This window comes from Gluconacetobacter entanii (genome assembly GCF_013155425.1).
Taxonomy (GTDB): domain Bacteria; phylum Pseudomonadota; class Alphaproteobacteria; order Acetobacterales; family Acetobacteraceae; genus Novacetimonas; species Novacetimonas entanii.
This window is the reverse complement of the sequence record NZ_JABJWD010000025.1, coordinates 1-57,365: the sequence shown is the minus strand read 5'-3', so window position 1 is coordinate 57,365 and position 57,365 is coordinate 1. Positions and strand designations below refer to the sequence as shown.

The 57,365-nt window shown below is 64.2% G+C and carries 52 protein-coding genes and 2 tRNA genes; 21 read left to right on the top strand and 33 right to left on the bottom strand.

What is annotated here, in order from left to right:
* Positions 1-338 precede the first annotated feature (338 nt).
* Complete coding sequence (gene dinB, locus HNH97_RS05635) at positions 339-1,517, top strand: DNA polymerase IV (RefSeq protein ID WP_171790182.1); 1,179 nt, start codon at positions 339-341, stop codon at positions 1,515-1,517.
* On the opposite strand, the gene HNH97_RS05630 is transcribed toward dinB, so the two are convergent.
* From HNH97_RS05630 to HNH97_RS05620, 3 genes are all read right to left on the bottom strand, one after another.
* Positions 1,454-2,035 (bottom strand): DUF1643 domain-containing protein, encoded by a 582-nt coding sequence (locus HNH97_RS05630; RefSeq protein WP_171790180.1) that lies wholly within the window; start codon positions 2,033-2,035, stop codon positions 1,454-1,456. The genes dinB and HNH97_RS05630 overlap by 64 nt on opposite strands.
* Before the next feature lie 240 nt (positions 2,036-2,275).
* Positions 2,276-3,565, bottom strand: a complete 1,290-nt coding sequence (locus HNH97_RS05625; RefSeq protein WP_171790179.1) for an NAD(P)/FAD-dependent oxidoreductase — start codon at positions 3,563-3,565, stop codon at positions 2,276-2,278.
* A gap of 74 nt (positions 3,566-3,639) precedes the next feature.
* A complete protein-coding gene (locus HNH97_RS05620; protein WP_171790178.1) occupies positions 3,640-4,563 on the bottom strand; it encodes an MBL fold metallo-hydrolase in 924 nt (307 codons plus the stop codon).
* Positions 4,564-4,669: 106 nt separating this feature from the next.
* On the opposite strand from HNH97_RS05620, the gene HNH97_RS05615 reads away from it, so the two are divergent.
* The 3 genes from HNH97_RS05615 to mntR all read left to right on the top strand — a co-directional run bounded on the left by HNH97_RS05615 (position 4,670) and on the right by mntR (position 6,801).
* Entirely contained in the window at positions 4,670-5,323 is a 654-nt protein-coding gene (locus tag HNH97_RS05615) for a peroxiredoxin (protein ID WP_227744295.1), read from the top strand.
* A gap of 11 nt (positions 5,324-5,334) precedes the next feature.
* The gene (gene purU, locus HNH97_RS05610) at positions 5,335-6,201 is read left to right on the top strand and encodes a formyltetrahydrofolate deformylase (protein WP_171790177.1); all 867 of its coding nucleotides are present in this window, start codon (positions 5,335-5,337) and stop codon (positions 6,199-6,201) included.
* A 117-nt stretch (positions 6,202-6,318) separates the two neighbouring features.
* Positions 6,319-6,801 (top strand): manganese-binding transcriptional regulator MntR, encoded by a 483-nt coding sequence (gene mntR / locus HNH97_RS05605; RefSeq protein WP_110914478.1) that lies wholly within the window; start codon positions 6,319-6,321, stop codon positions 6,799-6,801.
* A 19-nt stretch (positions 6,802-6,820) separates the two neighbouring features.
* On the opposite strand, the gene HNH97_RS05600 is transcribed toward mntR, so the two are convergent.
* On the bottom strand, positions 6,821-7,072 hold the full coding sequence (locus tag HNH97_RS05600) for a hypothetical protein (RefSeq protein WP_110914477.1): 252 nt from the start codon (positions 7,070-7,072) through the stop codon (positions 6,821-6,823).
* Between the two features lie 210 nt (positions 7,073-7,282).
* The gene (locus HNH97_RS05595; protein WP_171790176.1) at positions 7,283-8,236 is read right to left on the bottom strand and encodes a GAF domain-containing protein; all 954 of its coding nucleotides are present in this window, start codon (positions 8,234-8,236) and stop codon (positions 7,283-7,285) included.
* A gap of 295 nt (positions 8,237-8,531) precedes the next feature.
* Between HNH97_RS05595 and HNH97_RS05590 the strand changes: the two genes are divergently transcribed.
* The 6 genes from HNH97_RS05590 to HNH97_RS05565 all read left to right on the top strand — a co-directional run bounded on the left by HNH97_RS05590 (position 8,532) and on the right by HNH97_RS05565 (position 16,195).
* The gene (locus tag HNH97_RS05590; RefSeq protein ID WP_171790175.1) at positions 8,532-9,497 is read left to right on the top strand and encodes a thiamine pyrophosphate-dependent dehydrogenase E1 component subunit alpha; all 966 of its coding nucleotides are present in this window, start codon (positions 8,532-8,534) and stop codon (positions 9,495-9,497) included.
* 82 nt (positions 9,498-9,579) lie between these two features.
* A complete protein-coding gene (locus HNH97_RS05585; protein ID WP_171790174.1) occupies positions 9,580-10,608 on the top strand; it encodes an alpha-ketoacid dehydrogenase subunit beta in 1,029 nt (342 codons plus the stop codon).
* Position 10,609: 1 nt separating this feature from the next.
* Positions 10,610-11,746 (top strand): acetoin dehydrogenase dihydrolipoyllysine-residue acetyltransferase subunit, encoded by a 1,137-nt coding sequence (locus HNH97_RS05580; RefSeq protein WP_171790173.1) that lies wholly within the window; start codon positions 10,610-10,612, stop codon positions 11,744-11,746.
* Between the two features lie 285 nt (positions 11,747-12,031).
* Positions 12,032-13,504 carry a xylulokinase gene (gene xylB / locus HNH97_RS05575; protein WP_171790172.1) on the top strand — a complete coding sequence of 491 codons (1,473 nt, stop codon included), beginning with the start codon at positions 12,032-12,034 and terminating at the stop codon, positions 13,502-13,504.
* A gap of 100 nt (positions 13,505-13,604) precedes the next feature.
* Entirely contained in the window at positions 13,605-14,756 is a 1,152-nt protein-coding gene (locus HNH97_RS05570) for an L-dopachrome tautomerase-related protein (RefSeq protein ID WP_171790171.1), read from the top strand.
* A gap of 71 nt (positions 14,757-14,827) precedes the next feature.
* Positions 14,828-16,195, top strand: coding sequence for a sugar porter family MFS transporter (locus tag HNH97_RS05565; RefSeq protein WP_171790170.1), 1,368 nt, complete (start codon positions 14,828-14,830; stop codon positions 16,193-16,195).
* 93 nt (positions 16,196-16,288) lie between these two features.
* On the opposite strand, the gene HNH97_RS05560 is transcribed toward HNH97_RS05565, so the two are convergent.
* On the bottom strand, positions 16,289-16,636 hold the full coding sequence (locus HNH97_RS05560) for a hypothetical protein (RefSeq protein WP_171790169.1): 348 nt from the start codon (positions 16,634-16,636) through the stop codon (positions 16,289-16,291).
* Positions 16,637-16,746: 110 nt separating this feature from the next.
* The gene (locus tag HNH97_RS05555; protein ID WP_171790168.1) at positions 16,747-18,132 is read right to left on the bottom strand and encodes an amidohydrolase family protein; all 1,386 of its coding nucleotides are present in this window, start codon (positions 18,130-18,132) and stop codon (positions 16,747-16,749) included.
* Between the two features lie 236 nt (positions 18,133-18,368).
* Here HNH97_RS05555 and HNH97_RS05550 point away from each other — a divergent pair, with 236 nt between their 5' ends.
* Complete coding sequence (locus tag HNH97_RS05550) at positions 18,369-19,265, top strand: sulfurtransferase (RefSeq protein WP_167400402.1); 897 nt, start codon at positions 18,369-18,371, stop codon at positions 19,263-19,265.
* 50 nt (positions 19,266-19,315) lie between these two features.
* On the opposite strand, the gene HNH97_RS05545 is transcribed toward HNH97_RS05550, so the two are convergent.
* The 8 genes from HNH97_RS05545 to HNH97_RS05510 form a co-directional block, all read right to left on the bottom strand.
* Entirely contained in the window at positions 19,316-19,606 is a 291-nt protein-coding gene (locus HNH97_RS05545; protein ID WP_171790167.1) for a hypothetical protein, read from the bottom strand.
* A gap of 153 nt (positions 19,607-19,759) precedes the next feature.
* Positions 19,760-21,739 (bottom strand): hypothetical protein, encoded by a 1,980-nt coding sequence (locus HNH97_RS05540; RefSeq protein WP_171790166.1) that lies wholly within the window; start codon positions 21,737-21,739, stop codon positions 19,760-19,762.
* 664 nt (positions 21,740-22,403) lie between these two features.
* Positions 22,404-23,534, bottom strand: coding sequence for a helix-turn-helix transcriptional regulator (locus HNH97_RS05535; RefSeq protein WP_171790165.1), 1,131 nt, complete (start codon positions 23,532-23,534; stop codon positions 22,404-22,406).
* Between the two features lie 547 nt (positions 23,535-24,081).
* Positions 24,082-24,157 (bottom strand) — tRNA-Glu (locus HNH97_RS05530).
* 69 nt (positions 24,158-24,226) lie between these two features.
* Positions 24,227-26,083 carry a single-stranded-DNA-specific exonuclease RecJ gene (gene recJ, locus HNH97_RS05525; protein WP_171790191.1) on the bottom strand — a complete coding sequence of 619 codons (1,857 nt, stop codon included), beginning with the start codon at positions 26,081-26,083 and terminating at the stop codon, positions 24,227-24,229.
* Positions 26,084-26,197: 114 nt separating this feature from the next.
* Complete coding sequence (locus HNH97_RS05520) at positions 26,198-27,532, bottom strand: homoserine dehydrogenase (RefSeq protein WP_110914677.1); 1,335 nt, start codon at positions 27,530-27,532, stop codon at positions 26,198-26,200.
* A gap of 29 nt (positions 27,533-27,561) precedes the next feature.
* A complete protein-coding gene (locus HNH97_RS05515) occupies positions 27,562-28,794 on the bottom strand; it encodes an LL-diaminopimelate aminotransferase (RefSeq protein ID WP_110914678.1) in 1,233 nt (410 codons plus the stop codon).
* A gap of 90 nt (positions 28,795-28,884) precedes the next feature.
* Positions 28,885-29,850 (bottom strand): OmpA family protein, encoded by a 966-nt coding sequence (locus tag HNH97_RS05510; RefSeq protein ID WP_244949325.1) that lies wholly within the window; start codon positions 29,848-29,850, stop codon positions 28,885-28,887.
* A 179-nt stretch (positions 29,851-30,029) separates the two neighbouring features.
* On the opposite strand from HNH97_RS05510, the gene HNH97_RS05505 reads away from it, so the two are divergent.
* On the top strand, positions 30,030-30,704 hold the full coding sequence (locus tag HNH97_RS05505) for an ATP-dependent Clp protease proteolytic subunit (protein ID WP_110914679.1): 675 nt from the start codon (positions 30,030-30,032) through the stop codon (positions 30,702-30,704).
* A gap of 226 nt (positions 30,705-30,930) precedes the next feature.
* Positions 30,931-31,932, top strand: coding sequence for a ferritin-like domain-containing protein (locus HNH97_RS05500; RefSeq protein WP_110914680.1), 1,002 nt, complete (start codon positions 30,931-30,933; stop codon positions 31,930-31,932).
* Between the two features lie 198 nt (positions 31,933-32,130).
* Here the strand turns inward: HNH97_RS05500 and HNH97_RS05495 are convergent, their stop codons facing one another.
* Positions 32,131-32,805 carry a hypothetical protein gene (locus tag HNH97_RS05495; RefSeq protein ID WP_244949324.1) on the bottom strand — a complete coding sequence of 225 codons (675 nt, stop codon included), beginning with the start codon at positions 32,803-32,805 and terminating at the stop codon, positions 32,131-32,133.
* 278 nt (positions 32,806-33,083) lie between these two features.
* On the opposite strand from HNH97_RS05495, the gene HNH97_RS05490 reads away from it, so the two are divergent.
* The 4 genes from HNH97_RS05490 to HNH97_RS05475 all read left to right on the top strand — a co-directional run bounded on the left by HNH97_RS05490 (position 33,084) and on the right by HNH97_RS05475 (position 37,797).
* Positions 33,084-33,491, top strand: coding sequence for a hypothetical protein (locus HNH97_RS05490; RefSeq protein ID WP_146220679.1), 408 nt, complete (start codon positions 33,084-33,086; stop codon positions 33,489-33,491).
* 7 nt (positions 33,492-33,498) lie between these two features.
* Positions 33,499-34,077 (top strand): cytochrome b, encoded by a 579-nt coding sequence (locus tag HNH97_RS05485; protein ID WP_171790164.1) that lies wholly within the window; start codon positions 33,499-33,501, stop codon positions 34,075-34,077.
* Between the two features lie 749 nt (positions 34,078-34,826).
* On the top strand, positions 34,827-37,013 hold the full coding sequence (locus HNH97_RS05480; protein WP_227744232.1) for an EAL domain-containing protein: 2,187 nt from the start codon (positions 34,827-34,829) through the stop codon (positions 37,011-37,013).
* A gap of 280 nt (positions 37,014-37,293) precedes the next feature.
* Positions 37,294-37,797 (top strand): GlcG/HbpS family heme-binding protein, encoded by a 504-nt coding sequence (locus tag HNH97_RS05475; RefSeq protein WP_171790187.1) that lies wholly within the window; start codon positions 37,294-37,296, stop codon positions 37,795-37,797.
* Positions 37,798-37,966: 169 nt separating this feature from the next.
* Here HNH97_RS05475 and HNH97_RS05470 read toward each other — a convergent pair.
* The 12 genes from HNH97_RS05470 to HNH97_RS05415 all read right to left on the bottom strand — a co-directional run bounded on the left by HNH97_RS05470 (position 37,967) and on the right by HNH97_RS05415 (position 47,544).
* Positions 37,967-38,042 (bottom strand) — tRNA-Phe (locus tag HNH97_RS05470).
* Between the two features lie 59 nt (positions 38,043-38,101).
* Entirely contained in the window at positions 38,102-38,308 is a 207-nt protein-coding gene (locus HNH97_RS05465; RefSeq protein WP_110913489.1) for a DNA gyrase inhibitor YacG, read from the bottom strand.
* The gene (locus HNH97_RS05460) at positions 38,301-39,410 is read right to left on the bottom strand and encodes a ribonuclease E/G (RefSeq protein ID WP_171790163.1); all 1,110 of its coding nucleotides are present in this window, start codon (positions 39,408-39,410) and stop codon (positions 38,301-38,303) included. Before HNH97_RS05460 ends, HNH97_RS05465 begins: the two co-directional genes overlap by 8 nt.
* A complete protein-coding gene (locus tag HNH97_RS05455; RefSeq protein WP_171790162.1) occupies positions 39,407-40,036 on the bottom strand; it encodes a Maf family protein in 630 nt (209 codons plus the stop codon). The genes HNH97_RS05460 and HNH97_RS05455 overlap by 4 nt, the downstream gene beginning before the upstream one ends.
* A gap of 16 nt (positions 40,037-40,052) precedes the next feature.
* Entirely contained in the window at positions 40,053-40,271 is a 219-nt protein-coding gene (infA, locus tag HNH97_RS05450) for a translation initiation factor IF-1 (RefSeq protein WP_003622234.1), read from the bottom strand.
* A 122-nt stretch (positions 40,272-40,393) separates the two neighbouring features.
* A complete protein-coding gene (gene hisD / locus HNH97_RS05445; RefSeq protein ID WP_171790161.1) occupies positions 40,394-41,707 on the bottom strand; it encodes a histidinol dehydrogenase in 1,314 nt (437 codons plus the stop codon).
* An 8-nt stretch (positions 41,708-41,715) separates the two neighbouring features.
* The gene (hisG, locus tag HNH97_RS05440) at positions 41,716-42,468 is read right to left on the bottom strand and encodes an ATP phosphoribosyltransferase (protein WP_171790160.1); all 753 of its coding nucleotides are present in this window, start codon (positions 42,466-42,468) and stop codon (positions 41,716-41,718) included.
* 126 nt (positions 42,469-42,594) lie between these two features.
* The gene (gene murA, locus HNH97_RS05435) at positions 42,595-43,857 is read right to left on the bottom strand and encodes a UDP-N-acetylglucosamine 1-carboxyvinyltransferase (RefSeq protein ID WP_171790159.1); all 1,263 of its coding nucleotides are present in this window, start codon (positions 43,855-43,857) and stop codon (positions 42,595-42,597) included.
* Between the two features lie 12 nt (positions 43,858-43,869).
* Positions 43,870-44,424, bottom strand: a complete 555-nt coding sequence (gene dcd, locus HNH97_RS05430; RefSeq protein WP_171790158.1) for a dCTP deaminase — start codon at positions 44,422-44,424, stop codon at positions 43,870-43,872.
* A 112-nt stretch (positions 44,425-44,536) separates the two neighbouring features.
* On the bottom strand, positions 44,537-44,767 hold the full coding sequence (locus HNH97_RS05425; RefSeq protein WP_110913484.1) for a hypothetical protein: 231 nt from the start codon (positions 44,765-44,767) through the stop codon (positions 44,537-44,539).
* 96 nt (positions 44,768-44,863) lie between these two features.
* A complete protein-coding gene (locus tag HNH97_RS05420) occupies positions 44,864-46,054 on the bottom strand; it encodes a Rieske 2Fe-2S domain-containing protein (protein ID WP_407716834.1) in 1,191 nt (396 codons plus the stop codon).
* A 254-nt stretch (positions 46,055-46,308) separates the two neighbouring features.
* Positions 46,309-47,544, bottom strand: coding sequence for a glycosyltransferase family 4 protein (locus HNH97_RS05415; protein WP_171790184.1), 1,236 nt, complete (start codon positions 47,542-47,544; stop codon positions 46,309-46,311).
* A 217-nt stretch (positions 47,545-47,761) separates the two neighbouring features.
* Between HNH97_RS05415 and HNH97_RS05410 the strand changes: the two genes are divergently transcribed.
* The 4 genes from HNH97_RS05410 (at position 47,762) to infC (ending at position 52,614) form a co-directional block, all read left to right on the top strand.
* Complete coding sequence (locus HNH97_RS05410) at positions 47,762-48,733, top strand: tetratricopeptide repeat protein (protein WP_216657544.1); 972 nt, start codon at positions 47,762-47,764, stop codon at positions 48,731-48,733.
* A 100-nt stretch (positions 48,734-48,833) separates the two neighbouring features.
* Complete coding sequence (locus tag HNH97_RS05405; RefSeq protein WP_171790157.1) at positions 48,834-49,736, top strand: glycosyltransferase family 9 protein; 903 nt, start codon at positions 48,834-48,836, stop codon at positions 49,734-49,736.
* A gap of 41 nt (positions 49,737-49,777) precedes the next feature.
* Positions 49,778-51,706, top strand: a complete 1,929-nt coding sequence (gene thrS, locus HNH97_RS05400) for a threonine--tRNA ligase (protein ID WP_171790156.1) — start codon at positions 49,778-49,780, stop codon at positions 51,704-51,706.
* A 386-nt stretch (positions 51,707-52,092) separates the two neighbouring features.
* Positions 52,093-52,614 carry a translation initiation factor IF-3 gene (infC, locus tag HNH97_RS05395; protein WP_110094315.1) on the top strand — a complete coding sequence of 174 codons (522 nt, stop codon included), beginning with the start codon at positions 52,093-52,095 and terminating at the stop codon, positions 52,612-52,614.
* A gap of 92 nt (positions 52,615-52,706) precedes the next feature.
* On the opposite strand, the gene HNH97_RS05390 is transcribed toward infC, so the two are convergent.
* The 5 genes from HNH97_RS05390 to HNH97_RS05370 form a co-directional block, all read right to left on the bottom strand.
* Positions 52,707-53,450, bottom strand: coding sequence for an SIMPL domain-containing protein (locus tag HNH97_RS05390; protein WP_171790155.1), 744 nt, complete (start codon positions 53,448-53,450; stop codon positions 52,707-52,709).
* The gene (locus tag HNH97_RS05385; RefSeq protein WP_227744233.1) at positions 53,447-53,776 is read right to left on the bottom strand and encodes a hypothetical protein; all 330 of its coding nucleotides are present in this window, start codon (positions 53,774-53,776) and stop codon (positions 53,447-53,449) included. The genes HNH97_RS05390 and HNH97_RS05385 overlap by 4 nt, the downstream gene beginning before the upstream one ends.
* Positions 53,777-53,786: 10 nt before the next feature.
* On the bottom strand, positions 53,787-55,241 hold the full coding sequence (locus HNH97_RS05380) for a sensor histidine kinase (protein ID WP_320442949.1): 1,455 nt from the start codon (positions 55,239-55,241) through the stop codon (positions 53,787-53,789).
* Between the two features lie 153 nt (positions 55,242-55,394).
* Positions 55,395-56,075 carry a response regulator transcription factor gene (locus HNH97_RS05375; RefSeq protein WP_110094312.1) on the bottom strand — a complete coding sequence of 227 codons (681 nt, stop codon included), beginning with the start codon at positions 56,073-56,075 and terminating at the stop codon, positions 55,395-55,397.
* Positions 56,076-56,324: 249 nt separating this feature from the next.
* Positions 56,325-57,365, bottom strand: a 1,041-nt coding sequence (locus HNH97_RS05370) for a S1C family serine protease (RefSeq protein ID WP_171790154.1), incomplete at its 5' end; no start/stop codon positions are given.

The following is a 57,365-nucleotide window of genomic DNA, read 5'->3' as shown; positions in this document are numbered from 1 at the left end:
GCCCTGCCATCGGGGCCCGCGCGACGGGATTGGGGGACGGTTGCGTCAAATCCGGTATGTCTTATGGCGTCGTGTGCGCTAGGATGGGGTGTTTCGTTCCGTATGGGAGCGAAGACGACACAACCAAGGAAAACCATCCATGTCCGAATGTACGACAAAGTGCCCGTCCAAGTCCCCCTGCCTGAAGGGCATCCTGGCGCTTGGGGCGATTGCGGGCCTGATCTTCTTCTTCGTCAAGAAAAAGAAGTGCAACGGCTGATTGCCAGTCATGTGGCGTGGCCGTGGTCCCTTCGGGCCGCGGTGCGTCACACCGCCATGCCGTCCGGCCGGACGTGCGCATGACGGGGGCCGGCGTGACGCAGATCGCGACGTCACAGGCCCCGGATGTGCGGCGGATCATCCATGTGGACATGGATGCGTTCTATGCCTCGGTGGAGCAGCGCGACAATCCCGCCCTGCGTGGCCGCCCCGTCGCGGTGGGTGGCGACAGGCAGCGTGGCGTCGTGGCCGCCGCCAGTTACGAGGCCCGGCGTTTTGGCATCCGTTCGGCCATGCCATCGGTCACCGCGCGCCGCAAATGTCCCGAACTGGTCTTCGTGCCGCCGCGTTTTGACGTCTATCGGGCGGTTTCGGCCCGGATCCATGAAATCTTTGCCCGCTATACCCCGCTGATACAGCCGCTTTCGCTGGATGAGGCATATCTGGATGTCACACATCCGCTTCTGCCACGCGGGTCGGCCACCGAAATCGCGCGTGAACTGCGCGCCACCATCCGCGCCGAAACCGGGCTGTGTGCCTCCGCCGGGGTGTCCTACAACAAATTCCTCGCCAAGCTGGCCTCCGACCATCGCAAGCCCGATGGCCTGTTCGTCATCACCCCGCGGCAGGGGGCGGCGTTCGTGGCCGACCTGCCGGTGGAGCGGTTCCATGGCATCGGTCCCGCCACGGCGGCGCGGATGCATGCGCTGGGCATCCATACCGGGCGTGACCTGCGTGAGCGCACGCTGGCGGATCTGACGCGGCATTTCGGCAAGGTCGCCGCATTTTATTACGGGGTGGCGCGCGGCGTGGACCACCGCCCGGTGGAACCCGACCGCCCGCGCAAGTCGCTGGGCACGGAACGCACGTTCGAGCGTGACCTGTATGAATGGCCTGACATGCTCACGCCCGTATCCGACATGTGCCAGCGTGTCTGGCACGGGTGCGAACGGCGCGACATCACCGGCCGGACCGTGACGCTGAAGGTCAAATACAATGATTTCCGCCAGATCGTGCGCGCCTGCACCCTGATGCAGCCCGTTACCTCGGCGGAGGAACTGCTGGTCCATGCGCAGGGCCTGCTGCGCGGGTGCTTCCCGCCCGAACGTGGTGTCCGGCTTCTGGGCGTCACGCTGTCCACGCTGCTGCCGCGCGCACAGGCGCAGGGCCGCCAGCTTGCCCTTGCGCTGGAGGATCAGCCGCCCGGGAGCGTATCAATCGGTGGCAGCGGCGTCGGGCGCAGGTCGGCCGGCAAATAAAGCGGGTGTTCGGGACGCCGGGCGCGACTGCTCAGGCGCAGGACATTCACCGTGATCCCGGCCGCCTGGAGCATGCGCACCACGTCCGTGCCACGCGCGCGCAGCGCGGGATAGCGCGGGCAGCCATAGGCCGCGACCACAAGGTCCGCCCGGCGCGCCATATCGAGCAGGTAATGGTCATTTTCCGGCCCCACCGGGTCCGCGACCTCCATCAGGCGCGTCTGGTCGGTGCAGCGATAGGCAAAGGTATTGCCCACGAAAATCGCCCCGTATCCCCATGCGCGCGCGTAACGCTGGCATTTGGCGACCGTGCGGTCATCGCCATCTTCCGTCGCGACGGAGGGATTCATCATCAGCCACATCACCGCCGGGCGCGTGGGATCCCACGTGCGCGTCAGCGTATAGCGGTAGCATTTGCCCGGCCCGCCATAGATGGCGTGGCTGACGACGTCATCGGACAGGCGCAGCGGACGCGAACTGCCGACATGATGGGAAGGGGAGGGAGGAGCTTTCTTCATCACCGCTGCTTCATACGCCGTTTCTGCCTGTGATGCATCCTTGGCGGGGCAGGTGCGAAGACGTTGCTGACAGGAAACTTCCTGAACAATAAAGGTTTTTGCTTAATATTTTTGCAAGGAGAAGGCCAGAGACTTCTATTATTTCATAATTTTATTTGAGGAGGTTATTCCAAAAAAGAATGCCGCCTTTTAAAAAAAAGGCGGCACCCGGAACATTTACTTCCTTATGCAGGCAGCCATTCAGCTTTTGCCGCACAGCGGGCGGGGTTCGACCATCAGTTCGCGCCCCTTGAGCATTCCGTCCCAGTACAGCAGCGGCATGACATATTCCTTCAGCAGCCACGCCAGATGCGTCGGGCGACGGCCATCGAGCAGCCATGTCGGCAGGGTCGGTTCCAGCTTGCCGCCATATCCGAACTCCGCCAGCACGATCTTGCCGCGCTCCACCGTCAGCGGGCATGCGCCATAGCCGTCATAATCCGCGACCATCGGCCGCCCCTCCAGCGCGGCGAGCGCATTGACCGCAACGATCGGCGCCTGTTTGCGCACGGCGGCGGCCGTCTTGGCGTTCGACGTTCCGGCCACATCGCCCAGCGCGAATACGTTGTCATACTTGACATGGCGCAGGGTGGCGGGGTCCACCGCGACGAACCCGTCCGCCCCGGCCAGCGGGCTGTTGCGGATCACGTCGGGCGCGCGCTGCGGCGGGACGACGTGCAGCATGGCGAATTCCACCTCGCTCTTCGTCGTCGCGCCATCCGCGCCGACGTTGGAGAAGGTCGCGACCTGCCGCTTGCCATCGACCGCGACAAGGTTGGATTTCAGGTGCAGGTCAACGTGATAGCGCTCGATATATTCCATCAGCGCGGGGACATAGTCCTTCACCCCGAACAGGCCCGGCGTCGCGGTGTGGAAGGAGACGTTGATGTTGTCCGAAATCCCGCGCCGGCGCCATGCGTCGCACGCCAGGTACATCGCCTTCTGCGGCGCGCCCGCGCACTTGATGGGCATGGGCGGCTGCGTGAACACCGCATTGCCGCGCCCCAGCGTCTGGACCATCTGCCATGTATAGGGAGCGAGGTCGTAGCGGTAGTTGGAGGTCACGCCATTGCGGCCCAGCGTCTCGGGCAGGCCCTCGATCGCGTCCCAGTCCAGCATGATGCCGGTGGCGACGATCAGGATGTCGTAGCGCACCGACGACCCGTTCGACAGGTGGACGAGGCGCCCGTCGGGATCGAACCCGGTGGCGGCGGCCTGGATCCAGTCCGCACCGGCGGGGATCAGCTTCTTTTCCGACCGCCGTGTCTGCGACTGCTTGAACACGCCGCCGCCCACCAGCGTCCAGCCCGGCTGGTAGAAGTGCGAGCCCGAGGGTTCCACGATGGCAACGGTGATGCCCGGCTTGCGCTTGAGGATGCTGGCGGCGGTGGACAGACCCGCGGCCCCGCCGCCGATGATGGCGATGTCATAGGTCAGTCCTCGCGCGCTGCTGGCCAGTGCGGGGGCGGAGGGGGCAGGGGTATCGTTCATGTCTGGCTATCTCCTCGGTAACGATCAAAGTGGCCGTGTCGTGGTCTGGCGACATGGCAGAAATGGGCGGAGGATCACACGCGGTCAATCGGGATCTTTATATAACGCGTGCCATTCTCCTCCGCCTCCGGCAGGTGGCCGCCGCGCATGTTCACCTGGACGGAGGGCATCAGCAGGTTGGGCATCGACAGCGTCGCGTCACGCCCGGTCCGCATGGCGACGAATTCGTCCTCGCCCACACCTTCATGAACATGGACATTGTGCGTGCGTTCCGCCCCCACCGTCGTTTCCCATGCGAACGTGTCGCGTCCGGGCGCCTTGTAATCATGGCACAGGAACAGCCGCGTCTGTTCAGGCAGCGACAGCAGGCGGCGGATGGAGCGATACAGCATCCGCGCGTCCCCGCCGGGAAAATCCGCGCGCGCGGTGCCGTAATCGGGCATGAACAGCGTATCGCCGATGAAGGCCGCATCCCCGATCACATACGCCATGTCGGCGGGGGTATGGCCCGGCACATGCAGCGCGATGGCGGGGATGGAGCCGAGCATGAACGTCTCCCCGTCATGGAACAGGCGGTCGAACTGCGACCCGTCGCGCGCGAAACGTGTCCCGGCGTTGAACAGCTTGCCGAAGATGTCCTGCACCCGGATGATGTCCGCCCCGATCGCAAGCTTCCCGCCAAGCTGTTCCTGTATCCACGGCGCGGCCGACAGGTGATCGGCATGGACATGGGTTTCCAGCAGCCATTGCAGCTTCAGGTCGTTGGCGCGGATGTAATCCACCACCTCCTGCGCATGGTGATGGGCGGTCCGCCCGGCGGCGGGGTCGTATTCCATCACACTATCGACAACAGCGGCCTCCCGCGTGGCGGGATCATGGACGACATGCGTTGCGGTAAAGGTCGTATTGTCGAAAAAAGTCTTTATGAACGGCACTTTATTAGACCTCAGGGCTGAAATGACCTGACGGTCGGCAGCGGCGAGGGCTAAATCTGACATGGCTTTGTCTTCATAATAGTTTATAAATTACATAATAAATGTATGTTGTCGTGCATCTTGCGTCAAGGCGCGACAGATGCAAAAGGGGCAGACAATGAACAATGGCATGACCTCACCCATTCCCAACGCCACGGCGCAGCATCCGTTGCGTATCGGCGACACGGCCCCGGACTTTCAGGCCCGTACCTCCCGCGGGGAGATGCGGCTGAGTGATTTCCGCGGCAAATGGCTGCTTTTCTTCTCCCATCCTGCGGATTTCACGCCGGTCTGCACCAGTGAATTCCTGGCGCTGGCGCGTGAATATTCCCGTTTCGAGGCCATGGACTGCGCGCTGCTTGGCCTCTCGGTGGACAGCCTGTATTCCCATCTTGCATGGCTGGAGGCGATTCGCACCCGCTTCGGGACGGAGATTCCCTTCCCCGTGGTGGAGGACCCGTCCATGGCGGTCGGCCAGGCCTATGGCATGCTGGCGGCCGATGCGCATGACAGCGCGACGGTGCGTGCGACCTATTTCATCGACCCGACGGGACTCGTGCGTGCCATCATATGGTATCCGATGTCGGTGGGGCGCTCCGTCGATGAACTGCTGCGCCTGCTTGCCGCGCTGCAGCGTTCGGACAATGGCGACGTCATGACGCCGGAGGGATGGCGTCCGGGCGATGACGTGCTGACCCCCGTCCCCCTGACGCAGGACGAGGTACGCGACGCCAATGGGTGCTGGTTCTATCCCGCGACCCCCGACCGTTCCCCCCCGAAATAGAAGGCGCGCCCATGTCCGCCATGTCCGTCCATATCCTGACGCTGCGCTGCATGAACCGCCCCGGCATCGTCGCCGCCCTCAGCACGACGCTGTTTGGCGCGGGATGCGACATTACCGAGGCGCAGCAGTTCGATGCGTGGGAAAGCCGGTCCTTCTTCATGCGGGTGGTGTTCCGCATGCCCGTGCGTGACGGGGCGGAGGCGGCGCTGCGTGACGCCGTGGCGGTGATGGCGCGCGAATTCGACATGGACTGGACCCTGCGTGCGCGGACACGGCCCACGCGCACGGTGCTGATGGTCTCGCGCTTCGACCATTGCCTGGTTGACCTGCTGTATCGCTGGCGGATCAGCGAACTGGCGATCGACCCGGTCGCGATCATCGCCAATCACCCGCGTGAAACCTATGCCGGGATTGATTTCGGGGACATCCCTTTCCACTACCTGCCGGTCACGGCCGCCACCCGCCCGGTGCAGGAGGCGCGGATCTGGGACATCGTCTCCACCACGGGGGCGGAACTGGTGGTGCTGGCGCGCTACATGCAGGTGCTGTCGGATTCGCTGGTGGCGCGCCTTGTGGGGCGGTGCATCAATATCCACCATTCCTTCCTGCCGGGGTTCAAGGGCGCGCGGCCGTATCACCAGGCCTTTGCCCGCGGGGTCAAGCTGATCGGGGCGACGGCGCATTTCGTGACCGGCGACCTTGATGAAGGCCCGATCATCGAACAGGATGTCGAGCGTATTTCCCATGCCGACAGCCCCGACGACCTCGTGCGCAAGGGGCGCGACATCGAACGGCGCGTGCTGGCGCGCGCGGTGCGGTATTTCACCGAATGCCGCGTCATCCCCGACGGGCGCAAGACAATCGTCTTCAGCGCATGAACGGTCCCGGACGTGGCGCGGGACAGGGGATTGAGAAGGCGGAAACTTCTGTATAAGGCAGGGGAGCAGGGGCTTTTCCCATCCATATCCCGCCAGTTCCGACCTTCAGGAGACACCATGAGGCGCAGAAAACCTGGCTCCATGCCTGATCCGCGGACCCAGTCGGCGGGGTTCGAGCAGGCGCGCCAGTCACGCAAGACCGCGCTGGTGGAGGATTATGTCGAACTGATCGCCGACCTGCTGCATGACGGGCAGGAAGCGCGCCAGGTCGATATCGCGCAGCGCCTGGGCGTGTCGCAGCCGACGGTGGCCAAGATGCTGTGCCGTCTGGAGGCGGACGGCCTTGTCACGCGCCGTCCCTACCGCGGCATCTTCCTGACCGAAGCGGGGGAGAAGATGGCCGCCGATAGCCAGGCCCGCCATCATATCGTGGAGACGTTCCTGCGCGCGCTGGGCATCAGCGAGAAGAACGCCAGCATCGACGCCGAAGGCATGGAGCATTACGTGGGCGAGGAGACGCTGGCCGCCTTTGAACGCGCGATCCGTGCCGGTGTCGCGGAGTTCATGGGCACCCGCGCTGCCCCCGAAAGCCACAAATGACCATGTCGTATGCCGCGCCTTACGGCAGCGGCATGTATTCGTCGGCAAGGTAGTTGGGCGGCCCGCCATCCAGCCCCTCCGGCGCAAAGCCATCGTTATAGGGGCCGTAATATCCCCCCATGCCCGTCTGGGTCTGGTTCCAGTCATTGTCGGCAATGGGCGGCCCGTCAGGCCCGCTGAGTCCCATGTTGTAGGGGCCTGCCCCGTTCGCGCAGGCCGACAGCAGCGCCGTTGCGGCAAACAGACTCGCAAGCCGGATCGGAAATGTCATTGCGTGTCCCTCCCTGTCCCTGCGTCATAGGGGTTTGTTACGCCCTGCGACAGGGGGCTGTGCACAGGGCGCACCTGCATGGCGGTCCTGACATGTGGAGGGCAGAGCTGGAAAAAAGATTTCCAGAGAAAAGTTTCTGGTGAAGCTTTTTTCAAAAAGCTTCAGGGAACGCTGTCTTTAAAAAAAGGGGGCACCCGGAAACTTCCGGATTCAGCAGGCCTGCGTGTCGGAGGGCGCAAGCATCCGCATCTTGCGATGCAGGGTGGACCTGCTGATGCCCAGCATCCTTGCCGCCACCGCCACCTTGCCGCGTGCATTCGCCAGGGCGGAGCGGATCGCCATCTTCTGCGCATGGCGCAGATCGCCGCCTTCGGCCGTGGCCGTGGGGGCGTCGGCAAGGAGGCAGAAATTGAGGTCCTGCGCCGGGGCCACGCCCATATGCACCCGCGCGGCATGGGTCGCACCCACCACCACCCGGTCCGCATCCAGCGCGATCATGGGCACCGACCCGTCGCGCCCTTCGCCCAGCAGCATGACCGCATGCCCGCGATAGCGGTCCATAAAGCAGGCGCGTTCGATCTGGCGCGCCGCCTGGGTCACGATCGCACCGATCAGCGCGGTTTCACGCCCGTCCTGCGTGGGGTGGAACGAACTGGCGTTGATCACGCCCGCCACGCGGCCCAGTGCGTCGTGCACCGGTGCCGCGACACAGGCCAGTCCACGCAGGGCGACGCGCCAGTGCTGTATTGCATGGACGCTTACCGGCCGTCCTTCGGCCAGGCAGGTGCCGATGCCGTTCGTGCCTTCGCGCATTTCATCCCAGACCGCGCCGGGCCACAGGCACCATCGCCGTGACCCGCGCCGGATGGCGGGATCGACCCGATGGGCCAGCACGACACCCTGCGCATCCGCCAGCAGCGTTGCGTAACCCAGCGGGGCGAGCATGGCGTGCAACTGCGCCATCGCCGCCTCCGCATGGCGCGGCAGCGCCCCGGCCCGCTGGCAGCACTGGCGCAGTTCGGCATCGCACAGGACCTGCGGCATCCATGGGGCAACGGGGTCAAGGGCATAGTCATGGCCACACCGGCGCCATGACGCCTCCAGCCCCAATGCCACCTGTGGCGGGGACGTTTCATGGGACACGGGACGGGGGAATGGGGGCATGGGGTGCCTGTCGTGTAACGGTTGGTACGAAAATATGCCGCACGAAGGGTCCGGTGTGCGTGATGTCGCCTTAACCCGTCGCAAAGTGTCGCGTTTCGCGACACTTCGGACATGCGGCGTCACATGGGCGTGAAAGCGGTGCGGCCATGCTTGTTTCGCACGGGGTGGTGGCGCTGTGGTGCGGATGTGCCCGGTCGCGCCAGTGCAGTGTGAAGTGTCCGCTTCCCCGCATGTGGCGCGCCGGGCGGAGGATGAACGCCATAACGAACCCATGGCTGGAACAGGGAAAATATCCATGCAAATAGCGCGTGAAACGCTGCTGCGTTCCTATCGTGCGATGCGCACCATCCGCATGTTCGAGGAACGCCTGCATGTCGAATTCGCAACGGGCGAAATCCCCGGTTTCGTCCACCTGTATTGCGGGGAAGAAGCCTCGGGCGTTGGCGTGTGCGCCAACCTGACGGATAACGACACGATCGCCAGCACCCATCGCGGCCACGGCCACTGCATCGCCAAGGGCGTGGGCGTCGCGGGCATGATGGCCGAAATCTATGGCCGCAGCACCGGCGTGTGCCGGGGCAAGGGCGGGTCGATGCATATTGCCGACCTTGCGTGCGGGATGCTGGGCGCGAACGGCATCGTCGGTGGCGGCCCGCCGCTGATCTGTGGCGCGGCATTATCGCACAAAACGCTACGCAATGGCGCCGTGGCGGTCGCATTCTATGGCGACGGGGCCTCGAACGAGGGCTCGACGCTGGAGAGCCTCAACCTCGCCTCCGTGTGGAACCTGCCCGCCGTCTTCGTGGTGGAGGACAACGGGTATGGCGAGGCCACGGCCGCGTCCTATGCCTGCGCAGGCACGCAGAAGGCGCGCGCGGCGGCGTTCGGCATGCCCTATGTCGAATGTGACGGATCGGATTTCTTCGCCGTGCACCAGGCCTCGGCCGAGGTCATCGCCCATGCGCGCGCGGGCAACGGGCCTGCGATGCTGCATGTCCACCTGCAGCGCTGGTACGGGCATTTCGAAGGCGACGCCATGACCTACCGCGCCGCGGGTGAGGTGGCGGAGGCCCGGCGCGACCATGACTGCCTCAAGCTGTTCCGCGACCGCGTGACGCAGGCCGCCCTGCTGGAGGACACGACGCTCGATGAGATCGACGCCGCCGTCGCGGACGAGATCGAAAGCGCGGTCATGCAGGCCAAGGCCGATCCCCTGCCGCAGGATCCGGACCTGCTGGCGGATGTGTATGTGCGGTACTGAACCGGTTGCGTGCAGGCCGTGCGCAGGCGGGCATATGCCGCCCGCGTGCGCGATCCGCAACCTTTGTCCGAAAGAATGAAGAATGAGCAAGAAAAGCTTTCGACAGGCCATTAACGAGGCCATCCGCCTGGAAATGCGCCGCGACTCGCGCGTCATCCTGATGGGCGAGGACGTGGCCGGTGGCCGTGGCGGGTCCGCCGGGATCAAGGACGCATGGGGCGGCGTGCTTGGCGTGACCAAGGGCATCCTTGAGGAATTTGGCGAGGACCGCGTCCTCGACACCCCGATTACCGAGGCCTCCTATATCGGGGCGGCGGCGGGGGCCGCGGTGACGGGCCTGCGCCCGGTGGCCGAACTGATGTTTGTCGATTTCGTGGGCTGCTGCCTTGACCAGATCATGAACCAGGCGGCCAAGTTCCGCTACATGTTCGGGGGCAAGGCGCGCACGCCGCTGGTGATCCGCGCGATGTATGGCGCGGGCTTCAACGCGGCGGCACAGCACAGCCAGGCGCTATATCCGCTGTTCACCCACATCCCCGGCCTGAAGGTCGTCGTCCCGTCCTCCCCCTATGAGGCGAAGGGCCTGCTGATCGAGGCGATCCGCGATGACGACCCGGTCATCTTCCTTGAAAACAAGGTCATGTATGATGACGAGGAAGACGTCCCGGACGAGGCCTATACCATCCCGTTCGGGGAGGCGAACCTGACGCGTGAGGGCGGGGATGTCACGATCGTGGCCTTTGGCCGCATGGTGGGCCTGGCCAACCAGGCGGCGGACAGCCTTGAACGCAAGGGCATAAGCTGCACCGTCATCGACCCGCGCACGACATCGCCGCTGGATCGCGACACGATCCTGGAATGTGTGGCCGATACCGGCCGGCTTGTGATTGTCGATGAATCGAGCCCGCGCTGCAACATGGCGACCGACGTCGCGGCCCTGGTGGCGGAGGAGGCGTTCGACGCCCTGCGCGCGCCGATCCGCCGCGTCGTGCCGCCCCACACCCCGGTGCCCTTCGCAACGGTGCTGGAGAACCTCTACCTTCCCAGCGTGGAGAAGATCGAGGCGGCCGTCACATCGGTCATGAACGTACGCGTTACGGAGAAAGCCTGACATGGCAAGTGAGATCACACCCATCACCATGCCCAAATTCGGCCTTGCCATGACGGAGGGGAAGGTCGCTGGCTGGATGATCGCCCCCGGCAAGCCGGTGAAGGCGGGCGACGAACTGGTTGATATCGAAACCTCCAAGATCACCAACGCCTTTGAAAGTCCGGCGTCGGGAATCCTGCGCAGGCAGGTCGCCCCCAATGGGGAGACGCTGCCGGTGGGTGCGCTGATCGGGGTGGTGGCGGATGCGTCGGTGCCGGATGCGGAAATCGACGAATTCATCACCCGGTTCCAGGCGGAATTCGCCGAAAGCAATGCCTCCGCCAAGGGCGAGGAGACGGCGGTGGAGCCGACCCTTGTAACGGTTGGTACGCATACGCTGCGTGTGCATGACCTTGGCATGGGTAATGCGACGCCACTGGTGCTGATCCATGGTTTTGGGGGGGATCTCAAGAACTGGATGCTCAATCATGCGGCGCTGGCGCATGGGCGGCGGGTCATCGCGTTCGACCTGCCCGGCCATGGCGGGTCGTCCAAGGATGTCGGGCCGGGCACGCTGGCGTTCTTCGCCGACGTAACAGTGCAGTTGCTGGAACATTTCGATCTGCCGAAGGTGCATGTGATGGGCCATTCGCTGGGCGGGGGGATCGCGCTGACGCTGGCGCAGGCCGCGCCGCAGCGCGTGGCGTCGCTGTGCCTGCTTGCCCCGGCCGGATTGGGGCCGCAGGTCAACATGGCCTTCATCAACGGCTTTATCGAGGCGGACCGCACGCGGGCGTTGCAGGACGTGCTGAAATTCCTCGTGCATGACAAGTCGCTGATCGGGCGGCGCATGACCGATGACGTCCTGCGCTACAAGCGCCTTGATGGCGCGCAGGCGGCGTTGCAGACGGTGGCGGCGGCGTGTTTCCCCGATGGCAGGCAGGGCGATGACCTGCGTCCGGTGCTTGATGCCGCGCCATGTCCTGTCACCCTGCTGTGGGGGGAGGAGGACGAGATCCTGCCGGTCACGCAGGCCGACGGACTGTCCGCATCCATCGCGCGCCATGTCTTCGGCGCAATCGGGCACATGCCGCAACTGGAATGTGCGTCCGACGTGAACGGCATCGTGGAGACGTTCCTTACGCAGCACGACCACTAAGTGCATTGCATGTGATGGGAATGGGGCCTCCATCCCCGTTCGCATGACAATCGAATAAAAGTTTTTGGGTGCCGCCTTTTTCCAAAAAGGCGGCATTCTTTCTTTTCTGGAACTTTTTCGAAACAGATGCCTGATTTCGTGCGCGATAACCGGAAGGTGTGTCCCGCATGCTTGCCAAGCCGGACCCTGTGTGTTTTCAGTTATGACAACGCAGAACGGCAAAGCAAGACAGGCCGCACGGGACAGCGCCACGATGCTGCATCCGGCGGTACGGGATAATAATAAATGTTTGTCGGAATTGATCTGGGCACGTCGGCCGTCAAGGCCGTGCTGGTGGATGGCAGCCAGAATGTGGTGGGGGCGTGCTCGCGCGCGTTGACCATCAGTTCGCCGCGTGACGGCTGGAACGAACAGGACCCCGGGGACTGGTGGACGGCGACGCTTTCGGCGCTGGACGCACTGGCGGCGGCCCACCCGCGGGAAATGGCGGACGTGCGCGGCATCGGCCTGTCGGGGCAGCAGCATGGCGCGGTCCTGCTGGGCGATGCGGGGCAGGTGCTGCGGCCGTGCATCCTGTGGAATGACGTGCGCGCCGCCGCCGAAAGCCGCGAATTCGAACGCCGATTCCCCGAAAGCCGGCAGGTCTGCGGCAACGTGGCCATGCCCGGTTTCACCGCGCCAAAGCTGTTGTGGGTGGCGCATCACGAACCCGAAATCTTCGCCGCGACCCGTCATGTCCTGCTGCCCAAGGCATGGCTGCGCTATCGCCTGTGCGGGGAGATGATCGAGGACATGTCCGATGCGTCCGGTACGCTGTGGCTGGATGTCGGGCGGCGGTGCTGGTCCGATGCGGCGCTGGCGGCCACGGGCCTTGCGCGCGATGCGATGCCCGCACTGGTGGAAGGCACGGCGCGGGCCGGGCGTATGCATCCCGCCCTTGCGCGGCGGTGGGGGATGAAGGACGCCCCCATCCTGGCCGGTGGGGCGGGGGACAATGCCGCCGGTGCCGTCGGGCTGGGCGCGGTGGCCGCGGGTTCGGCGTTCGTGTCGCTGGGCACGTCGGGGGTGGTGTGGGTGACGACCGACTGCTTCCGCCCGCATCCGCAGGGGGGCATCCATGCCTTCTGCCATGCCGTGCCCGACATGTGGCACCAGATGGGCGTGACCCTGTCGGCGGCGTCGTCGCTGGCATGGTGGTCGCGCACCACCGGCATGGCGGAGGCCGACCTGCTGGCCGAACTGCCCGACCGGGTGGCGCGGCCGTCGCCGGTGATCTTCCTGCCCTACCTGTCGGGGGAGCGTACGCCGCACAATGACGGCGACATCCGGGGCGTGTTCGCCGGCCTGTCGTCGGGGACGACGCGCGCGGACATGACGCAGGCGGTGCTCGAAGGTGTCGCCTTCTCCTTCCGCGACGTGGTGGACGTGCTGGCGGATGCCCGGTCCCCCCTGGCGCAGGCCGACGTGATCGGCGGCGGGTCACGCAGCAGGCTGTGGATTTCCATCATCGCCACGGTCACGGGGGTGTCGCTGCATCGCCTGGCGCATGGGGAGCAGGGCGGGGCGTTCGGCGCCGCGCGCCTTGCCCGACTGGCGGTGACGGGGGAAAGCGTGGCCAGCGTCTGCCTGCCGCCGCAACGGGTGGAAACCGTGCATCCCGACCCCGCGCTGTCGGGTGCGTATGAGGGGCCGCTGGCGCGCTATCGTGCGCTGTATGGTGGCGTGCGTGACGCCATGCAGGTCGATGCGCGATCGTGACAGCCTGCGCGTAACCGGGCATGGCGCCGTGTGCGACGCCGTGCCATGCGTTAGCGTTTGCAGATTCAGTCCAAGTCAGAGAAAGAATGGAATGTCGGGTATGACCTCCTCCCTGTTTGCCTCACGCCCCTCCCGTCTGTTGCAGGTCCTGGGGCTTGCGGGGCTGATGTCCGTCCCGTTGCAGGCCCATGCGCGTGACAGTCGCGACAGCGTGGACCTCGGGTCGATCCCGTCGCGCAACATCACCGTCGCCGCGCGCTTTGCCGACATGCAGGCGTCGGGCATCGCCGCCCTGCCGGACGGGCGCATCATCCTTGCCTTCCCGCGCAGCGCCGCCGACCATGCGGGGCCGCGCCTTGCGGTGCTGAAGGATGGCAGGCCGCAGCCATTTCCCGATGCGGCGACGCAGGCGCGCTTCATCTCGCCGCTGGGCATGACGGTGGACGCGACGGGCCGCCTGTGGGTTGTGGACGAAGGTGCGGTCGCGGGGGAGACAACCCCGCCGCAGCCTGCATTGATCGGCATTGACCCACGGGCCGGGCAGATCGTCGCCACCATCCCGCTCGGCGCCGGGACCGGGGCCACGCGCGGGGACAGCCACGTCAATGACGTGCGCGTGGACATGACGCACGGGGCGAAGGGCACGGCGTATGTCAGCGATACCTCCACCGCCGACCATCCCGCCATCATCGTGATCGACCTTGCCACGGGCAGGGCGCGGCGCGTGCTGGAAAACGCGCCCTCCACCCGCGCCGACCCGGGCTTTGCCATGGAACTGGACGGGCAGATGCTGCAGTACAGCGCCACCAAACCCGTGATGGGGCAGGGCGGCATCGACGGTGTGACGCTGAGTGCAGATTCCACGCGCCTGTACTGGCAGCCCTTGTCAAGCCGCCGCCTGTACAGCGCGCCGACGGCGCTGCTGTCCGATCCGGCCACCAAACCCGCGCAGCTTGAAAAAGCCGTCCGGGACGAGGGCGAGACCGCCGTGGTCGATGGCATGGCGACCGCACCGGACAATGCGCTGTACCTGACGGATATCGAACATCACGCCGTCATCCGGCGCGACCCGGACGGGCACCTGTCGATGGTGGCGCATGATCCGCGCCTGATCGCGCCCGACAGCATGGCGCTGGTGGGCAATACGCTGTGGCTGACGGTGGGGCAGTGGGTGCGCCTGCCGGTCTTCCACGATGGTCACGACATGGAACAGCGCCCCTGGCTGCTGGTCAGGATTTCCCTGCAGCAGTAAAGGCCCTTCGCCACATGGGCTGACCGCCTGCCTGCATATGTTGCTTACGCTGTCACGAAAGAACAAGAATAATGGCGCAAGACACCAATACGGCCTCCACTCCCCCCATTGTCGGCCTGATCGCGGCCGTGGCGGCGACGGGGGGGCTTCTGTTCGGGTATGATACGGGCATCATCTCCGCCGCCCTGCTTCAGATCACGCCGGACTTCGCGCTCGATACACTGGGCCAGCAGGTCGTGACGTCGGCCATCGTGGCCGGCGCGCTGGGCGGGTGCCTGATTGCGGCCCCGCTGTCAGACAGGCTGGGGCGGCGGTACATGATCATGTTCGCGGCGCTGGTGTTCATATTCGGCACGCTGGTGGCGTCGTTTTCGCCGGGCATCTCCCTGCTGGTGTTCGCGCGCTTCATCCTTGGCGTGGCGGTGGGGATGTGTTCGCAGATCGTGCCGGTCTATATCGCCGAAATCGCCCCGCGGGAGAAACGCGGGCAGATGGTCGTCCTGTTCCAGATGGCGGTGGTGATGGGGATCCTTGTCTCCTTCATCGCGGGCTACCTGCTGCAGGACCAGTCATGGCGGCTGATGTTCGGGCTGGGCGTGATCCCGGCGGTAATCCTGTATGTGGGCATGTCGCGACTGCCGCGCAGTCCGCGCTGGCTGGCGATGAAAGGCAACCTTGAAAGCGCGTTCGAGGTGTTGCAGCGCCTGCGTCGTGACCCGACGGTGGCGCGGACCGAACTGGATTCCATCATCGCCATGCATGACGAGCAGGCGCCATGGTCCGCCCTGCTGCAGCCATGGGTGCGTCCGGCGCTGGTGGCGTCGGTCGGTGTGGCCCTGTTCTGCCAGGTCACGGGTGTCAACGCGGTGCTGTATTACGCGCCGACGATCTTTGCCGGGGTGGGGTTTGGCAAGAGTTCGGCGCTGCTGACCTCCATCGCCATCGGGGTTGCGATGCTGGCCTCCACCACGTTCGGAAGCTGGGCGGTCGATGCGTGGGGGCGGCGCACGCTGCTTTTGCGCCTGATCCCCGGGGCGGTGGTGTCGCTGCTGGTGCTGGGGGCGATGTTCGCCATTGGTGCGACGCAGGGGATCAATACATGGATTACGGCGGCGGCGGTCGTGTCCTATGCCATCTTCAATGTCGGCAGCCTGTCGGTCGCGGTCTGGCTGGTGGGGGCGGAGGTCTATCCCCTGTCATGCCGCAGCAAGGGGATGAGCCTCGTGGCCGCGACGCACTGGGTGGCGGATCTGGTGGTGTCGCTGACGACGCTGTCGCTGGTGCAGGCGCTGGGGGCGGCGGGGACGTTCTGGATGTTCGCCGCGCTGAATCTTGCGGCGTTCGTGTTCGTGCTGCGTTACGTGCCGGAGACGCGCGGACGCTCGCTGGAGGAAATCGAGACGTCCCTGAAGAATGGCACGTTCAGTAAGATGAAATGACGAAAGGAAGTTTTTGGTGAAGCTTTTTTTCCAAAAAGCTTCGAAAGACGCCGCCTTTTTGAAAAAAGGCGGCACCCAAAAACTTTTATGACCTTATCCGGCGGACGTGTCGTCCTTTCCCAAGGGCTGCGCGCCGCCCTTGCACAGGTCGTCGAACGCCTCGTCCAGTGATCCGTCGGAGACGAAGCAGACCAGCACGTCGTCGCTTTCCTCTTTCCGCGCGCGTGCAGGCGTGATCACGGTGTCCCAGTCGCGCGACAGGGAATGGACGCGCCCGATCCGGGGGCTGAGGAATTCCCACGACCCGCCCTTGGCGACCGATCCCATGACGGTGGTCAGCAGGAAGATCGCAGGCTGGTCAGGCAGGTCCTGCGGCGGGCGCTTGAACTGGTAGATCGTGCCGGATTTGCCGAATTCGGTGAACGAGGTCCATGGTTCCATTGCGGATATCTCCTTTTCATGTCCCGTCTGCCATACTCAGGCCCATTCTCTTTCAGAAAAAAGCGCATGCAACCAATGCGTACCGGGGATTGCGGTTGCATGCCGTGCCCTTAGCCACCATGGACCAGCGGCCCATCGGCCATCACCCCGCGCTGCCATACCTGCGCGATATGGTGGATGTCGCCGATGTCGTGGTCGGGGCGTCCCTCCACCACCAGCAGGTCGGCCCGCAGGCCCGGTGCGATCGTGCCCCGGTCGGGCAGGTGCAGCAGGGCGGCGGCATTGCCCGTGGCAAGGGAGATCGCCTGTAGCGGTGTCAGTCCTGCCGCGACCGACAGGTACAGTTCACGATGTTCGGCAAATCCGGGGATGCGCGTGGGCATTGCGCCTGAATCCGTGCCAAAGCCCACATGGATGCCCGCGCGGTACAGTGTCAGCAGGTTGCGCATGTTCATCGCCAGCGCCTTGTGCGAGGCCGCCGTCAGCGGGGCGGCGAGGACCTGCGCGCGCCATTTCGGGTCCGCGAACTGCGCGCGCAGCGCAGGGTCGAGGCCGGCGGAGAGGAACGGATCCTCCAGCCATTCGGGATGTTCGGCGAAGATATAGTTGGCCTCGTCAAGGTCGAGGGTGGCGATATACCATGTGCCGCGCTGCTCCATATCCTCGATCAGGCCGGTATCCACTGGCATGTCGCGCACGCCATGGGCCAGGATGTCCACCCCGGCCTGCACCAGTGCGCGGGCGTCGGACAGGTCGTGGATGTGGGCGGCCACCCGCTTGCCCCGCAGGTGCGCCTGCGTGATGGCGGCGCGATAGATTTCGGGAGTCATCTTGGGCAGGGGTTTCGCCCCCGGCACGCCGTTGCGGAAATCATCCACCCACAGCTTGATCAGGTCCGTGCCCTCGTCCGCCATGCGGTTGACGGCGGTGCGGGCCTCATCGGGGGTGGTGGGGCGGAAAACCTCATCAGCGGCAAGGTTGAAACGTTTTTGTGGCGGCACGCCAGCGGGTGCGCCAATCCCCTGGTCCACGCCAAACAGGTCCGCGCCGGGATTGCGCCCGGCATGCTGTTCGCGGCGCAGTTCATCGAACAGCGGCGAGCGGTTCAGTCCCAGCGCCGTGACCGTCAGCACGCCATAACGTTCATACTGGCGCAGGGCGGCAAGGATATTGGCGCGGGTATAGTTCTGCGCGCCATTGGTGGTGCCCGATACCTGTCCCACATGGCTGTGGTCCGAAATCAGTCCGGGCAGCACCGTGCGTCCCGTCATGTCGATGCGCCGTGCGTCGCGGGGGGCGTCGATATGCGGCCCGACGGCCATGATGCGCCCGTTGTCGATCAGGATGGAAGCATCGGCCTGCGCGGCGGCGCCGGTGCCGTCAATGACGCAGGCATGTTCCATCAGTACCGGGCGTGCGTTTGCCCCCGCACCCCACCCCAGCGTGGGGGGGAGGGCAAGGGCCGTGGCGAGGAGGAGTTTTCCGGCTGTCCGCATCTTTGCGTCCTTCATGGCGTGTGGGGCGGGTGTCATGACAGGCAAACGCATACAGGGCCCATCGTGCAAGCACCCGCCAAAAGGCCTGATCTCACGCAATGCTGTACGGCACGGCGGACGGCCGCGTGCCGGGGGAGCATCCCGTTCCCATCATGGCCGCACCGTGTCGCGCCGCCTCCATCGCCGCGAACATTGCTGATAGTGCTGGTGACCAGCGTTCAACCATGCGGAAAGTGATGATGCCGACACCTGTCCTTTATTCCCCCGATGACGTCCGCAGGCTTGCGGCCGGTGGCGACGCCATCCTGATCGACGTGCGTGACAGCAAGGATTACGAGGCCGGCCATATCCCCGGCGCGGTCAACATGCCCGACATCTTCACCTATCTGGCCGAAACCACCGAGGACGGGCTGAAGACGCTGCGCGATACATTCGCCAACCTGTTCGCCGATTACGGCCTTGATGGAAAAAAGACCGCCATCATTTACGAAGACGCGCTGCATACGCGCTATGGCGCGTCATGCCGGGGATACTGGATCCTGAGCTATCTCGGCTATCCCCGCGTCGGCATCCTTGATGGCGGGCTGAGCGCATGGCGCAGGGAAGGGGGCGCGTTCACGGCGGAGGTCACGACACCCGCGCGCACGCAGTTCCCGCTGTCGATCAATGCCGGCCTGATGGCGACGTATGAGGACGTGCGCGCAGCCCTTGGGTCCGCCACGGTCAGGCTGCTCGACAACCGTGACCGGGTGGAATGGCTGGGGGAAAGTTCGTCGCCCTATGGTGTTGACTTCGCCCCGCGCAAGGGGCGCATACCCGGTGCGGTGTGGATCGAATGGTACGATTTCATGCACATCACCGACAATCATGCGGCCTTTCGCCCTGCGGAGGAGATCCGTGCACTTGCGGCGTCACGTGGCCTGTTCCCCGGCGATGACATCATCATCTACTGCTTCAAGGGCGCGCGTGCGGCCAATACCTATGTCGCGCTTGCCTCGGCAGGGTTTACGCGGATGCGGATCTATATGGGATCGTGGAACGAATGGTCCCGCAACCCGGCGCTGCCGATCGAGGATGGCCTTCCCAGGGCGGCGGCACCCTATCGTGTGGAACAGGGGACGGCCACGAAATAGGCCGCCAACGGGGTGGGCGTTCCAGACGCCCCCCCCGATGCCCCTGCCGATTACGCCCGTCCCTTCCGCACGGATGGATAGTTCATGCCGCCCAGCAGGGTATGGTGTGCTTCCTCCACCGTGGCGGCGGCATTGCGGATTTCCTGCGCCGCATCCTCGGTCAGCGGTGTCGCGGGAAGGGCCGAGATGTCCTGCGCCAGGGCTTCAAGTTCCCCCTGAAGCCGGGTTGCGCGCTCCCGTATGGCCGCAAGGCCGGGGGCATCGACCGCGGCCCTGCGCTGGGCGGGGGTCATGTCGTTGCGGAAGGACGTCACGCGGTCCCCCAACATCCAGAATGCCATCCTGTCCTCCTTCAAAAGGGACTATGTCGTCAGGGTCATGATATATGATCCGGCACGGTGACCCCATGACCGCGAAAGGGGCTTTTGCCGGCATGGCGTGCATCCGTCCTGCCGCATGACCATACCACCGGCCCCTCATCCGTGCCTGTGGTATCAGATACCCCGGATCATCTTGATTTTTTTCCTCAGCGCGCGTTCTGCCCACCGCATGTTGTCCCCGCGCAGGATTTCCTTGCCGAGGTTATGCAGGATTTCGCGTTGCCGGGCCTGTATGACCTCGTCCGGGAGGTCGGGGTTCGCGCCAAAGGGATGGTCCAGCGCGGCCCTGGCACGTCTGAAAAGGGTGCATGTCATGCCGTAATCCACAAGGTCATCCGTCAGACCGGAAAATTCAAGGTAGCTGAGCAGGATGATCGCCATGGCCATGCCGAGCCTTGCCATATGTTCCAGCCCATACAGCAGCAGCGCGATTGCCCGTGACCCCGTTTCATCAAGAAAACCCGTCGTGATATGCACGGTGATGATGCACAGGCTGAGGACACTCAGGCCAAACATGCCGCGCGCCATGTTTTCAATCAGCTTCCGTTTCTTCGTGTCAGGTGCGATCTTGCGTTCTTCGTAATACGTGATCTGGTTTTCAAGCCAGTCCTGACGCACATAATCCAGCTTTGTCCCGTAATCGTAACTGATGGACGGGATCATGCATGCCCCCTGCTGGGCGCGCCGCACGAATCCCATGAAATCCATCATGCCGCCACGCAGGCTGGGTGGATATTGCAGGAAGATCGCATCACGGATCCCGAGCACGTTCCAGTAATCCTGAATGCGTAACCCCTCGATCAGGATGCGCAGGTAGATCGTTTCTTCGCGCACGGTTTTCCAGTCCGTGAATTTGACAAAGGCAAAGATCAGGAAAAAGCTGAGCAGCGAACCAACCAGGGAGAATTTGACCCACAATGCCGGATCACCGGCAGCGCGGTTGGTCAGGATGACGGTCATCCCCATCAGCACGAACAGCCATCCGAAATTCTTGCGGACCTTGCCGGTCCGTTCGGTAATCATGTTGTCAAGGATCGTGCGCGTAACATAAACCCTTGTCCTGAATCCGTCCTTGCCGGGGGCTTTGACCTGCTGGCGACTGAGGTGTTCCTGCACAACGCCATTCCAGTAGACGATCTTCATCAGGTCCCCGAAAACATCCTGTATTTCCGGTTTTTCTTCTGTCGTCCTGTCCTTCTGGAACGGGCCACGGCCCATGAGGCGTTTTCCGAATATCCCCCTGAAGCAGGCGATACCCGGAAATCCTTTCCCGTCCCTTGACCCCGCTTCGGCTGATTTCGTGTATTGATCGACCAGGTCATCGAGGGAGGCGCAGGTGTGCTGCCCATCGGTCCATTCCATCTCGAACGGGTGCCGGCCTGTCACGACGGGGCTTCCCTCCGCGCTGGCAGAGGTGCGTTTGCAGAACACCTTGCAGACCACCCCGATATCGGGCGGATAAAGGGGATGATGCGGGAGCAGGGTCTGGAGCATGTCAACGGAAAGCCCCGCGGGCATGCTGTCCCCGACCATCGGCTGGAGGTAGCCGGTCTCGCGGAACCTGACGACCTGTGCCGTGCCGCCCAGCCCCTTTGGGGGATTGCCGTCCCACAGGGCGATCAGGATATGGCTGCGCTGTGCGATGTAAATGCCCACGGCGGCGTATTGCAGATCCCGGTAGATGTTCTGTCCATCCTGCCGGATATACTCCTCCGAACCGGGAATCACGGTCTTGATCACCAGCCGCGTTTCGGCCGCGTGGTCATACAGCGCCCGGAATTTCTTTTTGCCCGCGTCGGAAAAATCATTCAGGTACTCATCCGCCTCCAGCGGCAGGATGGCATGCACCTGCCAGCCAAGGTCATGCGCGACCTCGGCGAACAGACAGTCCGCCCCTTCCGCCAGCGCCGACAGGGCGTAAAGGGGGCTGTTGGGAAAATGCCTCTGGATCGCCAGCATCTGCTGTTCCAGGATTTCCCTGACCCTGTCGGGGTCGAACAGGTTACGGTGCCCGGTGACGCCGATCGTGATGGGCAGGCCATCAGGGGGCGGGGGGATATGCGGCGTGTTTCCCAATGAAGCTGAAGGCGGCATGGCAGGCAGGCTTTCGCGGTCAATTCTGATGATTGGAATATACAGGGGGCCTTAACCCCCGAAGCCGGCAGGCGGCCTTGATGCAGATAATGTGGCAAACCGCCGCGTAGCATCCTGATCCCGTCCGGTTGCACGATGGCGGGGGGCGGGGCTGTTCACATGCCTCACGATACACCGCGAACCGGCCGGCACCATCGTGTGCAGGCTGTCCAGTGCCTTGGCAAAAAGGGGTTCCGCCTTACTGTAGCGGCCCTGCGCCCGATAAACAGGCGGATTTCACGCGATATGACAGTGTTGGCTGGCATCAGGGCGGGGGCTTCCGGGTCAGGTGGCGGGACGGCTGGTATTATTTGACCGGTCAGTAATAATTTATTGAAAATGGCCCTGCAAGCGACCTGCCCGCCCTCGGGGTTCGACTGGGGGATGGGCTTCGCTGCATGTGGATGGAAGAATTCGGGAAAACCCTTTTCCCTCGACACATGTGTTCGTGCGGGATGTATCGCGTTGATGGAAGGCTCAGGCGCCCGGATGACGCAGTTGCGGCTGGGCGATGGGCAGGGCCGGGGTCCTGCCTCATTGAGCGCGCGATGGAGGCGGAAGGGAATGGTCGTAACAAGTCAGGCTGCCTCTCTGGCCTGGCCTTTCGGTTGATCCTTTGGACGGTTTAATCAGAAAATCGCCCAAAGGACGAAATATTTCCGATAAGGGCGGCAAGCTGGCTCTGACTGTTCACGTTCAGTTTGTAGAAGATTTCCTTGAGCATGGTTCGGGCATATTGTTCCGATATGCCGATGATTTTCGCGGCCTGACGTGGCGGATGCCCCACCCCGACAATACTGGCAAGGCGCGCTTCCGACCTTGTCAGGCCCAGTGTCTGCATGATGCCTGAAATATCAGGCAGGGCGGGTTGCAGATTTTTTGCCAGAAGGACAATGAAATCATTATTCTTCAGTAATGGGCCATTGAGTTCCAGGCGGGATATCTTCATGGCCTTCAACAGGATTTTTTCCCCGTTCGTGCCGTTGATGACAGCAAATTCGGGAGGCTGGAGAGCATCCTGTACATAACTGACTTTGTTCAGGATTCTTGTTATCTGATGTTTGTTCTTCTGATTGGTGGAAGACAGTCTGCCGCCTTCGTAAGTCAATGCATTCCCAATCAGGGATTTGAATATGGGATTCATCATAAGTATTTTGCCATTGCTTTTTAACAAAGCGATTCCAAAATCCATATGGTCATAAATTTTGTAGGTATTTTCAAGTATTAATGAATTATATATATTTGAAAAACTCAATGACTGGCATATATGTCTGGAGATGATGTTCCTTACGTAGTTTTCGTTATCCGTTTCGCCTCTCTGTCCATTATACCTCTGGGTGGAGATTTTTATCCCGGATGTGAATATGTCCTGGTCAACAAAGACATTTACACGGCCCCAATCATATTTTTTCAGGAACTCATGATAAAATGGAGATTTTTTAATTTCATCTTCGCTGATGAGGTCGATATCAGGAAAATCTCCCAATATGTTTTTCTTGTATTTGAATAGTTTATTGTATGGGTCTATTTTATAATATGGATCTGTCCCATGGAAATAATCTTGGGATGACGCGTCGTGTTCCGGCTTGTTAAGGGACGTCAGTAAGAGTTCCTTGAGATTCGGATCGAACGGCACGACGGCAAGGGCCGCGACATCGATAAGTTTTGCACATTTCTGAAGCGTGTCTTTCCAATCGCAGGTGCCCAGTGCTGATCCATATATGGTCTCGATAATGGAATTGACTTTTTGAAGCATCTGCATGGACCTGTCGAACTGCGGATATCTTGGTGAAATCTTTTTCAAATCTGATTGATGTATATATTAACCCAATTTTACATCAGACACCCTCCCAAATGGGAGGGGCGGGCGCATATCTGCACTTGGCGTCGCCAGATCCATGACACATGCGGGGTGGATAAATCCCACCGATGCAGGCATGGCGCTGTCCCATTGCAAGGCAGGCGGGTATAATAATTTGAATTTCCTGAATAAATATCCGACCTGATGATGCGTCGCAGAGAAACCGCCATTGATCCGGGGCGGCGGTGGTCATGATCTGTGCGTCCATCATCTTCCGGGCCTGATTCTGGCCGGGGCTATGGCACCATACACCCTGCGGCAGCGGCCTGCCCGTAGTGGTGGGGATGACAGTCGTCTTTTATGATTTACCTGATGAGGCTTTCTGACATCACTAAACTGTTCCCGAATGACGGAAACCAGTCTGGCTCAAAGTCCAGCAGATCGGATATCAGAGAAATGCCTGTAATCAGCTAAGACCCACAGTAAACTGCGGTAAAATAGCTGGCGTCCCGTACGGGATTCGAACCCGTGTTGCCGCCGTGAAAGGGCGGTGTCCTAGGCCTCTAGACGAACGGGACTAAAGGCGTGAGCGGGTAGATATCCCGACAGGCGGGGGCGGTCAACCCCCTGAAATCAGAATATGAAAATTAATTCGCAAAAGCCGCGTCACGGATGAAGAAACTGGCGGTCGTGCGGCCATTCCATGTCTGGGCCTGCAGCCATCCGGCCAGATGCAGGGGCGGGGCGTTGCGATCCTCCAGCACGGGCGTCATGGGATTGTCGCCAGCACGGAACAGCAGCGCCTTCAGGCGCGGGCCGCCACCTTCCCCCTCGATCATCAGGCGTAGCGTATTGCTCTCGCGCCCGATGCGGTCGGCACGCACGATGCGCACGCGCGGCAGCGCCAGCAGCGGTTCGTCATTGCCCGAACCGAACGGGGCCAGGCGCCCGATATCATTTGCCAGTTCCACCGTCGCGGCCCGGACACTCACGATGCCTTCAATGCTCAGATCCACCGCGTCGGGCAATGCGGCCGCCTTCTCCAGCCGTTCATCAAGGAATGTGTGCAGCGCGGAAATGTTTTCGGCCTTCAGGCCAAACCCCGCCGCCATCGCATGCCCCCCGCCCGAGGTCAGCAGGCCCGCCTGCCGCGCCGCGATGATGGCCGTGCCCAGGTCGATCCCCGGCACGGAACGCGCCGATCCCTTGACGCTGCCATCCTCCAGCATCGCACCGACCAGCACGGGGCGGTTGAAGCGTTCCTTCACCCGTCCCGCCACGATGCCCACCACGCCGGGATGCCAGTCGCGGCCGCACAGCAGCAGGACCGGATGGCCTTCCTCCCGCTGGCGGGTGGCCATTTCCATCGCGATGTCGAGGATATCGCCCTCCACCGTCTGGCGGCGGCGGTTGACCGCATCCAGACGCTCCGCCAGGCGCCGGGCTTCCGCCTCGTCCTCGCACAGCAGCAGTTCCAGCCCCAGTCCCGATTCCGCGATCCGCCCGCCCGCGTTGATGCGCGGGCCAAGGGCGAAGCCGCAGGTGGTGGAGGTCAGCCGGTCGTCCGTCACACCGGAAACGTCAAGCAGCGCGTTCAGGCCAACACGCTGGCGGCGGGCCATGACCTTCATCCCCTGCGTGACAAAGGCGCGGTTCAGTCCCGTCAGCGGCATGACGTCACACACGCTCGCCAGCGCCACGAGGTCGAGATAGTCCATCAGTTGCGGCATGGGCCGTGTTTCGAACCACCCTTCGCGGCGCAGCACGCCCGTGGTGGCGACCACCGCCATGAAGGTCACGGCCGCGGCGCACGCCCCATGCAGGCGCGAGGCGCAGTCAAGCCGGTTCGGGTTGACCGTCGCGGTGATGCGTGGCAGCGCGCCCTGCACCTTGTGATGGTCCAGCACGATGATGTCCACCCGTGCCGACAGGGGGGAGAGGATGTCCCCCGCCGCCGTGCCACAGTCCACGCAGACGATCAGGCCCGCGCCATCGGCGATCATCGCCTCCAGCGCGGGGGTATTGGGGCCATAGCCCTCGCTCATGCGGTCGGGGACATGGGTGATGACGCGACAGCCCATCTGGCGCAGGAAATGCGTCAGCAGCGCCGCCGAACAGGCGCCATCCACGTCGTAATCGCCAAAGACGCCAACGGTTTCCGATGTGGTGATGGCCTGCGCCAGACGCCGTGCCGCCTTGTCCATGTCGATCATGCCGGCGGGATCGGGCATCAGCGCGCGCAGCGTGGGGCTGAGGAAATCCTGCACGGCGTCGGGTGCGACCCCGCGCATCGCCAGCATGCGCCCGACGACTTCGGGCACCCCGGCCTGCTGCATGATCGCCATGCCCATGCGCGCGGTAAGCCCGGAATCAAGCGTGGCCGACGGGTCACGCCACAGCCATCGCCGTCCCGTCAGGCTGGAACGCACGCCCAGCACCAGGGCGCTGGTGTCCGCATCCTCCACCGTCCCTGCCGCCAGCACCCCGTCCGTCATGTCCCCCATGCTCATGCCCGCGCTCCCGTCGCGGTGTGCCGGGGAACGGGGCTGTGGGCGGCAGGGGCGTTGGTCATCGGGGAATCCTTGGGGAGTGGGAACGTAAGGGGGCGGAAGGAGGGATCAGTCCCCCTCGATCCGGATCATGGCCGGTTCGTCGAGCACCGACTTGAGTTGCGCGATGTGCCTGAGCGCATGCAGCATCGCCGCCTCGCTGGTGTGATGGGTAATCAGCACCAGCGGCACGCTGTAACTGTCATCGGGCAGCGTCTCACGCGCATGCGCATGTTGCAGCATCGTATGCAGCGACACGCCATCATCGCGCAGCACCGCCGTGATGTCCGCCAGCACGCCCGGACGGTCCACGACGTTCAGCCGCAGGTAATACCGGCCCGAAAACTGCGCGCGCGGCAGGGCGACGGCCTGCGTCAGGCCATCGGTGCTGCGTCCCCATACGGGAATGGCGTTGCCGCGCGCGATGTCGATCAGGTCGGCGGTGACGGCGGTGGCGGTGGGGCCTTCGCCCGCGCCACGACCCTCCAGCATCAGGCGGCCGACAAACGCGCCTTCGACCACGACGGCGTTGAACACGCCATCGACCTGCGCAATCGGGGTCGTGTTCGGCACGAGGCACGGATGCACCCGCGCCTCGATCCCGTTCGCATGCTGCCGCGCGATGCCCAGCAGCTTGATGCGATAGCCCAGTTCACGTGCGAAATGCAGGTCCAGCGCACCGATGCGGCGGATCCCCTCGATATAGACCGAGGCGAAGACGACCGGCCGGCCGAACGCAAGCCCGGCAAGGATCGCAAGCTTGTGCGCCGCGTCCACCCCGTCCACGTCGGTGGAGGGATCGGCCTCGGCATAGCCAAGTTTCTGCGCATCGGCGAGGATGTCGGCAAAGTCACGCCCCGTCTCGCGCATCGCGGTCAGGATGTAGTTGCACGTGCCATTGAGGATGCCGCCGACCTTGAGGATACGGTCCCCGGCCAGCGCCTCGCGCACGGTCTTGATGGCGGGGATGCCGCCGGCGACCGCCGCCTCGAACATCAGCGGCACATTGGCCTTCTGCGCCAGTGTCGCGAGTTCCGCGCCATGGATCGCCATCAGCGCCTTGTTCGCGGTGACGACCGGCCGGCCGTTTTCCAGCGCGCCGGTGACGATCCTGCGCGCGATGCCTTCCGCGCCACCGACCAGTTCGACCACGACATCGACATCGGGATGCGCCGCAAGTTCGGCGGCGTCGTCGCACCATGCGACATCCGACAGGTCCACGCCACGATCGCGCGTGCGGTCGCGCGCGCTGACCGCGGTGACGACCAGGCGACGCCCGGCGCGCGCGGTGATCAGCGCGGCATTTTCACGCAGCATCCTGACGACACCGGCGCCAACCGTGCCCAGCCCCGCGATACCGATGCGCAGGGGAGGGGGCTCAACAGGTGAAGAAGCAGCAGTCATGTTTTTTCCGTAGGGAAGTGTAAAGGCGTTCAGGAAACGGAATCCGTGACCGCGGGGTCACGCCGTGGCGCGGGGGCGGCCGCGTTGTGGGCCGACATGAAATGGCGGATCGCACGCGTCGCCTGGCGCAGGCGCTGGGTGTTTTCCACAAGGCCGATGCGCACGAAGCCCTCCCCATGTTCGCCAAAGCCAAGGCCGGGGGCGACGGCGACGCCCGCCTCCTTCAGCAGCAGCTTGGAGAAGCCGACACTGCCCATCTCACGGAACTTCTCGGGGATGGGGGCCCATGCGAACATGGAACCTTCGGGCGAGGGCACGTCCCACCCGGCCGCGTGCAGGCCACGGATCAGCACGTCGCGGCGTTCGCGGTAGATGTTGCGGATTTCCGCGACGCAGTCCTGCGGCCCGCTGAGTGCCGCGACGGCGGCGACCTGGATCGGGGTGAACGCCCCGTAATCGAGATACGACTTGATGCGCGTCAGTGCGGCGATCAGGCGCGGGTTGCCCGCCGCAAAGCCCATGCGCCACCCCGCCATGGAATAGGTCTTCGACAGGGAGGTGAACTCCACCGCGATGTCCTTGGCACCCGGTACCTCGAGGATGGAGGGCGGCACGCGGTCCCCGAAATAGATTTCGGCATAGGCAAGGTCGGACATGATCCAGATCTCGTGCCTGCGCGCGAAGGCGACGAGTTCACGGTAGAAGTCGAGGTCCGCGACATAGGCGGTCGGATTTGACGGAAAATTGACAATCAGCGCGGTGGGCTTGGGCACCGAATGATGCACCGCACGTTCGAGCGCGCGCAGCATTTCCTCGTCCGGGGTGGCGGGAATGGAACGGACGGAGGCGCCGGCGATGATGAATCCGAACTGGTGGATCGGATAGGACGGGTTGGGCACCAGGATCGTGTCGCCCGGACTGGTGATGGCGGCGGCAAGGTTCGCCAGCCCTTCCTTGGAGCCAAGGGTCGCGATCACTTCGGTTTCGGGGTCGAGGCCGACATTGAAGCGGCGTTCGTAATACCCCGCAAGCGCACGGCGCAGGCCGGGGATGCCACGGCTGACGGAATAGCGGTGCGCGCGCGGATCCGCCACGGTTTCCACCAGTTTCTGCACGATGTGCGAGGGCGTGGGCGTGTCGGGATTGCCCATTCCCAGATCGATGATGTCTTCCCCGCGGGCCCGCGCGCTGGCCTTGGCCTTGTTCACTTCGGCGAAAACATAGGGCGGCAGACGGCGGATGCGATGGAATTCTTCGGTCATGGGACTGCTCTGCAGGCAGGCGGGATCAGGGATCGCGCCGGGTTGGGAATCTGAAGTCCCGGCCGCCAGGATGGCAGACCGGCCGATACATTAGTGCACGATGCCAACTCTTGCACCAGTCCCGAACGCCGCCGCATGCAGGCGGATCGCCGATTCCGGCACCCCCTGCGCCACCAGCGCGTGCGCCAGCGTACGGGTGCGCAGGATCGCAAGCGACATGGCCTGCGCCTGTCCCTGCGCGCTGGCCGTGGTGGCGTCGCCATACCCGTTGATGACGATGGTCCCGTCACCGCGTGCGCGCGCCACGTCCGACAGCGCGCGCTCCTGCCCGTGCTGCATCTGGTCCGAACCGGGGGCGAAGCCGATGGCGCGCCCCTGGTCGTTGTCAAGCTGGTAATCCGGCAGGGGACGGCTGACGCCCTCGTTCGTGCCGATCGTCCCGATCCCCGCAAGGGTCACGGGCTCCGGCGGGGCCTTGGCCAGCGCGGGCAGGGTGGTGGGCAGGATCTGCGCATCCGTCGGCAGGGCGTTGCTGACCTCGGGCATCGCGATCGTGGCGTCGTCGGCCTCATGCGCCGGGCGTGACGTGGTGGCGGGGGCGGCCGGGGCCGCGGCGAAGGACGCCGACTGCGTGCCCGTCGCGGGGGTCGCGGGCGGTGGCGGTACCTCCGCGACCGAGGGAATCGGGCCCATCGTCGCGTCCTCGCGGTGGATCAGGTTGCGCTGTTCACGCAGGTCGGTTGTGATGTCGTCGCGCAGGTCCTGTGACGGCAGGACCGGGGCCTCCCGCGGGCCAAGCCCGACATGCGGATACGGGTCATGCGCGCCGGGTGGGGGGGGGCGCTGCTGCCCGATGACGCCGCCCTGGTGGTTGTGGTACCAGTCCGCCAGCGTATCGACCGTATCGCGATGGCCCGAGCCGCATCCGCCAAGCAGGGCCATGGCGGCGACGGCCCATGCCAGGCGTGCCCCATTGCCCGCCGCCCCACGGCACGAACGGCCGCGACGCACGAAAAAGAACGCATCGGAACTTGGCGCGGGCGCAGGATTGCCCATATCCACTCCGTCAAACAGATGTCACACGATGTTTCCTACTACCCTGTCCCGCCCGTCATAGCGAGGGGCGGCGCGCGGGGTCGCAGGACCCCGATCGCTTGACAGGGCTTGGCACCACGGCCAAGGCAGCGCAGGATAGGGGGATGACTATGCCAGCCCCGGAAAAGAGGGAGAGCCCAATGAACGGCATGCAGCCGAAAGATCGCGTCCGCATGGATGACGAGGATCCGCGCGATCCCGACATCCCCGAACCCCAAGGCCCGGAGACCGAGGAACCCGATCGTAACCGCACGCTCTCCTCGCCCATCAGCGAACTTGAAAGCCGCCTGTTCGACCAGCGCAAGGTGCTGGTGTTCGGGCCGATCAATGACAAGATCGCTCGTGATGTCACCGGCCGCCTGCTGGCGCTGGCCGGTGCGTCGGACAGGCCGATTGACGTGTATGTCAATTCGCCCGGCGGGCATGTGGAAAGTGGCGACACGATCCATGACATGATCCGCTTTGTCGATTCGGTGGCCCCGGTCAACATGATCGGCACCGGATGGGTGGCGTCGGCGGGTGCGCTGATTTACGCGGCGGGAAACAAGGAGCGGCGCTACTGCCTGCCCAACACGCGCTTCCTGCTGCATCAGCCGATGGGCGGCGTGCGTGGTCCCGCCACGGACATCGACATCGAGGCGCGCGAGATCGTCAAGATGCGCGAACGCCTCAACCGCCTGTTCGCGCGCGAAACCGGGCAGCCGTACGAGAAGATCTGCAAGGATACCGACCGTAACTACTGGATGTCCGCGCCGGAGGCGATCGAGTATGGCCTCGTCACACGCGTGATCGAAAAGATCTCCGACATTCATTGATCCATGACAAGGGCGGCGATGGCGGCAGCCCCCATACTGCTGCTGTCGCCCCAATGGGGCGCATAACAGGGTCCGCCAGGAATTCAGCGTCCTTGTGCAACGAAGAACAGTTCATTGCCCGGTCGGCACGACCCGTTCCATGTGCCGCGATGGCGGCGGACTGTTTTTTTTGATGCCAGCCGATCGGTGAATTCCCGCGTTACCGTTTCGATCAGCGAGCTGACACATGAACGCACTTTCAGACATCTATACCAACCTGCCCGAAGCGCAGGACCCCGGCGCGGCTACCCCTGAAGCCGTGGCGAAGGCGGATTACACGGCGCGTCACTGGTCGAGTCCGGTGCCCGGGCCGCTGAAGCCCGGTTCGGTGGAGCACAAGCGCGCCGTGGCGGAGATGTTCCGCGAGACCTTCAACCCCTACAAGCCGTCCGTCATCGAATGGCCCAAGCTGGATGCGGAGACGCTGCGCCGGGTTACGTCGCTGCCGATCTGGGACATCGCGGTGCAGACCGAGGGCAAGGCCCGCCTGCGCATGGCGGCCTATGCCCGCCTGATTGACGACCCGGACATGAAGGATGCCCTGTCGCGCAACGCGTGGGAGGAAAACCGCCACAAGGAGGTCCTCTCCAAGATGGTGGAGGCCTATGGCATCCCGCTGGCGTCGGAGCCGACCTACCACGAACCGCGTGATGTGGAGTGGGCCTACCTCGTGACCGGCTTTTCCGAATGTGTGGACAGTTTCTTTGCCTTCGGCCTGTTCGAGGTGGCGAAGCGTTCGGGCTTCTTCCCGGCGGAACTTGTCGAGACGTTCGAGCCGGTGATGCAGGAGGAATGCCGCCATATCCTGCTGTTCGCGAACTGGCTGGCATGGCACCGCGCGACGATGCCGCTGTGGAAGCGCCCGTGGTTCGAGATCCGTGTCCTCGCGGTGTGGGTGTTCCTGGTCTATGAACGCCTCGGCATGGCGCAGACGATGGATGCCGATGGCAATGTCCACGAACAGGACAACAATTTCACCGTCAACGGCACCAAGGAAGTGGCGAGCATCGACATGCCGCTGCGTGATTTCCTTGACCTGTGCCTCAATGAAAACGAACGCCGCTTCTCGGGCTATGACCCGCGCCTGCTGCGGCCGAAGCTGGCGCCGAACCTTGCACGTTTCCTGCGCTTTTTCCTGCCGCGCACGCCTGAATCGCGCAAGCTGGAGGGGAAGCAGGCCATCTCCTGATCTCCCCGGATGATGCGTGCCTGACGCGGCCCCGTCTCCTGCCATCAAAGGCCGGGGGCGGGGCCGTTTTCGTTGGGCTATATAACTATCTGAATAACTTAAAGAAGTTTTTGGTGAAGCTTTTTTCAAAAAGCTTCAAAAGACGCCGCCTTTTAAAAAAAAGACGGCCCCCGAAAACGTTTATTTTTTAACAGTCACTTACACAGTGACCTTCGCCGGCGCGGCAGCGAAGTCGAGTTGCCCCAGATAGGCAAGGCGCTTTGCCGGGATGATGTCACCGATGCGGCCATCGGTAATCCGGGCATAGCCGAACACCTTGCTCTCCTCCTCGTCCGAACCGATGGCAAGGCCCGCGAAATCCTGTCCCTTTTCATCCTGCAGGTGCCACACGTCACCGCGCACCACCGCATCGAACTTGTAGCGGAAGCCGGGCAGGATCCTGGTCAGGATGGCGGGCATCACCTCGGTCACGTCGAGCGCGCTGCGCACGAATTCGGTGCAGAATTCGTCCGGGGCGAAATATCCTTTCATTTCCGGGGTCATCAGGATCAGCCCGGGTTTCGTGCCTTCGGCCGAGACGAGGCGGCTGCGAATGACGATCTTGGGTTCGTCACGCGATATTTCCGAGGCGAGGAGGACCGTCCCCACCGGTGCGGCGAGCAGGTCGGGTACGACCTTCATCTGGGTCAGGGGGAGGGTGGACAGGGTGGTCATCGGTGATCTCCGCTTGCGTGCGATATCCTGCCTGAAGACGGCAGCCTGACTGTGCGCTTCCTGCCCCGGCGGTGCAACCGGCCCCGGCGGCAGCCGTCCGGTCACGGTATGGCTCGGTCGCGTCTGCTGCGGGGCGCGTGGGGCGCAAAGGTGGCGCATGCCATGCGCATCGTCCCGGGCGGCGGCTGCAAATCGTGGAATTACAGGGGCCGCCACGCGCCTGCGCCAGGCCGGCGGGGCATCGGGCGGTGGAGTTCATCCATGTCCGTACGCCCCCGGCAGGGCACGCATATGTGCCATCCCGTCATGGGGGAGTTGTTGGATATTAACACCTGACGGCGCTATCGTGCCTCCTTGACGGACGGACCTGTCGCGCATGGCCGCAAGCGTGGGCGCGTGACAGGATGACATGCTGGAATGATGAGCGGAGGATGAAGATGGCCGGATATGAAAAGACCCCACGGTGGCGGCTGCTGACGGCGGGCCTGCTGGTTGCGGGAATGGCGGGCGCGGTGGACATGGCGCAGGCGCGTCCGCCCGCAGGGGGCGCGACCTATGGCGGCAGCCAGTATGGCGGTGGATATAGCGGTGACAGCCGCCTTGACAATTACGGACCGGACGCCGGCTCCACATCGCAGTATAATTCACCCGAGGCCGGGATGGGCACGGGCGATGGCATCATGCCGTCCGACCGGTATGGTGATGGCGGCGGCATCCAGTCGCAGAGCACGATCCCCGGCGGGTCCAGCGAGGCGGTGCCCGGCATGGGGTCGCCCGATGGCGGGACATTCAGCAACATGAACGTCGGTGGCGTGGACAGTTCCGCAGCGCCCGGAATGAACTGAGGTCCGCATGCCCGTATCCCCTGTGCCCCCATCCGGGGGGCCGCTTCCCGTCCGCTACAGTGTGGAGACACGATGGCTGCACTGGCTGACGGCAGTGATGGTGCTGGTGCAGTTCGCGTTTGGTGAGACATGGGGCTTCATGCCGCGTGGCACCGTGGTGCGGGTGGGCATGATCATGACGCACACCTCGGTCGGGGTGCTGCTGGCCGCGACCTTCCTGACCCGTATCGTCTGGGCCGTGACGGGCGGGCGGGCCATCCGTTTCCCCATGCGCACGCCGCTCGACCATGTGGCGCGGATGGTCCACTGGCTGCTGTATGTCATGCTGGGCGCGGAAATCGTGCTGGGCTACATGCTCCGCTGGTCGCGCGGGCGGCCGGTCGTGGCGTTCGGCGTGCCGATCAACTCCCCCTTTGCCGATATGGGTGTCGGCGTGCAGCGGGTTTTCGGGCAGTGCCATCACTGGCTGGCATGGGGCCTGATCGTGGTCGCGGCGTTTCATGCGATGGCCGCCATATACCATGCCGTCATCTGCCATGACGGGGTTCTGCAGCGCATGATGCCACCGCGCAGGCAGGCGGGCTGAAAGATTACGTATTTTTAATGACATGTTCCGTCATGGCTGCCCCTCATGACGGAACATGATGTCCGGGCTGAACCGCATCCCTGCCATGCGCAGGATTTTATTCCTACTAAAAACACAAGTAAAGTAGAAATACTGATGAATGTATAGGATATTATTCTTATACATTGCTGGCCCGCCCTGAAGATACGACAGGAACTGTTCCAAACTGTACAAAATATGGGCAAAGCAGGGCGCAGAAGTCGCAATTTAAACAAAAACTGAAATTATCTTTTTGGAAATCAGACGCAACGGTTACTGTCCGTTACAATCAACCGAGTATGTTTGTATGTTGTTGATATAAAAGTGGAAAATATAAAAACATCCTGCCTGATGCCCATGGCCGGGAACACTGTCCGGCCAAATTAATTGCATCAGATATGTATCTTTACCCTTGCAACACTCTCGCGATTTCATTAATAAATCGTGAAACACAAAACAGGTATCCCATGACCTTGTATTTTCATGTATACTTCATTTTTAGAAATGTATGAAGGTAGCATACAATAAAATGATATGAATATTCTGAATATCGCCATCCCGGTTTAAGGGGCGACGCGGTATTCTTGAATTCTCCTGAAATAACGTTTCGGCATCCGGCAAACCTGCCCCCATTGCAGCGACGGCCCCTCCCGCAGGGGTGTCATGTCAGGTCCCGATGTCCGGCGTGCCGTTATTTCCTGATCTGTTGATGACTGTGGACCCATGACCCCATGAATGAGATCGATACAAAAACCGCGTCTTCCCTGCTGCCGATGGACTCCCATATTGGTCTCGACCTGCTGGAACAGGCCTCGGATGGTGTCGTTATCATTGATGACAGGAACATCGTCGTCTTCTTCAATACAGCAGCGGAACACCTGTGGGGCTATTCCAAGGAAGAAGTGCTGGGCCGGAATGTAAGCTGCCTTGTGCCCAGTATCTATCGCCAGGAACATGACAGCTATATTGACGCCAACCGCAGGACAGGCATCAACAAGATCGTCGGTACATCGCGTGAGGTCACGTTCGAAAGCAAGGCCGGGGACTACATCTCCGGCGAGATGTCGATTTCGACCGCGCTGATCGGGCCGGAGAAAAAGCGCTACTACATGGCGTTCATGAAGGGCGTGACGGAGGAAGGGCATCGCAAGCGTCTGCTCGACCTGCAGAACAGCGTCTTTCACGCCCTGTCGGGCGATGCCATGATCCAGGACGTGGCGGACATGATCTGCCAGGAGGTCGAGGGCTTCGTCCCCAACACGATCGCGGTGCTGATCCTCCTTGATGATGAAAACCGCCTGCAGATCCTCTCCGGTCCCGGCCTGCCGCGGCGTTTCGCGCTGGCGCTGGAACGGCTGACCCTGACGCAGGCCGACCTGAACGCGCTGGATTCCGACCCGACGGAGGCCACGACCATCGTGTGGGACAGCTACCTCGCCCTTGGGGCGTCGCTGGGGCTGCATTCATGCTGGGCGCTGGCGATCAAGAACCGCAAGGGCCGTTCGCTTGGCATCTTCGCGCTGTATTCGCGCAACCAGCACAAGCTGAGCAACTGGCCGCAGAAGATCGTCGAAGGGTGCGTGCCGTTCTGCGGGCTGGTGATCGAACAGCACGAGGCCCGGCAGCATATCTCGCAACTGTCGAACTATGATCCGGTGACCGGCTTCCTGAACCGTTCGGTTGCCCACCGGATGCTCAGGACGATGATCACGTCGCCCAATGAATCCCGCTTTGCGGTGTACATGATCGACATTGACCGTTTCCGCGACATCAACGACGCGCTGGGCCATGTGCATGGCGACGGGTTCCTCAAGGCCGTGGCGGAACGCCTCAGGCGGCTGTCGCGCAGCAATTACATCCTCAGCCGTTCCGGCGCGAACGAGTTCATCATCATCGTGCCCAATGTCACCGATGACACGGTGGCCGATTTCGCGCGCAAGATCATGGACTGCATGCGCGAACCCATCGAGATCGCGGGCAACCAGATCGTCGGGACCGTGGGGATCGGCATCAGCCAGTATCCGGAGCATGGGCCGGACGGGGAATCGCTCCTCAGCTATGCCGAGCAGGCGATGCGCAACGCGAAGAAGCAGGGGCCGGGCACATTCCGCGTCGCCTCCAGCGAGGATAACAAGGCCGCGCAGGACCGCCTTGTGCTGGGGCTTGCGCTGCGTGAATCCATTGCCGATGGCCTGCTGACGCTGCATTACCAGCCACAGGTGGAATCCAGCACGGGCATGATCTACGGGGTGGAGGCGCTGTCGCGCTGGAACCATCCCACGCTGGGCAACATCTATCCCTCCCGTTTCATCGCGGTGGCGGAGGAAACGGGCCAGATCGAGGCGATCGGCAAATGGTCGCTGGAAAAGGCCGTGCGCCAGATGACGATGTGGGATCGCGACGGCGTGCATGTTCCCACCATGGCGGTCAACCTGTCGGCCGGGCATTTCCGCGACCGCCTGCTGCCGGAATACCTGTCCAGCCTCCTGCGTGACCATGGCCTCCCGGCGGAGCGCCTGACGGTGGAGATCACCGAAAGCGTCATGATGGAGGAAAATGACGAGACGATGGCCGTGCTGCAGGCGATCCGCAACCTTGGCATCGGCCTGTCGATGGATGATTTCGGCACGGGCTATTCCTCGCTGTCGCGCCTGACGCGCCTGCCGCTGAGCGAGATCAAGATCGACCGCAGCTTCATCATGAACCTCGACCATGATGCGAACGCCCAGGCGGTGACGACGGCGGTCATCGGCATCGGTTCGCGCCTTGGCATGACGGTCGTGACCGAAGGCGTGGAGACCGAGCAGCAGCGTGACATGCTCACGAGCCTGAAATGCGACGTCATGCAGGGCTACCTGTTCGCCCGCCCGATGCCGCCCGAAGGGGTCGCGGAGTGGGTGCGCGCCCGCGCGGCCTGAACCCTACAGGCCCGTCCCCTCGCGGCGGGATGGAACCGGATGATGCGCCATGTTGCGCGGCCCCTGCCCGGATGACGGGCGGTGCTGGCGCGGCATGGCGTTTTGTGTGAGGGGCCGGTGGTATGGCGGTGGGGCGCACTATTATGTGCGTGGCCACCTTTGTGGTTGTGGGGCGGACATATGCTCCGACATGATGGCGGCATATGTGCAGCAGGAAATGGATGACCGGATGGAACAGTCATGCGGGTGGATTGCGCGGGGTATGGTCCTTGGGGCCTTCATGGCGTTTCCGGCGGTGCATGCGGCGGTTGCGCAATCCCCGGGCGGGCATGCGGGACATATCGTCACCATGCAGAAGCTTGACTGGTCCATGGCCGGACAGCTTGCGATCGAGGCCGTGCGCGCCTGTGCGGCGCAGGGATATTCCGTGACCGCCACCGTGGTCGATACGACCGGCCACCAGCAGGCTGTCATCAAGGGGGACAGCGTGCCGCTGCAATCGCTGTCGGTCTCCTACCGCAAGGCCTATACGGCCTATTCCTACGGGCTTGCGTTCAACCTGAACACCACCAGCGAACTGATCGCGGCAAAGGTGACGGGACCGGCGAACGGGGCGCTCAACACCATTCCCGAAGTACTGTTCGTGCCGGGTGGTGTCACGCTGCGCAGGGTGTCGGATAACAGCGTGCTGGGCGGTATCGGGGTTTCTGGCGCGCCGGGCGGGGAAAAGGACGAAGCCTGCGCCCAGGCGGCGGTGCAGAAATACAGGGCGGATTTCCGCTAGGATGGAAAGATAAAGGTTTTTTGGGTGCCGGCTTTTTGCAAAAAGGCGGCGTCTTCTGAAGCTTTTTGGAAAAAAGCTTCACCAAAAACTTTTAAATGATTCTGTCAGGACATTATGGGAGGACTGTCCCATATGGCTGCACGGCATTTCATATTTTCAGGGAATGAAATGGTGCCCAAGGGCGGGATCGAACCACCGACACTGCGATTTTCAGTCGCATGCTCTACCAACTGAGCTACTTGGGCACCGGAGCCGTCGTCCGGCAGGCCGGGGCGGGATGAACCGCCCTGACGATGTGCAGGCTTTACCCTACCTCTTCGTCGGGATCAACCCGTCTTGTGTGATTTTCATCCATATCGTTGAAATCATTATCGGCAGGCACGCGATATTGCCCCGTGAACCAGCGGCCAAGGTCGATATCCGCGCAGCGGCGCGAACAGAACGGGCGATAGGCCTGCACCATCGGTCTGCCGCAGACAGGGCAGGGGGCAGCGGTCTTGGGTTCAGTCATGGTCGTACCTCCATCCGGCAGGTGGCAGGTCGGGGGCGATGACGATGCGTAAGGGGCATCCCGTCAGGCGCGTGAAATCCTCCGCCCATGCGGGAAAGGTCCGCATCAGGCGCACGATATCACATCCGGCATGCAATGTGACCGGCGTTGGCACCTGCTGTCCCCGGCAGGACCGCATCTGCTGGCGCAGGGAACGCAGCAGGCGGCCCGTCACGCTGTCCAGAAGTTCATGCAGGGGGGGATGGATGCGCGGGCGCACGATTTCCGCCAGTCCCAGCGCACTGATCCCCAGAAAGCGCGGACGCAGCGGGTCGGTGGACAGCGCCTGTTCGATCGGTTCGGCAAGCGCCCGGCGCTTGCGCACCGCAAGGCCGGCGGCATCCACGACAATGGCCCCCGACAGGTTGCGCAGCCGCAACTGATGCAGAAGATCCGGCAGCGCCGCGCGGTTTGCCGCGAACTGCGCCGTCTGCTTGGGCCTGCGGTCCATGCTGGTGTGCCCGCCATCCATGTCGATGGCGACAAGGGCCGGGGTGGGGGTGATCGTCGCCGACATGCCGCCGGGCAGGGCAACGGTGGGATCGGACAGGGATTCGGCCATCATTTCCGTATCCGCGTCGAACGCCATGGGCTGTCGCTCGATCCGGGCATGCAGCGCCTGTGGCAGGCGCGCGCCCACGGCCGGGTCGTCAATGACGATGGGGGCGTCGGGCCATTGCGCGGCCATGCGCTCCACCGGGCCGGGACCACGCGACAGCAGCGCGGGCGGGCCGTCAGTGCGCGGTTCGGCAATGCCGCGCAGGCTCAGCCTGACACCCTTGCCGCCCTGCGCGCTGCGACTGACGCGCACCATCAGGGCGGTGCCCTGCGTCATGGCGCCACAGCCCTCGGAATCCGGCAGGAAGCCCGTCTGCCCGTCGGTAAGGTCGATGAAGGTGCCGCCCAGTGCGGGGACATGGGCGCTGACGCGGCCGCGATACAGGTCGCCCACCCCATCGGGCAGGTCAGGCCGCCACAGCGCATAATCCAGCAGCCGTTCGCCATCCGTCAGCGCGACGCGCAATTCCCCCGGGCCACTGGCCACGCGAATCAGCACGCTCACGCAATCCAGTCCCCGTCCTGCCCGCGCAGCATCTGCGCGACCTCGAACAGGGGCAGGCCGACCACACCGGAATAGCTGCCGGACAGGAAACGCACGAATGCCGCCGCATGTCCCTGGATGGCATAACCGCCGGCCTTCCCGCGCCAGTCACCCGCCGCGATCAGGGCATCGACCTGCGGCGGTGTCATGCGTGAAAATGCCACAGTGCTGGAGACGATGCGCGTGCTGGAACGGCCCTTTGTCCACGCGGCACTCGGGTACAGCGTCACGGCGGTCAGCACCGTATGGCGCCGCCCCGACAGAAGCGACAGGCAGGCGCGTGCGCATGCCTCGTCCTCCGCCTTGGGCAGGATGCGGCGGCCGGCGGCGACCACGGTATCGGCCCCGATCACCAGTGCCGGGATGTCGAGGGTGGCGGCAACGGCGCGCGCCTTCTCATCGGCCATGCGCAGGGCATAGGAACGCGGCAGTTCCCCCGGCAGGGGGTTTTCATCAATATCGGCGGCGATGACCTGATCGGGATGCACGCCCACCTGTCGCAGGAGATCAAGACGCCGGGGCGAGGCAGAGGCAAGAACAAGCTGCGCGCCCGTTCCCGTGACGGAGGAACCGGGTGTCCGGGTCATGATCGGACGATCCGTCTTATTTGAAGCGGAACGTGATGCGACCCTTGCTCAGGTCATAGGGGGTCATTTCCACATTCACGCGGTCACCCGCCAGCACGCGGATGCGGTTCTTGCGCATCTTGCCGCTGGTGTGCGCCAGGATCATGTGTTCGTTATCCAGCTTGACGCGGAACATCGCGTTGGGAAGCAGCTCGGTCACCGTGCCGCTGAATTCGATCATGTCTTCCTTGGACATCTTATCCTTCAATCATATTGGTTGGGTGGGGTGAAAAAAAGGCCACGCACGACGCGGAAGAAATTTCCGCATCGCGCCGACAGGAATACAAGGGTGGATATGTGGGGATTGTTCCCCCACGGTCAAGCTTTACCCGACCCGCGTGCCAGATCATCCAGCCGGACGGACACGCTCATGGCGTGGGCATCCAGCCCTTCGGCCCGCGCCAGCGCCACGGCGGCCGGCCCGATTTCACGCAGGGACTCCGCCTTGGCGTCGATGAAGGTCGTGCGCTTGAGGAAGTCGAACACCGAAAGCCCCGACGCAAAGCGCGCGGTGGAACTGGTCGGCAGGACATGGTTCGGGCCGCCGACATAATCGCCGATCGCCTCGGGGCAGTAGCGGCCGAGGAAGATCGCGCCCGCGTGCCGCACCTTGTCGAATACAGGCTGCGGGTTGTCCATCACCAGTTCCAGATGTTCGGGCGCGATGCGGTTGACCAGGTCCACGGCCTCGTCAAGGTTGCGCACGGTGATGATCGCCCCATGCGCGTCCCAGCTTGTCCGGGCGATCTGCGCGCGCGGCAGGGTCTTCAGTTCGACCTCCACCGCGTCCTGCACCGCCTGCGCCAGCGTGGCGTCGGGCGTGATCAGCACCGCCTGCGCCATCGGGTCATGTTCCGCCTGCGCCAGCAGGTCCAGCGCCAGGGCACGCGGGTCGTTGGCGTCGGCCGCGACGACCACGATTTCGGAGGGGCCGGCGATGCTGTCGATTCCCACGCGGCCGAACACCTGCCGCTTCGCTTCGGCGACATAGGCATTGCCCGGGCCGACCACGCGATCGACCGGCGCGATGGTGTCGGTGCCATAGGCCAGCGCGCCGACCGCCTGCGCGCCGCCCACGCGATAGATCTCGGTCACGCCGGCGCGGCGGGCGGCGGCCAGCACCAGCGGGTTGAGCACGCCATCGGGCGTCGGCACGCACATCGCCAGGCGCTGCACGCCCGCCACCCGCGCCGGCAGCGCATTCATCAGGACGGAGGACGGATAGGCCGCCGTCCCCCCCGGCACATACAGCCCCACCGCATCAAGCGGCGTCCAGCGCATGCCCAGCGTGACCCCCTGCGCATCGACATAGCGCAGGTCGCCGGGCATCTGCGCGCGGTGGAAGGATTCGATGCGCGTGGCCGCAACATCCAGCGCCGCATGCAGCGTCAGGGAGACCTCGGCGCAGGCGGCGTCGATTTCCGCATCCGTGATCCGCAGGCGATCGGGGGTTATGTCCATGCGGTCGAACCGGTGGGTGAACGCGCATAGGGCGGCATCACCATCGCGGCGCACGGCGGCAAGGATTTCGGTCACGGGGCCATCGACGCGCGCAGTATCGCTGTCGCGCTCGGCCAGCAGCCGTGTAAAGGCGGCGTCGAAATCGGGGCTGCTGGTATCAAGGCGGTTCATGGGCGGCATTATCCCTCGGTCTGTGTCGTGCCGGACGCAAGGGCCTGGCGGAAACGGTTGATGATGCCCCCGATACGTTCGGGCTGCGTCTTGAACGCCGTGCGGTTGACGATCAGGCGGCTGGTGACATTGGCGATGGTGCGCACTTCCTCCAGCCCGTTGACCCGCAGGGTGGATCCGGTATCCACAAGATCCACGATCAGGTGCGACAGCCCCAGCACGGGGGCAAGTTCCATGGCCCCATGCAGGTGCACGATATCGGCGTTGATCCCCTGCGCCGCGAAATGCCGCCGCGTGATGGAGGGGTATTTGGTCGCAACCCGCACCTGCGACCAGCGCTCCGGATCGTCCGACAGGGTGCTGCCGCGTGGCTGCGCGATGGAGATGCGGCAGCCCCCGATGCCAAGGTCGAGCGGCGCATAGATTTCGGGGTAGTCGAATTCCATCAGCACGTCCGCCCCGCACAGCCCCACCTGCGCGCCGCCAAAGGCCACGAATGTCGCGACATCGAACGAGCGCACGCGCACCACGTCGATCTGCGGGTCATTGGTGGGAAAGCGCAGCAGGCGGCTGCGGTCGTCGGTGAAATCGGGGCCGGGGACGATGCCCGCCGCCTTCAGCAGCGGTGTCGCGGCCTTGAGGATGCGGCCCTTTGGCAGGGCGATGATCATCGGGCTGTCCGTTTCCGGGACAAGACTGGAGGCCGGGGTCAGGACGGTCACTGCATTCTCCGAACAAGAGGAAACGCGCCCGGACCGCATCACAACAGGCGTGACAGGCGCAACATGTCGCCTGCGCGCATACCACACTGTGCCCCCATGCAGAAAGGGCGCTTTTCGCACGACAGCCCTTTTGCACGGCCGGTCGCGCCGGTCTTTTGCGGGGTTTCAGCCCGAAACGCGTTCGATCTGCGCCCCGCAGCGCGCAAGCTTGCGCTCCACCGCCTCGTATCCGCGGTCAAGGTGGTAGACGCGGCTCAGGATCGTCTCCCCATGTGCCGCAAGCCCTGCAAGGATGAGCGAGAATGACGCCCGCAGGTCGGTCGCCATGACCGGCGCGCCCGATAGGGAATGCACGCCACGGATGATCGCGGACGACCCGTGCACGTTGATGCGCGCGCCCATGCGGTTGAGTTCGGGGACATGCATGAACCGGTTTTCGAAGATCGTCTCCGTCACCATCGACGCCCCTTCGGCCACCGACAGCAGCGCCATGAACTGCGCCTGCATGTCGGTGGGAAAGCCGGGATAGGGTTCGGTCATGATGTCCACGCCGCGCAGCGCGCCGGTGCGCCGCACCCGCAGCGCATCCTCCTCCTGGAACACTTCCGCGCCCGCTTCCTCCAGCGCGCGCACCACCGCGCCAAGGTGTTCGGCCCGCCCGTCGATCAGGCGCAGGTCCCCGCCCGTGATCGCCGCGGCGCAGGCATAGGTGCCGCATTCGATGCGATCGGGCATGACACGGTATTCCGCCCCGTGCAGGGCATCGACGCCGTCGATCACCAGCGTCCCGCTGCCGGCTCCGGTGATGCGTGCCCCCATGGCGTTGAGGCAGGCGACAAGGTCACCGATTTCGGGTTCGCGCGCGGCGTTGACGATTTCGGTGCGCCCCTTCGCCAGGCACGACGCCATCAGCAGGTTTTCCGTCGCCCCCACCGAGGCAAACGGCAGGATGATCCGCGCACCTGTCAGGCCCTCGGGCGCCTGGGCGTTGATATAGCCGTTCTCCAGCGTGATGCGCGCGCCCAGCGCCTCCAGCCCCTTGAGGTGCATGTCCACCGGGCGCGTGCCGATCGCACATCCCCCCGGCAGCGACACCCGCGCCTCCCCGCAGCGTGCCAGCAGCGGCCCGAGCACGAGGATCGAGGCCCGCATCTTGGAGACGATGTTGTACGGTGCCTCCGTATTGGTGATCGGCCCGCCGACCGACAGGACGGCCCCCGTGCCGTCCACGTCCTCCACCGTCAGGCCGTGCTGCTGCAGCAGCGTGCGCATGGTGCGGATGTCCGCGATGCGCGGCACGTTCGACAGCACCAGCGTCTCCGACGTCAGCAGTCCCGCGACCAGCAGCTTGAGCGCGGAATTCTTGGCGCCGCCAATGACGATGTCGCCGTGCAGGCGGTGTCCGCCGCGAATGATGAAACGGTCCATGGCCCTGCTCTCCTACATCCGTGGCGGGGCGACGCCGCGCTGTCCCATATATTTGCCCGCCCGGTCGGCATAGCTGACCTCGCACGGCGATGCCCCCTGAAAGAACAGGAACTGGCAGATGCCTTCGTTGGCATAGATGCGCGCGGGCAGGGGGGTGGTGTTGCTGATTTCGATCGTGACCTGCCCTTCCCATTCCGGCTCCAGGGGCGTCACGTTCACGATGATGCCGCACCGGGCATAGGTGGACTTGCCAAGGCAGACGACAAGCGTGTCGCGCGGGATGCGGAAATATTCCACCGTATGCGCCAGCACGAAGCTGTGTGGCGGGATGGTGCAGGAGGCGCCATGGCGGGTGACGAAGCTGTTTTCGGCGAAGTTCTTGGGGTCCACCACCGCGTTGTCCACGTCGGTGAAAATCTTGAATTCCGACGCCACGCGCGCGTCATAGCCATAGGAGGACAGGCCGTAGGAGATCACGCCCTCGCGGTTCTGTTTTTCGACGAAGGGTTCGATCATGCCGGATTCGACGGCCATGCAGCGAATCCATGTGTCAGGCATTATTGGCATGAGGTCCCTTTCTTCGTGCGTCGTGGCGGGGCCGTCCCGCCGCGGGGCGAGCAGCGACCACTACCGAAGGCGGCCGAGTCGCGCAATCGTGTTATGCGCAGGCGTAACGGCTTTATGTGGAGGGCGCGTCGTCCCGTGGCGACGGCGTGGCCGTCGGGGCGTCGGGCAGGACGTCGGGCGTGGCGGCGGCATCCGGCGCGGTGCGGGCGCGGCTCTGCTGCTTGCGGCGGCGCAGGTTGTCGCGCAGGGCCTGCGCCTCGCGCTGCTGGCGGGCAAGGCGGGCGGCCTCGGCACGTGCGCTTTCGGCTTTCGCCCGGCCGGGGGGCGGGGTCTCGTCTGTCATGCGGGGATGGCCCAATGTCAGGACCGCCCCGCCATGCCGGCCATGGGGGACCGGTGCGGCGGGGCGGGAATGTGCGGCGTCGCGTTGATCCGGGTGTCAGGCCACGCCGGTGGCGACCGGGGGCGTCGTGGTCGTGGTGTCGGGATTGGTCGTCTCGGGCATGCCCTTGCCAGCCGGCACGCCACAGCGCGTCAGCAGTTCACGCAGCGCCTTGACCACGGGGAAGATCTCCACGTTGCGGTCGCCGCCCTGTTCGTTCCACGCCTGCTGTTCCAGTTCCACGATATCCTTGTCCTCAAGGAAGATGCGGTTGGTGAACCAGCCCAGCGCGGGCCAGATCAGGTCGATCAGCAGCGGCGTCTGCGGGCGCAGCACAGACAGCAGGCCAAAGGACTGCGTCACGCGCTGTTCCTTGTCCACCGGGACATAGGAAGTCCACAGGTCCATGATCAGGTCGCCGTCCTTGTCGCGGATCTGCAGCGTCTGGTACGGGTAGGTCGTGCGGATGGTCACGACCTCCTCGACCGGCTGTTCCGCGCCGTTGAGGTCCTTGTGCTTGCCAAAGATCAGGCGTTCGGCCAGGGGCTGCTGCCCCGCGCTGCGCATGAAGCTGTAGCGCGCCTCGATGAAGTTCTCGCCCTTGTCCTGCCCCAGGAAGCGGGCCTTGATCTGGCCCATCTGGCGGCGGTGCAGGAACTGATGGTTCATGTCCATCAGGTTTTCATGCATGAACGTGTAGTGGCAGCCGACGCGCGGGCTGAAATTCTTGGTCTTGTAGGCGGGGTTGTCCACGCTGCCCAGCTTGGGGAAGGGCACGGTGTCGGCCTTTGCCGGGTCACCGGGGAAAATGAAGACAAGGCCGCCGGCCTCCCGGCAGGGATAGGTGCGCACGCCGTTGGGCAGCTTGCCCTTGCCCAGATACGGCACGTCGATGCAGCGGCCCGAACGCCCGAAGGCCCAGCCATGGTAGCAGCAGCGCACGGTCTGCCCGTTGACGGTCCCCTTGCTCAGCGGCACCTGACGGTGGGGGCAGCGGTCATACAGCGCAAAGACGCTGCCTTCCTCCGGCCGGACCAGCGCGATGGGCACGCCCGCGTAACGCACGCCGAACGTCTTGCCCTTGCGCACCTGCGACGACCACGCGACGGGATACCAGAAATCGGGATCCGCATCGACGGTGCGCAGGTCGGTGCCGGGTGCTGCATGCACGGCGGGTTCCGCCGGTGTCGTGGTGGTGGTCCGGTCCCGCGCCGGGGCCTCCGTCTGGACAGAAAGTGTATCGCTCATGTTGAGGCCCCGAAATTCCTGTTTGTTATGATCTGCGGATCTTACGTCATCCGGTTGCATGGCGTATCCATGAAGTCCTTGCACAAGAATTTCAATCGCCTTGCGCGTTGTAAATCCCCTCAGCGCATACGCCATATGTCGTGCGGGGGAGGCTGCGGCCCCATGCCCGCAGGCGGTGCGGCAGATCAATGCCGCATGCGCCCAGGCGTGCCAGACTGCGCGCGGACGCGCCGTTACATCCATGCCGGGGCCTGTCAGGACGCCTGCTGCTGCTCCAGTTCATGATCGGCTGCGACCAGGCCGGTATTGTACAGGAACGTCTCCGCCATGTGGGTATGCAGCAGTTCGTCATAGACCGACAGGGTCGCGTACTGCATGCCGTGGCTGGTGTAATGCGCCATGACATTCTCGCGCGCGTGGGTCGCCATCAGCGCGCGCTGTTCCGGCGTCATGCACAGCGCGGTGCGCACCGCCTCCGCCAGTGCGGTGACGTCGCCGGGCGGGAAGGTGAAGCCGGTGACCCCGTCCTCCACCGTTTCCAGCGCCGCGCCATGGGCGGCCACCACGACGGGGCGGCCCATGGCCTGTGCCTCCACCACCACGCGGCCAAAGGGTTCGGGCCGAAGCGAGGGCACGACCACGACATCCGCCAGCATCATCACCGCCGGCATGTCGGCGCAGTGTCCGGTAAAGCGCACCCGTTCACGCAGTCCCTCCCTGCGCGTCCTGTCCACGAGGGCCTGCGTATGTTTGTCACGCTCCTTCGCATCGCCGACGAAGACGCAGATCCAGTCGCGCCCGCACCCGCCGGTGCGCTCCATCTGCGCCAGCGCGTCGAGCAGCAGCATCTGCCCCTTCCACGGCGTGATCCGGCCCGGCAGCACGATGATGGCGGCATGTTCGGGCAGGTCCCACTGGTCCAGCAGGTTCTGCACCCGGTTGCCGCGCACGCCGTACGGGTCGAAACGCGTGATGTCCGCCCCGCGCGGGATCAGCCGCAGGCGGTCGTCGCCCACCCTGTATTCCGTGCGCAGGCGCTGCGCGATGTATTCGCTGACGGCGATGACGCGCTGCCCCGACGCCATGACGGCGTTGTAGCGGCGCTTGCCGGGGATGTTGTTGCCATAGACGCCATGCCACGTCGTCACCAGCGGCACGCCCGTGCGCCGGCAGGCGGAGGCGGCGGCCCATGCCGGCGCGCGTGAACGCGCATGCACGAGGCTGACGGAATGTTCGCGGATGATCTGCCCCAGGCGCAGGGCATTGCGCAGGATGGAAATCGGGTTTTTCGGCCGCAGGTCCAGATGGACGGGCGTCGCCCCGACATAGCGCAGGCGCGGGATCAGCCGCCCGCCCGCGCTGGCGACCAGGGCCGTGCCCCCCGCCTGCGTGATGGCCGCGGCCATTTCGATGGTGCCCTGTTCGATGCCGCCCGATTCAAGCGCGGGCAGGACCTGGAGAATGACGGGGCGTGTGGTCGCGAATTCCATTTCGGAATGTGTATCACGTAAGAGATAGTTCTGCACCGTCTGTTGCAACACCGGGGCGTATCGTGGTGTCGAGGCAATTGACCTTGGCGGAGCGTGGGGCGACTAAGGAACCATTATGATAGTTTTCACATGCATGTTTCCGCCCGCCCGCCTGCGGAGTCCCGCGCCGCGTCGCGCCCCATGCGGGGCCGGTACGCTCCGTTGGCGGATGTTGTGCATGCGTGCCATGCAGGTGGGGATGATGGTCATGGCGCTGGAGTCGGCGGGCGGCAGCGCGCGCGCCACGGTCGTGGGGGCCGATGCCGCCGGTGCGACGGGCACGCCCCATGCCCCCCGGTCCGGCGGCCCGTCCGCCCGTGCGGGGGGCGCGTCGCAGGCCGGCGGCAGGGCGGGGACAGGGCAGGAATTTTCCTTCGCCATGTGCCAGTCGCACCTGTCCGATGATCCCGATGGCACCCGTGATTATGCCGACGACTGGCAGGAGCATGGCGGCGGGGCGGAGGCCGAATATTGCGGGGCGCTGGCGGAAATGGCGCTTGGTGACGTGGGCGATGCGGCGGCCACCCTTGATCGCCTGTCGCATATCACGCACTGGCCGCATGGCGACGCCGCCCACGCCCCGTCACAGGCCGCCGATGCGCCCGCCAGTGCATCCGCCAGTGCGCCGGGCGGGGCGGAGGACGCGCGCCATGACACGCCCGAGTCCCTGCGCCGTCGCGCCCATGTGGCCGAGGAAGCCGCGCGGGCGTGGCAGGCCAATGACAGCCCGCGCCAGGCGCTCGACAGTGCGACATACGGGCTGTGGCTTGATCCGCACGACATGACGCTGCGGGTGATCCATGCGCGGATTTCCGTGGATATGGGCATGGCGCAGCAGGCGATATCCGACCTGACGCCGCTGCCTGACGATGCCACGCTGCGGGTGGATGCGCTGGTGACGCGCGCCGCCGCCAACCGCGAACTGGGCCAGATCGACCTTGCCGCGACGGACATCACCGCCGCATTGCAGCAGGCCCCGCATAACGTGGCCGCCGAACTGGAATGCGGCATCCTGCATGAACGCCAGGGAAAGATGGAGGAAGCCCGCGCCGACTGGCAGCAGGTGATCGCGCTGGCCCCCGATTCGCATGAGGCGGACCTCGCCCGGCAGGACCTTTCCCTGCTGGAGGCCGACCCGGCGGCGCCCTGAACCGCTTCAGCAAACATCGCCTTTTTGAAAAAAGGCGATACCCGGAAACTTTCATCCCTCTATCAACGGGTTGTTTCAATCCCGGTGCGAAAGGTTGTGTATGCGGCGTATCCTTGTGATCCGTCTGGGCGCCCTGGGGGACTTCGTTCAGTCCTTTGCCCCCTTTGCGGCCATTCGTGAACATCATCGCAATGACAGCGTGACGCTGCTGACGACGCCGCCCTTTGTCGAACTCGCCCGCGCATCGCCATGGTTCGACGACGTGCGCGTCGATATGCGCGCATCATGGCGCAACCTGCGTGCGGTCATGGCGATGCGCACGCTGCTGCGGCAGTATGATTTCATCTACGACCTCCAGACATCCGGCCGCACCACGCGCTATTTCCACCTGTCGGGCCATCGCGCATGGTCGGGCATCGCCCGTGGGGCGCTGCTCCGTCATGACAACCCGCAGCGCAAGGCCATGCACAACCGCGCGCGCCAGCGTGACCAGTTGCGCCGCGCGGGCATTGCGGAGGTGCCGGATGCCGACATCTCATGGCTGGCGGGATATGGCCCGTGCCTGCCGGGGCCATATGTGCTGCTGGTGCCGGGGACGTCGGCGGCGCATCCGGTCAAGCGCTGGCCCGTGGAACGTTTCGCGGGGCTTGCCGTGCGGTTGTGGGCGCGCGGGTTGCGGCCGGTCGTCATCGGCACGCAGGCCGATGCGCCGCTGGCCGCCACCATTACGGCCGCGTGCGATGCGACGCTGGACCTGACGGGACGGACCTCGCTGCTTGACCTTGGGGGGGTGGCGGCGCGGGCCACTGCCGCGGTGGGCAATGATACCGGGCCCATGCACCTGGCCGCCGTGATGGGAACGCCGTGTGTCGTGCTGTTTTCGCGCGCGGGCAACCCCGCGCTCAGCGCGCCGCTGGGCCGTACGCCGGGGCAGGTCAGGACATTGTGGGCGCACGATCTGGCCACATTGCACATTGACAGGGTTGCAGCCGCGCTCGGCTGACGCCATTACAGCGTGACATATTCTTATCGGAGCACCAGAACATGCCTGCCATCACCCTGCCTGACGGATCCGTACGCCGCTTTGACGGGGCGGTGACGGGCACTACGGTGGCGCAGTCCATTGGCGCGGGCCTCGCGCGTGCGGCCCTTGCGATGGAAGTGGACGGCCGCCTGATGGATATCGGCCGCGAGATCGACCACGACGCGCATGTCCGTTTCATCACCCGCAAGGATACCGAGTCGCTGGAGATGATCCGCCATGACGCCGCCCATGTGCTGGCGGAGGCGGTACAGTCGCTGTGGCCGGGAACGCAGGTGACCATCGGCCCGTCGATCGAAAATGGCTTCTATTACGATTTCTATCGCAATGAGCCGTTCACGCCGGAAGACTTCCCCCGCATCGAAGCGCGCATGCGCGAACTGATCGACGCCAACACGCCGTTCACGCGCGAAACCTGGCCGCGTGAGGAGGCGATCCGTTTCTTCGAGGACCGGGGCGAGCGTTTCAAGGCCGAACTGATCCGCGACCTGCCCGAGGACGAGGAGATCTCCATCTACCGGCAGGGCGAATGGCTGGACCTGTGCCGTGGGCCGCACCTGCGCAGCACGGGCGACATCGGCAAGGCGTTCCGCCTGATGAAGGTGGCGGGCGCGTACTGGCGTGGCGATCACCGCAACCCCATGCTGACGCGCATCTATGGCACCGCATGGCGTGACCAGAAGGAACTCGACGCGCACCTCCATCAGCTTGAGGAGGCCGAACGGCGCGACCATCGCCGCATCGGCCGCGAGATGGACCTGTTCCATATCCAGGAGGAGGCCGTGGGCCAGATCTTCTGGCACCCCAAGGGCTGGCGGCTGTATTCGGTGCTGCAGGATTACATGCGTCGCGCGCAGAACCGTAACGGGTATCAGGAAGTCCGCACGCCGCAACTGGTCGATCGCGGCCTGTGGGAGGCCTCGGGCCACTGGGACAAGTATCGCGAGCACATGTTCATCGCCACGGTGGAGGACGAGGACAAGACCCTCGCGCTCAAGCCGATGAACTGCCCGTGCCATGTGCAGATCTTCCGCCACGGACTGCGCTCCTATCGCGAACTGCCGTTGCGCATGGCGGAATTCGGCGCGTGCCACCGCTATGAACCTTCCGGCGCGCTGCATGGGATCATGCGCGTGCGTGGCTTCACGCAGGATGACGCGCACATCTTCTGCACCGAGGACCAGATCGCGGACGAGACCGCGCGCTTCGTGCGCATGCTCTCCGCCGTGTACAAGGACCTCGGGTTCGAGCATTTCCGCGTCAAATTTGCCGATCGCCCCGAACAGCGTTCCGGTGACGATGCGACATGGGACCGCGCGGAAAACGCGCTGAAGGTCGCCTGCGACATGGCGGGCGTCGAATATGAGCACAATCCCGGCGAAGGCGCGTTCTATGGCCCGAAGCTGGAATTCGTGCTGCGTGACGCCATCGGCCGCGACTGGCAGTGCGGGACGCTGCAGGTCGATTACGTGCTGCCCGAACGGCTTGATGCGTCCTATGTCGGTGAAGACAGCGCGCGTCATCGCCCGGTGATGCTGCATCGTGCGATCCTTGGGTCGTTCGAGCGGTTCCTTGGCATCCTGATCGAACAGCATGCGGGACGATTCCCGATGTGGCTGGCCCCGGTGCAGGTTGTCGTCGCCTCCATCGTGACGGACGCCGAACCCTATGCCCGCGAGGTGGTGGAGAAGTTGCAGGCGGCCGGCCTCGTGGTGGAGGCCGATGTGCGCAACGAGAAGATCAACGCCAAGATTCGTGAACACAGCCTGGCCCGCGTGCCTGTCATCCTGGTGGTGGGTCGCAAGGAGGCGGAGGACCACACCGTCGCCCTGCGCCGTCTTGGTGGCAAGGCGCAGGATATCCTGCCGCTGGACGAGGCGGTGAAGGCCCTTGTGCATGAGGCGACCCCGCCGGACCTGCGGTCGTCCTGATTTAATAAACCATTGATAACAAAGAGATAAAAGTTTTTGGGTGCCGCCTTTTTTCAAAAAGGCGGCGTTCTCTGAAGCTTTTTGGAAAAAGCTTCACCAAAAACTTTTTCATTATGTTTCACAGGGCGAGTGTCTGAAACATTCCGCCGCCTGCGCCCGGCAGGGGGCCGCGTGCGGTGCATGCATGGCTGGCCCCGTCCGGGGGATTGCACACAAGACTTGATCTGGCCCTTGTGTTTGCGCCACATATTGCCACATCAGCAGCGTCCGCGTGATTTCGCGCCGTCATATCGTCCGGAGTCCCGGGCGCATTTCGGCGTGGGGCCGGTGGCCGCCGCGACGATCTGAATACACAGTCACAGGAGATGACCATAGCCAGACCCCCGATGCCCACTCCGCCGAACCGAGAGGGGCCCCGTGTCAATGAGGAGATACGCGTTCCGCAGGTCCGCCTGATCGATGCCGACGGCGAAATGCTGGGAATCATGCCGATGCGTGATGCCCTTGCCCGCGCCTATGCATCCGGTCTCGACCTGCTGGAAATCAGCCCGAACGCCGAGCCGCCCGTCGCGAAGATTCTCGATTACGGGAAGTTCAAGTACGAGCAGCAGAAGAAGCGCAACGAAGCCCGCAAGAAGCAGAAAGTCATCGAAATCAAGGAAGTCAAGGTTCGTCCGAACATCGACGAAAATGACTACCAGGTGAAGATGCGGGCGATGAAGAGCTTCATCGGCGAAGGCGACAAGGTCAAGGTAACCCTGCGTTTTCGTGGTCGCGAAATGGCGCATCAGGATCTGGGCATCAAGGTGCTGGAGCGCGTGCGCAACGAAATGGATGAAATCGCGAAGGTCGAGCATATGCCCAAGCTCGAAAATCGCCAGATGATCATGGTGCTGGCCCCGCGCTGATGCGTGGGTGACAGCCACCTGACCGGATATCCGAAAGCCCGGACCGCATGGCGTGGTCCGGGCTTTTTTCATGGCCATGGGCCATCCGTGCATCAGGGATGCAGGATGAAGGTCGCGTCCGCCTGCGCGGTGACGTCCTGGTCCGCGGCGGGGGCCTGCGGGGCGGACATGCTGGCGGCGCGGGCGGCCATCATCATCGGCATCGGGGAGGGCATGTCCTGATCGTTCAGGTTGACCGACTCGATCCGTGCGATTTTCAGGCCCAGCGCCGTGGCCGCCGCCTGCGCGCGCTGCTGCAGTTCATGCAGCGCAAGCCCTTCGGCCTGCTGCACAAGGGCGGTGCGATGCGCGCGCGACAGGGACCAGTCCAGCCGTGACAGGGCAAGGTTGTCCGACTGGATCCGTCCCAGCAGCGGCAGCAGGATCGTGCCGTCGGTCGCGCTGATGCGGATGCTCTGCCGTGCGATCCACTGCGACGGATGGCTGATGCGGGGATCGGCCTCCTGATGGTGCACGGTATAGGATTCCGCATTGACCGTCAGGCCCGCCACGCCATGGGCGATGCCCATCGCCTTGTCCACCTGCGCATTCACCTGCCCCTGTGCTGCGGCGGCAGTGGGGGCGGAAGCTTCGGCAAAGAACACCGCCGTCAGTTCATCGGGCGGTGCATGGACGGTGCCGGTGGCCGACAGCCGCAGCTTCGTCGTGGCGGTGTCTGCTGCCATGGCGGCGCTGTCGGCGGCATGGGCCTGTGTGATCCCGACCATCGCGGTGGCTCCGATCAGAAGCGGGAGAAGGAAAGGACGGACATGCGTGCGTACCGGCGTCTGGATCATGAATGCGTGGTTTCCTTCAGTTCGACCAGTGCGCGACGTAGCCGGATGATGCCGGAACGTACGCGTCCCTCCCGGCACAGATCCGCCCCCTGGGCGCGCAGGTCGTCGATGTCGTGCGGCAGGCCGGGGCCATAGGCGTCGATGATGCCGATCAGGCGATTGCAGAAGGCGGGGGTATCGCTGGTGATGATGACCGGCCTGTTGCTGTCCGCACTGGCGTGGGACGGCGCGGCCTGGGGGACGGGATCCGCCGCCGCGACGGGCCACGAATGACCACACAGGCACAGGCTCATCACAAGGAAAGCGGGGACTGTGACCGGTTGCATGTTCATGGTGTCATACTACGCCACTGTTGGTGTCGTGCTGATGGGAGAATTGTGAAGTTCGCGTCATGTCTGGCATGTCCTCATCGAACGGATCATACCCGTATTCCGCAAGCGCGGAGGACGTGACCGGCAGGAGCAGGCGCACCGACAGGCCGGGATCGTGCCGGGCCAGGCGGATTTCCCCGCCATGCAACTGCACGATGGCGCGCACCATCGCCAGGCCCAGCCCGGATCCGGGCGTATTGCGTGCCTTTTCCGCGCGGAAGAAACGTTCGGTGGCGCGTTCCATGTCCGCATCCGTCATGCCGATGCCCTCGTCACGGATTTCCAGCACCAGCATCGCGCCCCCGGCGGACGGGATCACGCGCCCGGCGACAGGGGCCGCAATATGCGCGCCAAGGCGGACGGTCGAATGTTCGGGCGAAAACTTGATGGCGTTGTCCAGAAGGTTCGCCACCGCCTGCTGGATCAGGGAGCGGTCCCCATAGAAGGGCAGGACCTCGTCCATGTCGAGTTCGAGGCGGATTCCATGATCCTCCGCCACCGCTTCGTACAGTTCCGCGACATCGAACAGCACGGGCCGCAGGTCGAACGTGGCGAAGGCGGAACGCCGCGCCCCGGTCTCGATCTGCGCAATGCGCAGCAGGGCCTCGAACACGGCGGTAATGTTATCAAGGTTGCCGACCGCGCGTTCGATCGCCGCACGCAGTTCGTCGGCATCGCGCGCATGCAGCGCCGCATCTTCCAATTGCGTGCGGGCGCGGGTGATGGGCGTGCGCAGGTCGTGGGCGATGGAGTTGGAAACCTCGCGCACGCCATCCATCAGGCGCACGATCCGGTCGAGCATCTCGTTGATGGCCTCCGCCACCTGATCCATCTCGTCCCCGTTGCCCACCAGCGGCATGCGGCGGTTGAGGTCGCCATGGGCGATGGCGGAGGTCGTGCGCGCCACCGTCTTGACCATGCGGCGGAAGATGCGGTGCACCAGCATCGCCCCGCTGACGGCAAGCAGCGTGACCATGATCCACGCCCACACAAGGGAATCGGTCAGCAACCGTCGCAGGATGGTGCGCGCGCGCATGTCGCGCCCGACCAGCAGGCGGTATCCGCTGTCAAGCTGCCCCGCCGTATGGGTCATTTCCGTACCCGGCAGGCGGTAGGCATGGATTTCCGCCAGCCCCCGCAGGCCGGCGCGCGTATCGGGCAGGGAATACCAGCGGTCGGTATACTGCACCTTCACCGGCCAGGAGGAGACGTTGCCCGCAAGGTAGTTCCCCTCCGGGTCGATCACCATATAGATCGCGTCATCGTCGAGGTTCTGTTCCAGCCGGTCCTCGATCGTCAGCGCCAGCGTGGGCACGCCCCCCACCATCCAGCGTTCCACCAGGGCGCGGGCGTCGGCATTGATCGCGGTTTCGACCTGGCGTTCAAGGAAACCGATCGTCCCCCACCAGATGAACGACATGAACAGGATGGACGACAGCGCGAACAGCACCCCGTACGCCAGTGAAAAGCGCAGGCTGGCGGAACGGAACGCGCGCAGCCGCGGCCTGCGTGACGCGCCTTCATGCAGGGGCAGGTCCGTCACGCGCCGCGCTGTCCCGCGCGGTGGGGAACGTCATTCCGCACGCAGCATGTATCCCGCATTGCGGATGGTATGGATCAGCGGCACGCCAAACGGCTTGTCCACCTTCTGGCGCAGGCGTGAGACATGGACGTCGATCACGTTGGTCTGCGGGTCGAAATGGTAATCCCACACCCCTTCGAGCAGCATGGTCCGCGTCACCACCTGTCCCGCATGGCGGGTGAGGTATTCCAGAAGCCGGAATTCGCGCGGCTGCAGATCGATGCGCTGCCCCGCGCGGCGCACGGTGCGCGAGAGCAGGTCGATCTCCAGGTCGGCAACGACCAGCTTGGTCTGCGGCGCCTGTTCGGTGCGTCCGCGCCGGCCAAGCGCTTCCACCCGGGCAAGCAGTTCGCTGAAGGCGAAGGGCTTGGTCACATAGTCATCGCCCCCCGCCTTGAGTCCCTGCACGCGGTCATCCACATCTGCCAGTGCCGAAAGCAGGAGCACGGGCGTCGTGTTGTTCTGCGCGCGGATCGTCTCCAGCAGGCGCAGTCCGTCGATCCCGCCCGGCAGCATCCGGTCAAGGATGATGAGGTCGAATTTCTCGCTCACCGCAAGGAACAGGCCGTCCTTGCCATTGTCGGTCAGTTCGGTCAGGTGCCCTGCCTCACGCAGGCCCTTGGCCACGAAATTGCGAACCGTCGGATCGTCTTCCACCACAAGAATATGCACGTTACCTCACTGATCGGCAGTCCAACTGTCATTCTACGCCCGCCGCGCGACAAGGCCAGAGCGGATGCGGCGCGACGACATTACCGATGTTACATGTGCAGTGATGGCCGTGACGTTAAGGGGAGGGGAAGCCCGCGCCCGTAATTGCACCCCTGACCCGCTGGAGCAGTTCAGGAGGATGCCTGGAAAGCCCCCCACCACAATTCCCGTGACGGCTTAGGCGGGCGCATCGGAATCCGTTCCCTTGCGTCAGTCGCCCGTGTCATCCGGCCGGAAGCCGACGATGGCCGGGATGCTCAGCGCCTCACGGTGGCGGCGGATGTGCAGCATGACGGTGGAGGCCGGGCGTTTCGCGGCGATGGAGCGGATCAGCATGCGGGAGCTGTCGATGGGTTCGCCGTTTACGGCGGTGATGTAGTCACCGATATGCAGCCCCGCCTTCATCGCAGGTCCCCCACGGTCGATGCCCACGATCTCCACCCCCGGCACGTGGGTGTCGCCGCCATCCGTCAGGGTGACGCCCAGCCAGCCCCGGTCGATATGCCCGTTGCGGCGCAGTTCATCGACAATCGGGGCGACGATTTCCGACGGGATGCCGAAACCGATCCCCACCGATCCCCCGGTGGGCGAGACGATGGCCGTATTAAGGGCGACCACCTGCCCGCTGAGGTTGAAGGACGGCCCACCCGAATTGCCCGGATTGATCGGCGCGTCGAGTTGCAGGAAGTCATCGAACGGGCTTGTGCCGATATCGCGCCCCCGGGCGGAGACGATGCCCGCCGTCACCGATGACCCCAGCCCGAACGGGTTGCCCGCCGCCATGATCCAGTCGCCGATATTCACCAGCCTGCTGTCACCCCACCGCACGAAGGGCAGGGGGTGCGATGGCTGCACCTTGATGACGGCGATATCCGTCAGGTCGTCGCTGCCGATCAGGTGCGCGGGCAGTTCGGTCCCATCGACGAGGGAGACGGTAATGTGGTCCGCATCCCCCACGACATGCGTGTTGGTGACGATGATCCCATCCGGGTCGATCACGAATCCCGATCCCGCGCCCAGCATCTCCTCCCCATGTGAACGCATGCGTTCGCGGAATTTATGCTCGAACGGGGTGCCACGGACACTTGGCAGCACGCGCTGCCCATTGCGTTGCCCATGCACGTCCTGGGTGACGGCGATGTTCACGACCGCCGCCCCCACCATCCGCACCAGCGGGGCGAAGGTCAGGGGACCGGACGACACCACGGGCGGCGCGGGCGGCGCGAAAAGCGATGGGGGCGTGGCCGGGGC

Bases quoted from the DNA above. Each gene is read 5' to 3' on its own strand.
- dinB (WP_171790182.1), top strand. From the start codon at position 339: ATGACGGGGGCCGGCGTGACGCAGATCGCGACGTCACAGGCCCCGGAT.
- HNH97_RS05630 (WP_171790180.1), bottom strand. From the start codon at position 2,035: ATGAAGAAAGCTCCTCCCTCCCCTTCCCATCATGTCGGCAGTTCGCGT.
- HNH97_RS05625 (WP_171790179.1), bottom strand. From the start codon at position 3,565: ATGAACGATACCCCTGCCCCCTCCGCCCCCGCACTGGCCAGCAGCGCG.
- HNH97_RS05620 (WP_171790178.1), bottom strand. From the start codon at position 4,563: ATGTCAGATTTAGCCCTCGCCGCTGCCGACCGTCAGGTCATTTCAGCC.
- HNH97_RS05615 (WP_227744295.1), top strand. From the start codon at position 4,670: ATGACCTCACCCATTCCCAACGCCACGGCGCAGCATCCGTTGCGTATC.
- purU (WP_171790177.1), top strand. From the start codon at position 5,335: ATGTCCGCCATGTCCGTCCATATCCTGACGCTGCGCTGCATGAACCGC.
- mntR (WP_110914478.1), top strand. From the start codon at position 6,319: ATGAGGCGCAGAAAACCTGGCTCCATGCCTGATCCGCGGACCCAGTCG.
- HNH97_RS05600 (WP_110914477.1), bottom strand. From the start codon at position 7,072: ATGACATTTCCGATCCGGCTTGCGAGTCTGTTTGCCGCAACGGCGCTG.
- HNH97_RS05595 (WP_171790176.1), bottom strand. From the start codon at position 8,236: ATGCCCCCATTCCCCCGTCCCGTGTCCCATGAAACGTCCCCGCCACAG.
- HNH97_RS05590 (WP_171790175.1), top strand. From the start codon at position 8,532: ATGCAAATAGCGCGTGAAACGCTGCTGCGTTCCTATCGTGCGATGCGC.
- HNH97_RS05585 (WP_171790174.1), top strand. From the start codon at position 9,580: ATGAGCAAGAAAAGCTTTCGACAGGCCATTAACGAGGCCATCCGCCTG.
- HNH97_RS05580 (WP_171790173.1), top strand. From the start codon at position 10,610: ATGGCAAGTGAGATCACACCCATCACCATGCCCAAATTCGGCCTTGCC.
- xylB (WP_171790172.1), top strand. From the start codon at position 12,032: ATGTTTGTCGGAATTGATCTGGGCACGTCGGCCGTCAAGGCCGTGCTG.
- HNH97_RS05570 (WP_171790171.1), top strand. From the start codon at position 13,605: ATGACCTCCTCCCTGTTTGCCTCACGCCCCTCCCGTCTGTTGCAGGTC.
- HNH97_RS05565 (WP_171790170.1), top strand. From the start codon at position 14,828: ATGGCGCAAGACACCAATACGGCCTCCACTCCCCCCATTGTCGGCCTG.
- HNH97_RS05560 (WP_171790169.1), bottom strand. From the start codon at position 16,636: ATGGAACCATGGACCTCGTTCACCGAATTCGGCAAATCCGGCACGATC.
- HNH97_RS05555 (WP_171790168.1), bottom strand. From the start codon at position 18,132: ATGCGGACAGCCGGAAAACTCCTCCTCGCCACGGCCCTTGCCCTCCCC.
- HNH97_RS05550 (WP_167400402.1), top strand. From the start codon at position 18,369: ATGATGCCGACACCTGTCCTTTATTCCCCCGATGACGTCCGCAGGCTT.
- HNH97_RS05545 (WP_171790167.1), bottom strand. From the start codon at position 19,606: ATGGCATTCTGGATGTTGGGGGACCGCGTGACGTCCTTCCGCAACGAC.
- HNH97_RS05540 (WP_171790166.1), bottom strand. From the start codon at position 21,739: ATGCCGCCTTCAGCTTCATTGGGAAACACGCCGCATATCCCCCCGCCC.
- HNH97_RS05535 (WP_171790165.1), bottom strand. From the start codon at position 23,534: ATGCTTCAAAAAGTCAATTCCATTATCGAGACCATATATGGATCAGCA.
- recJ (WP_171790191.1), bottom strand. From the start codon at position 26,083: ATGGGGGACATGACGGACGGGGTGCTGGCGGCAGGGACGGTGGAGGAT.
- HNH97_RS05520 (WP_110914677.1), bottom strand. From the start codon at position 27,532: ATGACTGCTGCTTCTTCACCTGTTGAGCCCCCTCCCCTGCGCATCGGT.
- HNH97_RS05515 (WP_110914678.1), bottom strand. From the start codon at position 28,794: ATGACCGAAGAATTCCATCGCATCCGCCGTCTGCCGCCCTATGTTTTC.
- HNH97_RS05510 (WP_244949325.1), bottom strand. From the start codon at position 29,850: ATGGGCAATCCTGCGCCCGCGCCAAGTTCCGATGCGTTCTTTTTCGTG.
- HNH97_RS05505 (WP_110914679.1), top strand. From the start codon at position 30,030: ATGAACGGCATGCAGCCGAAAGATCGCGTCCGCATGGATGACGAGGAT.
- HNH97_RS05500 (WP_110914680.1), top strand. From the start codon at position 30,931: ATGAACGCACTTTCAGACATCTATACCAACCTGCCCGAAGCGCAGGAC.
- HNH97_RS05495 (WP_244949324.1), bottom strand. From the start codon at position 32,805: ATGCGCCACCTTTGCGCCCCACGCGCCCCGCAGCAGACGCGACCGAGC.
- HNH97_RS05490 (WP_146220679.1), top strand. From the start codon at position 33,084: ATGGCCGGATATGAAAAGACCCCACGGTGGCGGCTGCTGACGGCGGGC.
- HNH97_RS05485 (WP_171790164.1), top strand. From the start codon at position 33,499: ATGCCCGTATCCCCTGTGCCCCCATCCGGGGGGCCGCTTCCCGTCCGC.
- HNH97_RS05480 (WP_227744232.1), top strand. From the start codon at position 34,827: ATGAATGAGATCGATACAAAAACCGCGTCTTCCCTGCTGCCGATGGAC.
- HNH97_RS05475 (WP_171790187.1), top strand. From the start codon at position 37,294: ATGGCGTTTCCGGCGGTGCATGCGGCGGTTGCGCAATCCCCGGGCGGG.
- HNH97_RS05465 (WP_110913489.1), bottom strand. From the start codon at position 38,308: ATGACTGAACCCAAGACCGCTGCCCCCTGCCCTGTCTGCGGCAGACCG.
- HNH97_RS05455 (WP_171790162.1), bottom strand. From the start codon at position 40,036: ATGACCCGGACACCCGGTTCCTCCGTCACGGGAACGGGCGCGCAGCTT.
- infA (WP_003622234.1), bottom strand. From the start codon at position 40,271: ATGTCCAAGGAAGACATGATCGAATTCAGCGGCACGGTGACCGAGCTG.
- hisD (WP_171790161.1), bottom strand. From the start codon at position 41,707: ATGAACCGCCTTGATACCAGCAGCCCCGATTTCGACGCCGCCTTTACA.
- hisG (WP_171790160.1), bottom strand. From the start codon at position 42,468: ATGCGGTCCGGGCGCGTTTCCTCTTGTTCGGAGAATGCAGTGACCGTC.
- murA (WP_171790159.1), bottom strand. From the start codon at position 43,857: ATGGACCGTTTCATCATTCGCGGCGGACACCGCCTGCACGGCGACATC.
- dcd (WP_171790158.1), bottom strand. From the start codon at position 44,424: ATGCCAATAATGCCTGACACATGGATTCGCTGCATGGCCGTCGAATCC.
- HNH97_RS05425 (WP_110913484.1), bottom strand. From the start codon at position 44,767: ATGACAGACGAGACCCCGCCCCCCGGCCGGGCGAAAGCCGAAAGCGCA.
- HNH97_RS05420 (WP_407716834.1), bottom strand. From the start codon at position 46,054: ATGAGCGATACACTTTCTGTCCAGACGGAGGCCCCGGCGCGGGACCGG.
- HNH97_RS05415 (WP_171790184.1), bottom strand. From the start codon at position 47,544: ATGGAATTCGCGACCACACGCCCCGTCATTCTCCAGGTCCTGCCCGCG.
- HNH97_RS05410 (WP_216657544.1), top strand. From the start codon at position 47,762: ATGCGTGCCATGCAGGTGGGGATGATGGTCATGGCGCTGGAGTCGGCG.
- HNH97_RS05405 (WP_171790157.1), top strand. From the start codon at position 48,834: ATGCGGCGTATCCTTGTGATCCGTCTGGGCGCCCTGGGGGACTTCGTT.
- thrS (WP_171790156.1), top strand. From the start codon at position 49,778: ATGCCTGCCATCACCCTGCCTGACGGATCCGTACGCCGCTTTGACGGG.
- infC (WP_110094315.1), top strand. From the start codon at position 52,093: ATGCCCACTCCGCCGAACCGAGAGGGGCCCCGTGTCAATGAGGAGATA.
- HNH97_RS05390 (WP_171790155.1), bottom strand. From the start codon at position 53,450: ATGATCCAGACGCCGGTACGCACGCATGTCCGTCCTTTCCTTCTCCCG.
- HNH97_RS05385 (WP_227744233.1), bottom strand. From the start codon at position 53,776: ATGCAACCGGTCACAGTCCCCGCTTTCCTTGTGATGAGCCTGTGCCTG.
- HNH97_RS05380 (WP_320442949.1), bottom strand. From the start codon at position 55,241: ATGTCGTTCATCTGGTGGGGGACGATCGGTTTCCTTGAACGCCAGGTC.